General features: G+C 70.5%; 52 protein-coding genes and 3 tRNA genes (1 of these 55 running past the window's edge). 34 read left to right on the top strand and 21 right to left on the bottom strand.

The window, feature by feature from the left end; all coding sequences use genetic code 11:
• Both QZL85_RS04330 and QZL85_RS04325 read left to right on the top strand, forming a co-directional pair.
• Positions 1-776, top strand: partial view of a PKD domain-containing protein gene (locus QZL85_RS04330; RefSeq protein ID WP_295574089.1) — the 3' portion only. Its footprint begins 4063 nt before the window's first position; only the last 776 of its 4839 coding nucleotides appear in the window; its start codon lies beyond the left edge, outside the window; its stop codon occupies positions 774-776.
• Positions 777-819: 43 nt separating this feature from the next.
• Positions 820-1929, top strand: a complete 1110-nt coding sequence (locus tag QZL85_RS04325) for a glycosyltransferase (protein WP_295574087.1) — start codon at positions 820-822, stop codon at positions 1927-1929.
• Here the strand turns inward: QZL85_RS04325 and QZL85_RS04320 are convergent.
• The 5 genes from QZL85_RS04320 to QZL85_RS04300 form a co-directional block, all read right to left on the bottom strand.
• A complete protein-coding gene (locus QZL85_RS04320) occupies positions 1901-2944 on the bottom strand; it encodes an acyltransferase family protein (protein WP_295574084.1) in 1044 nt (347 codons plus the stop codon). The genes QZL85_RS04325 and QZL85_RS04320 overlap by 29 nt on opposite strands.
• Positions 2941-4206 (bottom strand): hypothetical protein, encoded by a 1266-nt coding sequence (locus QZL85_RS04315; RefSeq protein ID WP_295574080.1) that lies wholly within the window; start codon positions 4204-4206, stop codon positions 2941-2943. Before QZL85_RS04315 ends, QZL85_RS04320 begins: the two co-directional genes overlap by 4 nt.
• Positions 4207-4304: 98 nt before the next feature.
• Positions 4305-6728: a right-handed parallel beta-helix repeat-containing protein gene (locus QZL85_RS04310; RefSeq protein ID WP_295574078.1), complete on the bottom strand. Its 2424-nt coding sequence runs from the start codon at positions 6726-6728 to the stop codon at positions 4305-4307.
• 162 nt (positions 6729-6890) lie between these two features.
• Entirely contained in the window at positions 6891-8324 is a 1434-nt protein-coding gene (locus QZL85_RS04305) for a polysaccharide biosynthesis tyrosine autokinase (protein ID WP_295574074.1), read from the bottom strand.
• Positions 8325-8394: 70 nt separating this feature from the next.
• Positions 8395-9567, bottom strand: a complete 1173-nt coding sequence (locus QZL85_RS04300; protein ID WP_295574071.1) for a glycosyltransferase — start codon at positions 9565-9567, stop codon at positions 8395-8397.
• Between the two features lie 110 nt (positions 9568-9677).
• Between QZL85_RS04300 and QZL85_RS04295 the strand changes: the two genes are divergently transcribed.
• The gene (locus QZL85_RS04295) at positions 9678-10343 is read left to right on the top strand and encodes a hypothetical protein (protein WP_295574068.1); all 666 of its coding nucleotides are present in this window, start codon (positions 9678-9680) and stop codon (positions 10341-10343) included.
• Here the strand turns inward: QZL85_RS04295 and QZL85_RS04290 are convergent.
• The 4 genes from QZL85_RS04290 to QZL85_RS04275 form a co-directional block, all read right to left on the bottom strand.
• Complete coding sequence (locus tag QZL85_RS04290; protein ID WP_295574137.1) at positions 10296-11468, bottom strand: glycosyltransferase; 1173 nt, start codon at positions 11466-11468, stop codon at positions 10296-10298. The two genes, QZL85_RS04295 and QZL85_RS04290, sit on opposite strands and share 48 nt — an antisense overlap.
• 65 nt (positions 11469-11533) lie before the next feature.
• Complete coding sequence (locus QZL85_RS04285) at positions 11534-13060, bottom strand: sugar transferase (RefSeq protein ID WP_295574065.1); 1527 nt, start codon at positions 13058-13060, stop codon at positions 11534-11536.
• Between the two features lie 228 nt (positions 13061-13288).
• Positions 13289-14104 (bottom strand): IclR family transcriptional regulator, encoded by an 816-nt coding sequence (locus tag QZL85_RS04280; protein ID WP_295574063.1) that lies wholly within the window; start codon positions 14102-14104, stop codon positions 13289-13291.
• 40 nt (positions 14105-14144) lie between these two features.
• The gene (locus QZL85_RS04275; protein ID WP_295574062.1) at positions 14145-14708 is read right to left on the bottom strand and encodes a carboxymuconolactone decarboxylase family protein; all 564 of its coding nucleotides are present in this window, start codon (positions 14706-14708) and stop codon (positions 14145-14147) included.
• Between the two features lie 110 nt (positions 14709-14818).
• Here QZL85_RS04275 and QZL85_RS04270 point away from each other — a divergent pair, with 110 nt between their 5' ends.
• From QZL85_RS04270 to QZL85_RS04230, 9 genes are all read left to right on the top strand, one after another.
• A complete protein-coding gene (locus tag QZL85_RS04270; protein ID WP_295574059.1) occupies positions 14819-15607 on the top strand; it encodes an SDR family NAD(P)-dependent oxidoreductase in 789 nt (262 codons plus the stop codon).
• A 15-nt stretch (positions 15608-15622) separates the two neighbouring features.
• Positions 15623-16402: an SDR family NAD(P)-dependent oxidoreductase gene (locus QZL85_RS04265; protein WP_295574056.1), complete on the top strand. Its 780-nt coding sequence runs from the start codon at positions 15623-15625 to the stop codon at positions 16400-16402.
• Between the two features lie 50 nt (positions 16403-16452).
• Positions 16453-17328 (top strand): fumarylacetoacetate hydrolase family protein, encoded by an 876-nt coding sequence (locus tag QZL85_RS04260; protein ID WP_295574053.1) that lies wholly within the window; start codon positions 16453-16455, stop codon positions 17326-17328.
• A complete protein-coding gene (locus QZL85_RS04255; protein WP_295574051.1) occupies positions 17325-18167 on the top strand; it encodes a fumarylacetoacetate hydrolase family protein in 843 nt (280 codons plus the stop codon). Before QZL85_RS04260 ends, QZL85_RS04255 begins: the two co-directional genes overlap by 4 nt.
• A gap of 47 nt (positions 18168-18214) precedes the next feature.
• On the top strand, positions 18215-19471 hold the full coding sequence (locus tag QZL85_RS04250) for a glycoside hydrolase family 1 protein (protein ID WP_295574048.1): 1257 nt from the start codon (positions 18215-18217) through the stop codon (positions 19469-19471).
• 188 nt (positions 19472-19659) lie between these two features.
• Positions 19660-21225 carry an ABC transporter substrate-binding protein gene (locus QZL85_RS04245; protein WP_295574046.1) on the top strand — a complete coding sequence of 522 codons (1566 nt, stop codon included), beginning with the start codon at positions 19660-19662 and terminating at the stop codon, positions 21223-21225.
• Positions 21226-21279: 54 nt separating this feature from the next.
• On the top strand, positions 21280-22221 hold the full coding sequence (locus QZL85_RS04240) for an ABC transporter permease (protein ID WP_295574043.1): 942 nt from the start codon (positions 21280-21282) through the stop codon (positions 22219-22221).
• Positions 22218-24173, top strand: coding sequence for a dipeptide/oligopeptide/nickel ABC transporter permease/ATP-binding protein (locus tag QZL85_RS04235; RefSeq protein WP_295574041.1), 1956 nt, complete (start codon positions 22218-22220; stop codon positions 24171-24173). Before QZL85_RS04240 ends, QZL85_RS04235 begins: the two co-directional genes overlap by 4 nt.
• Positions 24170-25033 carry an ATP-binding cassette domain-containing protein gene (locus QZL85_RS04230; protein ID WP_295574038.1) on the top strand — a complete coding sequence of 288 codons (864 nt, stop codon included), beginning with the start codon at positions 24170-24172 and terminating at the stop codon, positions 25031-25033. The genes QZL85_RS04235 and QZL85_RS04230 overlap by 4 nt, the downstream gene beginning before the upstream one ends.
• Positions 25034-25041: 8 nt before the next feature.
• Here QZL85_RS04230 and QZL85_RS04225 read toward each other — a convergent pair whose 3' ends face one another.
• Positions 25042-25953 (bottom strand): LysR family transcriptional regulator, encoded by a 912-nt coding sequence (locus QZL85_RS04225; RefSeq protein ID WP_295574035.1) that lies wholly within the window; start codon positions 25951-25953, stop codon positions 25042-25044.
• A 148-nt stretch (positions 25954-26101) separates the two neighbouring features.
• Between QZL85_RS04225 and QZL85_RS04220 the strand changes: the two genes are divergently transcribed.
• From QZL85_RS04220 to QZL85_RS04200, 5 genes are read left to right on the top strand one after another with little or no spacing between them, the layout of a single operon-like run.
• Positions 26102-26650 carry a quercetin 2,3-dioxygenase gene (locus tag QZL85_RS04220; protein WP_295574032.1) on the top strand — a complete coding sequence of 183 codons (549 nt, stop codon included), beginning with the start codon at positions 26102-26104 and terminating at the stop codon, positions 26648-26650.
• Positions 26651-26658: 8 nt separating this feature from the next.
• Positions 26659-27429, top strand: coding sequence for an alpha/beta hydrolase (locus tag QZL85_RS04215; RefSeq protein WP_295574030.1), 771 nt, complete (start codon positions 26659-26661; stop codon positions 27427-27429).
• A gap of 11 nt (positions 27430-27440) precedes the next feature.
• Positions 27441-28397, top strand: coding sequence for an alpha/beta hydrolase (locus QZL85_RS04210; RefSeq protein WP_295574029.1), 957 nt, complete (start codon positions 27441-27443; stop codon positions 28395-28397).
• Positions 28394-30634: an alpha-L-rhamnosidase gene (locus QZL85_RS04205; protein ID WP_295574027.1), complete on the top strand. Its 2241-nt coding sequence runs from the start codon at positions 28394-28396 to the stop codon at positions 30632-30634. Before QZL85_RS04210 ends, QZL85_RS04205 begins: the two co-directional genes overlap by 4 nt.
• Before the next feature lie 4 nt (positions 30635-30638).
• The gene (locus QZL85_RS04200) at positions 30639-33365 is read left to right on the top strand and encodes an alpha-L-rhamnosidase (protein WP_295574024.1); all 2727 of its coding nucleotides are present in this window, start codon (positions 30639-30641) and stop codon (positions 33363-33365) included.
• Here QZL85_RS04200 and QZL85_RS04195 read toward each other — a convergent pair.
• The 8 genes from QZL85_RS04195 to QZL85_RS04160 all read right to left on the bottom strand — a co-directional run bounded on the left by QZL85_RS04195 (position 33350) and on the right by QZL85_RS04160 (position 38430).
• On the bottom strand, positions 33350-33811 hold the full coding sequence (locus QZL85_RS04195) for a DUF3237 domain-containing protein (protein ID WP_295574021.1): 462 nt from the start codon (positions 33809-33811) through the stop codon (positions 33350-33352). The genes QZL85_RS04200 and QZL85_RS04195 overlap by 16 nt on opposite strands.
• The gene (locus QZL85_RS04190) at positions 33808-35484 is read right to left on the bottom strand and encodes a CocE/NonD family hydrolase (RefSeq protein ID WP_295574019.1); all 1677 of its coding nucleotides are present in this window, start codon (positions 35482-35484) and stop codon (positions 33808-33810) included. Before QZL85_RS04190 ends, QZL85_RS04195 begins: the two co-directional genes overlap by 4 nt.
• On the bottom strand, positions 35481-35978 hold the full coding sequence (locus tag QZL85_RS04185) for a helix-turn-helix domain-containing protein (RefSeq protein WP_295574016.1): 498 nt from the start codon (positions 35976-35978) through the stop codon (positions 35481-35483). The genes QZL85_RS04190 and QZL85_RS04185 overlap by 4 nt, the downstream gene beginning before the upstream one ends.
• A complete protein-coding gene (locus QZL85_RS04180) occupies positions 35975-37219 on the bottom strand; it encodes a flavin-dependent oxidoreductase (protein WP_295574013.1) in 1245 nt (414 codons plus the stop codon). Before QZL85_RS04180 ends, QZL85_RS04185 begins: the two co-directional genes overlap by 4 nt.
• Positions 37220-37337: 118 nt before the next feature.
• The gene (locus QZL85_RS04175; protein WP_295574010.1) at positions 37338-37814 is read right to left on the bottom strand and encodes a MarR family winged helix-turn-helix transcriptional regulator; all 477 of its coding nucleotides are present in this window, start codon (positions 37812-37814) and stop codon (positions 37338-37340) included.
• A 299-nt stretch (positions 37815-38113) separates the two neighbouring features.
• Positions 38114-38186, bottom strand: a tRNA-Phe gene (locus tag QZL85_RS04170).
• Between the two features lie 71 nt (positions 38187-38257).
• Positions 38258-38331, bottom strand: a tRNA-Asp gene (locus QZL85_RS04165).
• A 26-nt stretch (positions 38332-38357) separates the two neighbouring features.
• A tRNA-Glu gene (locus QZL85_RS04160) sits at positions 38358-38430 on the bottom strand.
• Between the two features lie 220 nt (positions 38431-38650).
• Here QZL85_RS04160 and QZL85_RS04155 point away from each other — a divergent pair.
• Entirely contained in the window at positions 38651-40045 is a 1395-nt protein-coding gene (locus tag QZL85_RS04155) for a M23 family metallopeptidase (RefSeq protein ID WP_295574007.1), read from the top strand.
• 72 nt (positions 40046-40117) lie between these two features.
• Here QZL85_RS04155 and QZL85_RS04150 read toward each other — a convergent pair whose 3' ends face one another.
• Positions 40118-40651, bottom strand: coding sequence for an inorganic diphosphatase (locus QZL85_RS04150; RefSeq protein ID WP_295574005.1), 534 nt, complete (start codon positions 40649-40651; stop codon positions 40118-40120).
• A 189-nt stretch (positions 40652-40840) separates the two neighbouring features.
• Between QZL85_RS04150 and tilS the strand changes: the two genes are divergently transcribed.
• Positions 40841-41842, top strand: a complete 1002-nt coding sequence (gene tilS / locus QZL85_RS04145) for a tRNA lysidine(34) synthetase TilS (RefSeq protein WP_295574002.1) — start codon at positions 40841-40843, stop codon at positions 41840-41842.
• Here the strand turns inward: tilS and QZL85_RS04140 are convergent.
• Positions 41839-42375 (bottom strand): DUF937 domain-containing protein, encoded by a 537-nt coding sequence (locus QZL85_RS04140; protein WP_295574000.1) that lies wholly within the window; start codon positions 42373-42375, stop codon positions 41839-41841. The two genes, tilS and QZL85_RS04140, sit on opposite strands and share 4 nt — an antisense overlap.
• Before the next feature lie 103 nt (positions 42376-42478).
• On the opposite strand from QZL85_RS04140, the gene hpt reads away from it, so the two are divergent.
• From hpt to lysS, 11 genes are all read left to right on the top strand, one after another.
• Positions 42479-43030 (top strand): hypoxanthine phosphoribosyltransferase, encoded by a 552-nt coding sequence (hpt, locus tag QZL85_RS04135; protein ID WP_295573998.1) that lies wholly within the window; start codon positions 42479-42481, stop codon positions 43028-43030.
• A gap of 67 nt (positions 43031-43097) precedes the next feature.
• Positions 43098-45107 (top strand): ATP-dependent zinc metalloprotease FtsH, encoded by a 2010-nt coding sequence (gene ftsH, locus QZL85_RS04130; RefSeq protein WP_295573995.1) that lies wholly within the window; start codon positions 43098-43100, stop codon positions 45105-45107.
• 9 nt (positions 45108-45116) lie between these two features.
• Positions 45117-45707 carry a GTP cyclohydrolase I gene (gene folE / locus QZL85_RS04125; protein WP_295573993.1) on the top strand — a complete coding sequence of 197 codons (591 nt, stop codon included), beginning with the start codon at positions 45117-45119 and terminating at the stop codon, positions 45705-45707.
• Positions 45704-46501, top strand: coding sequence for a dihydropteroate synthase (gene folP, locus QZL85_RS04120; RefSeq protein WP_295573991.1), 798 nt, complete (start codon positions 45704-45706; stop codon positions 46499-46501). Before folE ends, folP begins: the two co-directional genes overlap by 4 nt.
• On the top strand, positions 46498-46866 hold the full coding sequence (gene folB, locus QZL85_RS04115; protein ID WP_295573988.1) for a dihydroneopterin aldolase: 369 nt from the start codon (positions 46498-46500) through the stop codon (positions 46864-46866). The genes folP and folB overlap by 4 nt, the downstream gene beginning before the upstream one ends.
• A gap of 8 nt (positions 46867-46874) precedes the next feature.
• Positions 46875-47402, top strand: a complete 528-nt coding sequence (gene folK / locus QZL85_RS04110) for a 2-amino-4-hydroxy-6-hydroxymethyldihydropteridine diphosphokinase (RefSeq protein ID WP_295574135.1) — start codon at positions 46875-46877, stop codon at positions 47400-47402.
• On the top strand, positions 47399-47893 hold the full coding sequence (locus tag QZL85_RS04105; protein WP_295573986.1) for a DUF3180 domain-containing protein: 495 nt from the start codon (positions 47399-47401) through the stop codon (positions 47891-47893). The genes folK and QZL85_RS04105 overlap by 4 nt, the downstream gene beginning before the upstream one ends.
• Positions 47838-48476: a PH domain-containing protein gene (locus tag QZL85_RS04100; RefSeq protein ID WP_295573983.1), complete on the top strand. Its 639-nt coding sequence runs from the start codon at positions 47838-47840 to the stop codon at positions 48474-48476. The genes QZL85_RS04105 and QZL85_RS04100 overlap by 56 nt, the downstream gene beginning before the upstream one ends.
• Positions 48473-50203, top strand: a complete 1731-nt coding sequence (locus QZL85_RS04095) for a PH domain-containing protein (protein WP_366208643.1) — start codon at positions 48473-48475, stop codon at positions 50201-50203. The genes QZL85_RS04100 and QZL85_RS04095 overlap by 4 nt, the downstream gene beginning before the upstream one ends.
• Positions 50200-50907: a DUF2520 domain-containing protein gene (locus QZL85_RS04090; RefSeq protein ID WP_295573982.1), complete on the top strand. Its 708-nt coding sequence runs from the start codon at positions 50200-50202 to the stop codon at positions 50905-50907. Before QZL85_RS04095 ends, QZL85_RS04090 begins: the two co-directional genes overlap by 4 nt.
• 26 nt (positions 50908-50933) lie before the next feature.
• On the top strand, positions 50934-52454 hold the full coding sequence (lysS, locus tag QZL85_RS04085) for a lysine--tRNA ligase (protein WP_295573979.1): 1521 nt from the start codon (positions 50934-50936) through the stop codon (positions 52452-52454).
• Positions 52455-52500: 46 nt separating this feature from the next.
• Here the strand turns inward: lysS and QZL85_RS04080 are convergent, their stop codons facing one another.
• Positions 52501-53631 carry a DUF4192 family protein gene (locus QZL85_RS04080; protein ID WP_295573976.1) on the bottom strand — a complete coding sequence of 377 codons (1131 nt, stop codon included), beginning with the start codon at positions 53629-53631 and terminating at the stop codon, positions 52501-52503.
• Between the two features lie 165 nt (positions 53632-53796).
• Here QZL85_RS04080 and QZL85_RS04075 point away from each other — a divergent pair, with 165 nt between their 5' ends.
• From QZL85_RS04075 to QZL85_RS04060, 4 genes are all read left to right on the top strand, one after another.
• On the top strand, positions 53797-53988 hold the full coding sequence (locus tag QZL85_RS04075) for a hypothetical protein (protein ID WP_295573973.1): 192 nt from the start codon (positions 53797-53799) through the stop codon (positions 53986-53988).
• 48 nt (positions 53989-54036) lie between these two features.
• Entirely contained in the window at positions 54037-55509 is a 1473-nt protein-coding gene (gene cls / locus QZL85_RS04070) for a cardiolipin synthase (protein ID WP_295573971.1), read from the top strand.
• A 73-nt stretch (positions 55510-55582) separates the two neighbouring features.
• Complete coding sequence (locus tag QZL85_RS04065) at positions 55583-56284, top strand: hypothetical protein (protein WP_295573968.1); 702 nt, start codon at positions 55583-55585, stop codon at positions 56282-56284.
• 336 nt (positions 56285-56620) lie between these two features.
• A complete protein-coding gene (locus QZL85_RS04060) occupies positions 56621-57568 on the top strand; it encodes a hypothetical protein (protein WP_295573966.1) in 948 nt (315 codons plus the stop codon).
• Positions 57569-57671: the final 103 nt, after the last annotated feature.

Genomic DNA, 57671 nt, shown 5'->3' with positions numbered 1-57671 from the left:
GAACCTCGGGCAATCAACCATCGGTCACCAAGACTTACGCGACCGGGGGCACCTATACCGTGACGCTGACCGTGACCGACAATGACGGCGCCACAGGCACAGCCACTCGGTCGGTGACGGTGTCGGACCCAGTGGAGCCGGGGGCCGGTGTACTCGCTGAAGATGAGTTCGAGCGCACCGCGTCCAACAGTTGGGGAACCGCGACAGTCGGCGGCGCGTGGACGCTGCGTGGCGGGACCAACCGGTTCAGTGTGAGCGGAGGTGCGGGCAAGATCACACTTCCGGCCGGGCAGGCTGTCACCGCGTACGCGGATCTCAACGAGATCTCATCGACGAGCACACGTGTCGAGGCGGTGTTCAGCCTAGACAGGATCGTCGAGGGACAGTATGTCGGGGTGATCGGCCGCAAGGTCGGTGCCGACTTCTATGCCGCACGGATCAAGGTGGAAGCGGGGGGCGCGGTCCGACTGTTCCTGCTGCAGACCAGCGGAGCGGTCGGCTCGTCGCTCCTGTTGCCGGGCCTCACCCTCACCGCTGGGGACAAGTATGTCCTGTCCGTAGAGGTGACCGGGTCTGGACCGACGAGCGTGAAGGGGAAGATATGGAAGCAGTCGGAGGTCGAGCCCGACTGGCAGCGCTCGGGTACCAACACATTCGCCGGGCTTCAGTCCGCAGGTGCGGCCTCCGTCTTCAGCTTCGGGCCGAACCTCGCGACCGGAGTCGGAGTGGCGTCGTTCGACTCCATCCGCGTGACAGATCCGTCGGTGGCCCCCTGAGTCCGCCGGCAGGTCGCCGAGCCACAGCTCAGACGTTCGAGCGATGACAGCCGAGCCGCTGTTGCGTCACGTCCAGATGTACGACGTCGCGCGGACTGCTCACTTCGAACGCGCCCTTCGCAGCGGCGCGCACACCACGATTCTCTTCGCGTCGCGTCGCTACGATTTCGACGAGGTGCTCGCCAGGGCCGTGGCCGCGCGGCGTGCGGGCGTGTGGGGTGCTTTCTGGTACACCCTCCGGAACGACGTCGATGTTCTGGAGACGGCAGAGCCGCTTGTTGCGCGCGCTGCCCCTCGCACGCTCGCTGCGGTGTTCGGAACTCGACTCAGGCGGCTGATCGGGGGGCCTCGCACGCGAGTCGTGGCCTACGCGATCGAGAACAAGGACCCCTGGCAGGGCCACGAATCCCTCCCGTTGTACGCCCGGCTGAAGTTGCGCGCCCAGCTGGGCCTCCTGCCCCTCGTATGGAGGCAGCTCGACCGTATCGCCTACGGTACCGACCAGTGCGCCATCCTCTACAACAGTCGGTTTCCCGCCGCACGCCGCTCACATAGGCGACCGGAGGAGCGGACGGTCGCGGCGCTCCCGGCCGCAGAGGCCGTCGGTGGCCCGCGCGATGCCGTTGTCACGTTCCTCGGAGATTTCTCCCACCGCAAGGGGTTCGACCACGTGCGTCAGGCGTGGCCATTGGTCGCGGCTGACAGATCTGACGCGAAGCTGGTGCTGATGGGCAAGGGTGGTGGAGTGCGCGAGGCAGAGGGCCTGGCGGAATCCCTGACATCCGTCCGCGCGGTGATCGACCCTGATCGAGACACTCTCTTCGCCGAACTCGCCGGCACCAAGGTCCTCGTGCTGCCGTCGCAGCCGCGTCCGCGCTGGCGGGAGCAGGTCGGGCTTCCGATCGTCGAGGGGCTGGGCCGTGGCTGCATCATCGTGACGACGTCCGAGACAGGGCTTGCGGGGTGGCTGTCGGCGAACGGCCATTACGTGATTTCGCCCCCGGACGATGTCGATGCTCTCGCGGGTGCTCTGCTTCGTGCGCTTGCCGATCCACGCTCGCCTGCGGATGTCGTTGCCGAGCTACCGGCCGTCGACGGTCGCGTGGAAGCTGAGCGGTGGATGCTCAGGGCACCCGAGCCGGCGACCCGCTGAACCACGCGGGTGCAACGTAGAGGTAGCGCAATGCTCCTCGGTCCGCGACGGCGTGGGCGATGGTGAGGGAAGCGGCGATCGCCGTGGCTGCGACCGTCGGGACAAGCAGCCAGCCCCACGAGGATCCCGCGAGCAAGTCGTTCGGGAGAAGTGCGAGCAGCCATCCGATGAGGAGAATGATCGAGGTGTGGGTGACGTAGACGGGGAGCGTTTGCGCTCCGAGGCGACGTAACCCGCGCCAATGCGAAATCACCTTCGCGACACCGAGCCCTGCGATCAAGCCGACCACACTCGTCGCGAAGTAGTAGCCCGGTACCGTTCTACCCCATCCGAATGCAGTGCCGAGCACCGCCATTGCGAGCCAGAGAACGAATCCCGCGGTCAACACCACCGCTGGCAGCCGTTCCGATGCGCGGAGGATCGTGGAGCGCAGATGCAGGCCCACCAGGAAGAAGAAGAAGTATTTCGCCAAACCCGCCCACCCTGTGTTCGCTTCCGGGAACCATTCAGCGGACCACGAGAGGGACACGAAGGACAGCACCGCCGTGCCTGCCAGCTGAACTGACACGGGCAGTGCGAAGAGCAGTCGTGCGATGACGAAGAAGAAGGCGAGCGCCCAGATGAACCACAACTCGAAGCGGGGGGCGAAGGGCAGGAACGGAATCTGAGCGAGCTGTGCTAGGTAGTTGCCTTTCGCGCCCTGGAGGTTCAGTCCCAGCATGAAGGTGAACGTCGCGATGACGCTCCATAGGAGGTAAACCCATGCGAACAGCGAGAGTTTCACGCCCCAGAGGGAGCGCCACGGCGCTGTCATCCACTTCTGAGCGAACAGACCCGCGAGCAGGAAGAAGACGGGTAGCCGAAGGGTCGCGATCGTCTCGTTCACGAGGACCCATCCGGTGACCTCGAGTCCGGCTTCGCGGAGCCACTGCGCGGTGTGAAAGAACACGACGAGTGCAATCGCAAGGCCGCGGCCCGCGTCGACCCAGCCCAATCGGTTGCGTGCCGTCGTCATGCGCGCGGAATTCCGGGAGTGAGGCGGGTCAATGAGGGGAGCATCTCGCGATACCCGTACGTCGCGTGGGCGATTGCCAGCGACAGCGTCAGCATCATGATCGTGAGAGCCGACCCGTAGGGACTGAACACGAGGTCCCACAGCCCCCGCAGCGTCACCCAAGCGAACAGTGCGGTGATCGCCCCGTTCTCGTAGGCCGAGAGAGAGCCCCTCACCATCACGACCAGGAGAATGACTGCCAGCGCCGCGCCGAAGAGGCCGAACCAGATCCACAGGTCGCCCAGCACCGAATGCACCTCGACGGCCGCGCCGAACATGAAGCGCTGGACATAGCCGTTGTCGGGGTTGTAGCCGATGCTCATCATGGCCTGCTTCGCGGCGGCGATGTCGTCGTAGTCGGCCTTGATGCCCGAGCCGAGCCCCAACGGATGCCTCGCGACAAGTGCCGCCGCAGCCGCCGCTTCGGGTCGTGCACCGAGGAGGAGGTTACCGCCCGTGGCTTCGAGCTGAGCCGCGGTCCGGGCCCGTGTCGCCTCGCCGAAGGCGCCTTCGACGATCGCCGACTGCAGCACGAAGAAGGTCGCCATGCCGATGCCGACGACCGCGATGATGAGGCTGGTCCCACGACGATGGCGTCCGGTGCTGCTCACGACCTTCTGCCACAGCAGGATGGTGGCCGCCAGCAGGAGGAAGGACGAATTGGACCGCGAGTCGTTCATGAGCCCGATGCCCGCGAGCGCGACCAGCGCGCCGATCGAAAGCCATACGCGTCGCTGCGACGACACAAGGGCGAGGACGAGGAGTGTCAACGGAATGGAGAATGTGAATCGCCACGTGGTCGGCTCGCCCAGCGACAGCGGGATGCTGAGCACGGCGCCGACGCCGAACGCCACGCAAGTGGCGGCGACACCCACGACTCGGTGGGACCAGAGCAGGAAGCCGATCCCCGCGACAAGGTTCACTAGTAGCGCGGAGCGTTCGAAGGTCGCGGCGCTGATGGTCGTGTGCGTGATGGCATGAATAGCCGTCAGCAGTGCTCCGGAGGCCGCCGCGGCCGCTGCGACGATGGCGACCAGTGCCCAAGTTCGGCTCGCCGCGGCGATCCTGACCCAGACCGGAACCAGGGCAAGGACGACAATTGCTCCCGCGGTGAGCCCGAACGCGAGGTCGTAGTCGAATCCGAGAATAGTCGTCCCGGCGAGGGCCACGACTCCGCTGGCGGTCATCGCCGGTGCAGACCGGGTGCGCACCATCAGGCTCATAGCGCTCCCCTTTCCTGCCGCCGCCGGTCGGGAGAGGCCGTACCCCTCGACACAGGTAGGCGCAGTCTACCAATGAGACTGCGCCCACCTTGCCGGGATCAGTACGAGCTGATCGCTCCCAGTCTCGGGCTTGTTCCCACGCCGATGGCCGCTGCGACGGGAGATAGCAGGGTTCGCGCGACCGTTGTCGTCGACGTCTTGGCCTCCGGCGTCAGAGCGAAGTTGGAGGCGACTATCGAGGTGCCTTGCAGCAGCTTTGAGGCCTTGTCTCCTCCGGTGTGGGCGCGGAAGTCCTCGAGCGTCTTGAAGCTGCGGGTCCCTGCGCTTCCGTTTGCCCAACAAGAGAAGTTTGCGGGTGCGGTTGCGCTCGTGCGCCAGTAAAGGTTGCCGTCCATCCTGATGCCGAACTCGTTGCCGTACTTCTTGAGCGACAGATCCTGCGACAGAATCGGGCAGCTACCTGAGCCATATGCGATCACGTTGTTGCTCACGCTGATGTCGGAGACAACCCACGGGATCTTCGCCGCCAGTGTGGAAACCTCTTGACGACGCTCGTCTTGCATGAACTCGAGCGCTCGGTCGTTCGCGGCGAGCGTGTTGTTCCACACGTCGACGTCGCCGGTGTTGAAGATCGCGATGCCTCGCCCGTTCTTGACGGAGTAGTTGTCAGCGATAATCGCCTTCTGTGAGAGTTCCACGAGCAATCCCGTGCGGGAGTGCCCTTCGAAGGTGTTGCCCGTGATCGTGATGTCGTACATAGAGACATCGAACCAGGCGCCCATCGGGCCGTTGCTCCGGAAGACGTTATCGACGATCTTGACGCCGTCGGAGGCGCTGAACTTGAGACCACCCGAGGACGGCGCCCAGTTGAACTTCTCGGCGTTGTTGCCCGTGATCAGACTGCTGCGTAGCGTGAGGTTGTTCGCCTTGTTAGCGCCCACGCCCATCAGACCGTTCTTGGTCAAAGTGAGGTTCCGGTAAGTGTGACCCTGCGCCCATCCGAAGAGGCCGATGGTGGCGTTCTCAGTGATCACCAGGTTCTCGACTGTGGCTCGATCGACTTCCGTCGAGACGGTGCCCAGTTCCGCAAGCGTGGTGGCATAGCGCTTGACGCCGAAGCCCCGCAGGGTGGTGTCCTTACCGTGGACGCGAATGGCTTTGGCAAGAGTGCTTGCCTCCACCTTCTTACCGGAGGGATCCGTGCCCAGGATCAGACGGTCGCCGGCCTTGTCGACGTAGAACGTGCCAGCCTGGACCTGCGCAGCCGAGGCGACCTGCTTCTGTGCGACGCCGTTGATCCACACGCCGTCGGGGTGCCCGGCCATCGGATAGGAAGGATCGACGAAGCGGCGCGACAGATCCTCGCCCCTCGTGTACGACACGCGGGAGTCGAAATCATAGCTCCAGCCGGTCTTCGACCACGTCGCCCCCGACTTGGTAAAGCCGCTCACGAGGGATGCGCCGTCGAACCACACCGCTTCGTTAGGGTGCGCCTGGATGGTGAGCGCCTTACCGCTGGGGACGTAGACGTACTCGTGGTAGGTGCCGCCGCGAAGAACAATCGTCTTGCCACTCACCGACTTGTCCACTGCGTACTGCACACTGCCGTACGGGTCGGCCTTGGTGCCGGTTCCCGTCTTCGTACCCTTGGCGGCGACGTAGATGGCACCGCTGGGGACGGCATAGGCCGCCTGCCCGACAGGCACCGAACCGACTGACGTTGCGGTGGGGGCGGGGGCCGGGGCGGGGGCCGGGGCCGGGGCGGGAGTGGTGGGGGCCGGCAGGGTGACTGCCACGCCCCCTGTGACGGTGGTGCTCGTGGTTCCCTTGACGACCGCGATGTTATCGGCGCGCACAACTGTGGCCACGCTCGACGCGGAGAGGTAGGTCCCTACCCCGGGCGTGCCGGCCGTCGCGATGCGGTTTGCAGTACCGTCGTTCGCGCTGACCTGCCAAGCGGGCGTCGCAGTCCCGACCAACCATGCGCGAGCCTGTAGCTTCACCGGACTTGTGCCGGAGACAGCGAACTCGACATGGAATGCCTTGCCAGCGGTGATACCCGTCGCGACCGTGCGGGGGTCAGCGATCGTCATCTCTTTCGCTGCCGAGCCGTCCGTCCGGCTGATCCAGAGCGACAGTCTCCCCTGCGTCATGACTCTTGCCCGTGCTTGGTATTGGTAGCCGGGCTTCATGCGCTGGGCAAGGCTGATCGTTGCGCCGTTACCTGAGGTGTAGCTCCGGTCAACGGAGAAAGTCCCGCCGATCGTGCCGTCCAACTGGCTGACCGAGGGGAGCGAGGCGACGGCATTCGCGCCGGGGCTCAGCGTGACGGTGCCCGCGGTGCCGTCCGTGGCGAAACGGCTCGCGCTGGCAAGCGTGTACTTCTGGCCGGTCGGGGCCGCGCCCCAGCCGGAGGCGGTGCGGCTGAAATCATCATGGACGAGCGCGGTTGCCGGCGCGAGCGCGGCGGCTGGGGCGACTGTCCCGACGACGATCATTGCAGCGACAGCTGCGACCCCCATGGTCAGTCTTCGGACTGCGCTGAGCGCGCGGGAAGGGTGCAGCTTAGTGCGTGAGTTCATAGGTGTGTGCCGGCGGGGTCGGGAGCGCTCGGCGATTGCCCTATGTAATCAGACGACTGTCCGTCTCCCGGGGCGATGAGAGCATTCTCACCGCCCCGCACCTCACCGTGTTCCTTGTTCCGCGGTCGCGGAGTGGCCCCGGGCGCGAGATCCATCGGTGGCGGGCGGAACTGGCGACGCCGCGGGTACCTCGCCATAGTGCGCGTCGCCGTAGCGACTTCGCACTCGGCGAGGGAGTCGTGTGAGGACGACTCCCAACACGCTCACCGACGAGGAGTCCAGCGACTCGACCACCTTGCGCAGTGCGCGCGACGACGTGCGCTTGTAGCGCGTCACCAGGAGCGCGCCGTCCGTCATGTTCGCCAGCCACTTCGCGTCCGTCACCGAGAGAAGAGGGGCCGAATCGACGATCACCAGCTCATAGATGTCGCTGGCGTCCGTGATGAAGTTCCGCATCAAGTCGCTGGCGAGCAGTTGGCTCGGGTTCGGAGGAATCGATCCTGCGGTCAAGACGTGCAAATTGTCGAATGCCCAGCGCTGCGCCGCGGTCGGGAGGGGAACGTCGCCCATCAGGACATTTGTGAGGCCGACTGCTGGTTCCAGCTGTGTGAGCCCGCCGAGCGATGGGTGACGCAGGTCCGCGTCGACGAGAAGCACATTCTTTCCGGATTCTGCGAGTATCAGGGCGAGCGCGGAGGCTACAGAGCTCTTCGACTCCTGTGGTGCGGCCGAGGTCACGACGAAGGAGCGAAGGCCACCCCCCATCCCCAGGAAGCTGAGGTTTGCCGCGAAGCTGCGGATGCTCTCCGCCTCGATGCCGAGATGATCGCTGAGTATGGCGCCCGGGAGCGTCTTGTCGCTCCGGGTAGTGACGATCTCACCGACGACAGGCACTGTGGTGATGCGCGCGACGTCCTGCGCGGACCGGATCGTTCGCCAGAGCAGTGTGCGCACAACCGCAAACGCGATGCCGAGGATCAAGCCTGCTGCGAGCCCCATCAGCGTATCCAGGCGGGTGTTCGGGGCTATGGGGAATCTCGGCTCGGTCGCGCCGCGGATGGTGGTGAGGCGAATGGCAGGGGTGCCGTTCTCCGTGGTCGGGGACACTTGGTTCTCGACCACATTCGTGAGGCTACGCATCGTCTCGTCCGCGATCGCGCGCGCCAACGTGCGACTCCTGCTCGTCACACCGATCTCGACGATGAGCGTGTCGAGCGGAGCAGAGGCGGAGATCGTGCCGGCGAGTTGCTCCGGTGTCGTATCGAGCTTCAGTTTCCGGATGACCGGTTCGAGCACGATCTCCGACTTCGCCAGTAGCACGTACGTGCCCACCAGGTTGCCGATGTAGTTACTGCCCTGCACGAGCTCGGACGTCGTGCTGCCACCATCGCTCGTCACGAGCGCGGCGGTTGTGGAACGGAACGTCTCCGGGAGAGACGAGGAGTACACGTAGGCGGCACCGCCGCCGACGGCGGCTAGCAGGAGAACAATCAGCCAGTTCCGCCAGATCGCAGCTAAGTAGTCACCGAGTGACATACGGACCCCCTCCATCGTGCGCAAGCCAGACTTCCGAGCAGGCGGAGATCGGCGGACCTGTGGAGTCATTCTAGGTGTCGCGAGTAGGAGTTTCCGACCTGCGCCCGCTTGGTCTCCCAGCGGCACGGAGGACGTCCGCGATCTGCTCTCGATAGGCGGTAGGGGAGTGCCGCTCGGCCGCGCTTCTCGCGCTGGCGTGGACCTCGTCTCGGACCGTCGACCACTCGTCGATGATTCGCTGGAGCGCGTCCGCGATCGCTCGGGCGCTGTCCGGTTGGGCGAGGAAGGCGGTCGAGTGCCCTCCGGCTGCCTCTCGGAGCCCGCTGGTGTCGCTGGCGATGATCGGCCGTAGTGCCAACACTCCCTCGACAGCAGTGTTCCCGAAAGGCTCGTCCACCCGGCTCGGCACCACGAGCACGTCTGCTGCTTCGAGGAACGGCCAGATGTCGGCATGGAATCCGTGTAGCACGACACGTCCCGTGAATCCCGCAGCCGTGATCCGGTCCGCGAGTTGGTGCTCGTACCACTGATACCCGTCGAATGCGGACCCGACCAGGTCGATTCTGGTATCGATACCGCGCTCGTCGAGGAGCCGTGCAGCTTCGATCAACAGATCTGGGCCTTTGCGGGGTGAGAGGCGACCGACGTAGAGCACCCGCAGGGGGCCGTCGATGGTGGCACGGGGGTTGGTTGGGTGCGGCGGAGAAGCGACGCCGTTATAGACCACCTGAGCACGTGCGCCGAGCCGGGGAAGGCTCCGGGCGACGGTGTTCCGGCTGAAGTCGCTGTTGACGAGGACAGAGGTTGCCCAGGTATGGGGCATGTAGAGACCTGCGTTGACGGCGCGACTGCCAGAGGCTTCGGCCTCGTGCACATGGCTGACCACCGGGATGGACATCATGTTGCCTGCAACGGGCCATTGCGGGATTGTGACCGTGTTGACGTAGATGATGTCGGGGCGCAAGCGACGCAGGAGTCGCCATGCGGCGGCCCATCCGCGCAACGAGAGGCGTGCTAGTTCCGGCCATCCTCGTGGCCGGAGAAGCGCTTTTCTCAACACGAGCATGGGGACGATGACCACTTCGGCGCCGGCGTCCCGCAATTCGGCGATCAGTGGGCCGCCGGACGGCACAGCTACGACCGTCCGATATCCCGATCCCACGGAGGCGATCACGCTTTCGAGGAGCATTCGGTCTGACCCGAAGAGCTCCGTCCCGGGGTGAACGAACAGCACGGTAGGCATGGCCCATCCTCTCGTATGGCGCGGTGGAATGGCGTCCCACGCCTGGGCCGCGCGGTTGCCCCGCGTGGCGCGGCTAGTCTGGTGGCAACGGTGGTTTTGGAGGAGAACACTTGGTCGACTCGATGCTGCTCGTGTGCGCTGCGAACGTCTGCCGCTCCCCATTGATGGAGTATGTGCTCTCGCAGGCGGCGATTCAGGCGGAAGCAGATCCGGCCTGGTCGGTGATCAGTCGCGGGCTGGAGGTGACCCGCGCCGAATCGCTGTGCGCCATCGTCTCCGAGCTCGTGGCGACGACGGAGCGCGGCCGCTCGTTCGCGGCGGAACATAGGCCTGTGTTGCTCGAGGGGGACCTGCTCGATGGGCAGGATCTCATTATCTCCGCCTCTGGACGCGAGCGCTCCGCCATCGCCCGGCTTCGCCCCGACCTGCGGGACAGATCTTTCACGCTCAAAGAGGCGGTGCGCCTGGGGCGGGGACAATTCAATGATGAAGAGATGCTCCGCGCTGCCGAGCGCGCCCCAGGACCAACCGGGCTTGCAACGTACGCCGCAGCCCTCCACGAACGCCGAGGTCGGGTCGATTTCGGCAGGCCGCGACCCACGTTCCGCCGGTCGGTGCCACAGCTGGATCCGATCGATATTCCGGACGTGCATGATCAGAAGCGGCGGGTCCACCTGCGCACGCTGAAGGAGGTCCAGGCCGTTGCAGGAGATTTGGGGCTCCAGCTTTCAGGCTTTCTGGGAGGCTCGGGTATCTCCAGGCGCCGCGGGCACTAGCTGGACTCGACGTGCCACCTTCGCGTGCGAATGTACGGAATCGCAGTTCGCGAGCCGCAGGGCAAGATTCTCGTACTGCGCCGCGACGTTCGCCCAGGTGAACTGAGCGGCGGCCCGCTCCCGCACGCGCGTGCCGATGTCCGTCACGTGCGACGAGTCCCGCTCCAAGGCGGTGAAGTGTCGCTGCACCTCCGCGGCATCCGCGAAGAACCACCCATGCTCGCCCAGCGTCTCGTGGTTGAATCCGACGTCATAAGCGATCACCGCGGTCCCCGCCCCCATCGCGCGCAGCAGCGACGGGTTCGTACCCCCGACGGAGTGGCCGTGCACATAGGTATGCGCGTGAAAGTAGAGAGCGTCTAGCAGGTCCTGGTCGTAGACGCCGCCGAGGAGTCGAATGCGCGCATCACCGGCGGCGGCCTCGTTGATCTTTCGTGTGTATTCGGCGCTGTACGGCGCCGATCCCACGACAACGAGCGGCAGGTCCGCGCCGCTGCCGTGGTAGCCCTCCACGATGTCGAGCACGTGGTTCTCGGGCTCAAATCGCGCAACCACGAGGTGGTATGCGCCTGGCTCCAGCCCGAGTTCGCGGATGCTGTCCTCGGGCGCCCGGTCGAGCAAAGGCGCGCCGTAGCGGATGAGCTCCGTCGGGACGCCGAACTCGCGGTCGTAGTACTCGCGGATGCCGGGGGCGTCGGCGATCAGGGCGTCCGCCCACCGCACGCCGAACCCCTCCGCCCAGCGGTAGTAAGCGCGTCCGCGCGCCCCCCACTTGGAGCGCTTCCACTCGAGGCCGTCCATGTGCAAGGCGACCGGGATGCCGCGGGCCCGAAGAAGCGGCAGGAAAGGCGAGTTCGCGGCATTGAAGACGAACGCAGCGTCAAAGCGTTTCCGCAGCATGGCGGACATTACGGACAGCCCGGTGTGGCTGAGCGTCTCGAGCTGCTTCACCGGTACAGCCGGCAGATGGACGACCTTCATCCCGAGGTATTCGCGATCGCGGGTCTCCGAGCCGCGCGTGTAGACCGTGACTTCGTGGCCCCGATCCACGAGTCGTCGACCGACTTCCTCCACGGCAGTCTCGAACCCGCCGTATGATGCGGGGACTCCGCGCGTACCGATCATCGCGATGGAAAGGCTCCTTTTGGCGGCCGGCGACGCGAGTGTCGCTCCGGACCGGGTCAGCGTGGTCAATACGCTCCTTCAGGCATGATCATGACTTTGGCCGTGCGCCACATCAGCACCAGGTCGTCCAGGACAGACCAGTTCTCCACATAGCGGAGGTCCAGGCGCACGCTCTCGTCCCAGGAGAGGTCGCTGCGCCCGCCCACCTGCCAGGGGCCGGTGATGCCCGGCTTGATGTACAGCCGCCGCGAGACGGTGCCGTCGTACGCCGTGACCTCGCTCGGCAGCGGCGGACGCGGCCCCACGACGCTCATCTCGCCGCGCAGCACGTTCCAGAACTGGGGCACCTCATCGAGGGAGTAGCGGCGCAGGATGCGGCCGACCCGGGTCACCCGGGGGTCGTCCTTCAGCTTGAACAGCGGACCCGCGCCCTCGTTCGCGTCCAGCAGCGCCGCGAGCTCGGACTCCGCGTCCACGCGCATCGAGCGGAACTTCACCATGCGGAAGATGCGGCCGTCCCGCCCCACCCGCGGCTGGGAGAAGAAGAGAGGTCCGCCGTCGTCCATCTTGATCGCGATCGCGATCGCGAGGGCGAACGGAGCGAAGAGCACGAGCGCCAGGGTCGAGGTGACGATGTCGAGCGCGCGCTTGATGATGTGCGCGCCGCCCTCGAAGGTCGGGATCTTCACGTGGATGAGCGGAAGCCCGTCCACCGGGTTCAACGACATCCGGGGGCCCGCGACGTCGGCGATGCGGCTGGAGAGGACGAGCTCGGCGGCCGTGCCCTCGAGCTGCCACGCGAGACGCTTGACGTACGAGGGGTCGCCGGCGGGCTGGCTGGCGACGAGGATCGTGTCGGCCTGCAGCGCCGAGGCGGCGCCGGCGACGGCATCCGTCCCGTGCACGACGGGGTAGGTCACCGTGCCGACGGTCAGCTCGTTCCGGTCGTCGTCGAGCACCGTGGCGCCGACGACGCGGTAGCCGCGGACCCCGTCCGGTCCGAGTGTGCGGATCGCGTACTCCACGTCATCCCGCGCCCCCACGACGACGGTGCGCGAGGCGTAGCGGCCGGCCTCCCGCTGATGCAGCAGCCAGCGCCGGTGCCCCCAGCGCGAGGCGATGAGCGCGAGCGTGCCGAGCGGCAGCGCGAGGAAGAGCTGCGAGCGGATGCCGTCCCACTCGAACAGGACGAACACCATCGCGAGGACGCCGAAGGCCAAGCCGGTCGCGTGCGCGACCCGCGTGTACTCGGCGGCCCCGGCGCCCATGATGGACGCCGCGCGCGTGTTGAACAGACTGAGCGTGCCGGCCCAGAGGAGCGCCGCGCTGAGCGGCACCCGGGCGAGCACCCACGGGTCGGCCAGAAGGATGCCCGGAGAGGACGCCAGCAGTGGCAGCAGCGACGCGAGGATGCACGACAGCAGCACCACGGCGGTGTCGCTGACGCGCAGCCGAGCCCGATAACGGCGCTCCCACTGCTGGCGGCTCACGAGTGCTGCGGACGCGCGTGGCGCGGAGACCTCGCGTCGCGTTGCCGTCAGGCCGAAACTCGGCAGCTGCAGCGCGGGTATGACCTCGTCGATCGCGCTCATCGCGCGTCCCCACAGACAATCGACTGTGTCCGCATTGTGCCCCCCAGCAACAAGCGATCACGGCAGACGACCTGAGTCGTCTACTCCCCCAGAGAACGCATGTGGCCCCCCCGGACCACGCGACGACACCACTCGTTTCGCGCTGCGTTCGGATTCACTGTAGCGCGCACCCCAGGGGTCGCGCGACCACATTCGTTAACTTCGTGTTACATGGGACGGGGATCCGGCTCACCCCGCGCGGAGCCGCAGCGAGATCGATTCCGCGGTCGCGCGGAGGGCGCCCAGGAGGGGCCCCTCGAGTGTCGCGAGGTCGTGGCGGGCCGCGGCGACGGCGATGTTGACGGCCGCGACGGGGGTGTCGCCGGTGGCGAAGACCGGCACCGCGACCGATCGGAGCCCGGCCGCGACCTCTTCGTCCTGCACGGCGTAGCCCTGCGCACGCGTCGCGTGCAGGCGGTCGAGGAGTTCGGCGAGCGACCGGGAGGCGTTGGGGCCTGTCGCCTGGGCGAAGTCGAATCCCTCGAGCACGCGGGCGATCTCCGCATCCGGGAGGTAGGCCAGCAGTGCCTTGCCCATCGAGGTGAGCGGCGCCGGGAGAGTGGACCCGACCTGGATGTTCGCGGTGACGAGGTCGCGGTTGCGGATGCGTGCGAGGTAGAGCACATCGCTGCCGCGCAGCACACCGAGGTTGACGGTCTCCCCGAGCGTCTCGGCGAGTGCGCGCAGCGGCTGTTCGCCGACCTGCACGAGCGTGGATCCGCGCAGCGCCGCCGAGCCGAGGGTGAGCACCGAGAGCCCGGGGCGGAGTCCGCCGTCGGGGAGCCGCTCGAGGAAGCCGCCCTCCTCGAGGGTCGCCACGACGCGGAAGGCCGTGGGGGTGGGGATGCCGGTGCGCTCGCTGATCTCGCGGAGCTTGAGCGTCGTCGTGGACTCGTCGAACAGCCGCAGCACCTCGAGCCCCTTGGCGAGGGCCTCGATGCGGTAGCGGGTGCCTTTCGTCGGCTCCGCTGCGGCGTCCGCGCCGGCGTGTGCGTCTGGGCCCATGGTGCGCAAAGGTATCGCCGAGGACCGTCCGCCGACAAACTCAGACACGGAAGACCCGCAGCTGCAGGGCCAGCGTCGCGTAGTAGCCGACGAGGGCGGTCAGCTCGAAGATCACCGTCTCGCCGAGCGCGGCGACGCCCGATGCCCAGGCCTCGTCGTCAAGATCGCCGTCCAGGAGAGCGAGGACGGTCCGGCCAACCGCGAGCTCGCGGCCCGCGAAAGGGGTGAGATCGGCGGCGCGCAGCGCGCGCATCTCCGTCTCGGTGACCCCGACACCGCGCGCGACGGCTTCGTGGGATTCCCGCTCGAAGGTGCTGTCCCACCGCGCCGCGACGAGCAGGATCGCCATCTCCCGCGACCGGTCGTCCAGATCGGTGCGGTAGCGCAGCGTCGCACCGAGCTCCTGCAGCGCCGCCCCGACCGCGGGTGCGCGCAGGAAGGCGTCGAACGGACCCGTGAGGCTCCCGTCCGCACGCGTGAGCGCGAAGTGCTGCGGCCCCTGCGCGCGCGGGCCGGTGGTGATGGCGTCGTACAGTCGCCGCTGGTCGACGGCGAGCGCAGCCGGGGTCAGCGGCGTCACACGGGGGGGCGCAGAAGCGTCCATGAGGTCGGTTCGTCCTTCCGCCGGTCTTCGGACTTGACCGCTGCGCTGATCACGATTATGTTCAGTCAACGAAACAAGCTTTCGCACAATGAAACCACAAGGAGTTGTCGATGTCGACATCCGTCACCGCCGAGCCGCAGTCCACTGCGTGGCTCGGGCTGGCCGGAGCCCGGGTGCTCGTCGCCGGCGCCGGCGGGATCGGCGGGGCGTGCGCGCTCGCCTACGCCGACGCGGGGGCCGACGTCCTGGTGGTCGACCGCGCCCCGGCGGCCCTGAGTAGCCTGGTCGCCGAGGCGGAGACGCAGGGGAAGCGCGTCGACACCTTCGCCGCCGACCTGACCGAGCGCAACGCCGGCGCACGCGTCGTGGCGGAGGCCGTCTCCCGGCTGGGCGGACTCGACGTGCTGCTGCACGCCGTCGGGATCAACGATCGCCGACCGGTCCTCGACTTCACCGAGGAGGAGTGGGAGCGCGTGATGCACGTCAACCTGTTCAGCCTCTTCGGCCTCGCGCAGGCGGCCGGCCGCCACATGGTGGCGCAGGGGCATGGGCGCATCCTCGGCCTCTCCAGCGTCTCGGGACTCCTCGCGCATCACTCGCACGGCCCCTACGCGGCATCCAAGGGCGGCATCAACCAGCTGCTGCGCGTCATGGCGCGCGAGTGGGCGCCGCACGGCGTGACCGTCAACGCCCTGGCGCCCGGGTACATCGAGACGCCGCTGACGGCCGGACATCTCGCCCATCCCGGGAAGCGCGAAGAGCTCGAGAGCCTCGTGCCCGCCGGCCGCCTGGGGACACCCGCCGAGCTGACCGGCCCCGCGCTGTTCCTCTCGTCCCCACACGCCGCCTTCGTCACCGGTCACGTCATGTACGTCGACGGTGGCCGCACACTCGTCTAGGAAAGGAGATCGACCATGACGGAGATCTACCCCCGGTTCGCCGGAAAGACCGTGCTCGTCACGGGCGCGGGAACGGGCTTCGGCGCCGAGATCGCCGCCCGCGCGGCACAGGAGGGCGCGAAGGTCGCCATCCACTACAACAGCTCCCGCGCAGGAGCCGAGAAGACTCTGGAGCGCGTGCGCGCGGCCGGCAGTGACGGCATCCTCGTGCAGGCCGACATCTCGAAGTGGGACGAGATCAAGCGGATGGCCGACGAGGTCTGGGCGGCGTTCGGCGTGCTGGATGTGCTCGTCAACAACGTCGGCGACGTGTCCAGCGAGCAGATGTCGTGGCGCGAGCTCACGCAGGAATCGCTCGATGCCGTCATCGACGTGGACGTCAAGGGCACGCTGCTCATGACGCACGAGTTCGGCGAGCGGATGCTGGAGCAGGGGCACGGCAGCATCGTCAATGTCGGCTCCACCGTCATCGTCCGCGGCTCGCCCCGCGCGCCGCAGTACGCGGCCGCGAAGTACGGCATCCTCGGCATCACGAAGTCGTACGCGAAGGCGTTCGCCCCCGCGGTCCGCGTGAACACGTTCGCGCCCGGCTTCATGGAGACCGAGCGTCTTCTGCAGCGCGAGGACTGGAGGAACGGCCGCCGCGAGCAGCTCATCTCCCAGACCCCCATGGGCCACATCCCGCCGCCGGAGTTCGTCGCGGGCACGTGCCTCTGGCTCGCGACCGACGAGGCCGCGCACCTGACCGGGGGCTACATGCTCGCCGACGGCGGATTCAACATGGTCGGCGCCTGAGCCCCGGCTCCTGAGCACGACACGACACGACACGACAAGGAAAACGACCAATGAAGCTCATCACCTTCGACGAGGGCCGCGTCGCCCGCCTCGAGCTCGAGGAGGGCGTCGTCATCGAACTCGACGTCCCCTCCACCCGCGAGTACTTCGAACGCGGCGGCGACGTCCGCGAGACGGGGGAGCGGCTCGCCTACGCCGACGTGACGCTGCGCGCGCCGATCCGTCCGAAGAAGTTCTTCCACACGGCCGGCAACTTCGCCGACCACCACAACGAGCTGACGGCGGTGGACTGGTCGCACCCCGTGCACAAGGGCATCGTGTTCTTCCAGAACCTCGACGCGATCATCGGACCCGACGAGGACATCGTCTACCCCGAGGGGCTCACGAAGGAACTCGACTACGAGCTGGAGCTCGCGATCGTCATCGGCAAGAGCGGCAAGTTCTTCTCCCCCGAGGAGGCCGAGGACTACATCGCCGGGTTCACCGTGTTCAACGACATCACGGCGCGCGACATCCAGCGCAAGGAGATGGAGTCGGGCGTCTTCTCGTTCTCGAAGGGCATCGACACGTTCTGCCCCATCGGGCCGTGGATCGTCACGAAGGACGAGGTGCCCGACATGCACAACCTCGCGATGCAGCTGCGCGTCAACGGCGAGGTGCGTCAGCAGGGCAACACCAACCAGACCCGCATCCGCTGGCCGCACCTCGTGGCCTACCACTCGCCGCAGGTCTTCTCCGCGGGCGACCTCATCACGACGGGTACCATCTCCGGCGTCGCCGCCGTGCAGAAGAACCCGTTCGACTTCTACCTGCAGCCCGGCGACGTCGTCGAGGCCGAGATCGAGGGCATCGGCACGCTCCGCAACAAGGTCATCTCCTGGGAGGAGCGGTACGGCCAGCCCGCCCCGCAGCGGGTGGACTGGTGAGGATCGCGAACCTCGCCGGCCGCCTCGTGCTCGTGACGGCGGCCGAGACCGCCGTCGACGTCGAGACCGCCTCCGGCGGGCGCTTCGGCCCCGACCCGATGGCGGCGTTCGCGGACTGGGAGTCGTTCCGCGCGTGGGCGGCGACCGTCGATGTCGCCGGCGCCGCGTTCGACCGCGCCGAGCTCGGACCGCCGGTGCCCCGCCCGCCGCAGATCTTCGCGATCGGCGTCAACTACCGCGAGCACGCCGAGGAGGCCGGCTACCCGCCGGACAGCCTGCCGGTGACGTTCACGAAGTTCGCCTCGAGCCTGACGGGTCCCGAGGCGACGGTCGCCCTTCCCGCAGGCAACGTCGACTGGGAGGTCGAGCTGGTCGTCGCGATCGGCGTCGGCGGCCACGGCATCGACCGGAGCGCCGCCTGGCAGCACGTCGCGGGCCTCACGGTCGGCCAGGACCTGTCCGAGCGTCTCGCGCAGATGGCCGGGCAGCGGCCGCAGTTCAGCCTCGCGAAGTCCCACCCGGGCTTCTCGCCGACGGGGCCCTGGCTCGTCACGCCGGACGAGCTGGACGACCCCGCCGACCTCGCGATCGCGTGCGCCCTCGACGGGGAGACCCTGCAGGAGTCCCGCACGTCGCGCTTGATCTACGACATCCCGGAGCTCGTCGCGCGGCTGTCGGCGGTCGTGACGCTGTGGCCCGGCGACATCATCTTCACCGGCACGCCGTCCGGGGTCGGCAACGCCCGCACTCCCAAGCGCTTCCTCCACGCCGGAGAGGTCCTCACGAGCACCATCGAGGGCATCGGCGAGATCACCACCCGCTTCACCGCCGCCGAGTGAGCGGCAACCGAACAGCCGTCGACGCCGACGGCCACGAAAGGGACACCATGACCGCGTTTCCGACCGGCTTCCTGTGGGGAGTCGCCACGGCAGGGCACCAGAACGAGGGCGACAACGTCACGAGCGACACCTGGTTCCTCGAGAACGTCTCGCCCACCGTGTTCCGTGAGCCCAGCGGCAAGGCGTGCAACGGGTGGGAGCTGTGGGAGGGCGACCTCGATCTCGTCGCCGGCATGGGCCTGAACGCCTACCGGTTCTCCGTCGAGTGGGCGCGCATCGAACCCGTCGAGGGCGAGTTCTCGGAGGAGGCGCTCGCGCACTACGAGGCGATCGTCGACGGATGCCACGCTCGCGGCCTGACGCCGCTCGTGACGCTCAGCCACTTCACGTCCCCGCACTGGTTCGCCGCGCGCAGCGCCTGGCTCGACCCGGAGGCGCCCGCCCTGTTCGCGCGGTTCACCGGCGCCGTCATGGACCGCTTCGGCGACCGCATCGCGTACGTCGTGACCTTCAACGAGCCGGACCTGCCGGAGATGCTCACCTGGGCCGGCCTTCCGCCGTTCGTCGCGGAGCTCGAGAAGCAGACGCTCGCAGCGGCCTCCGTCGCGGCAGGCGTCGAGCGCTACCGGGCGGGCAACGTCATGCTGCGCGAGGACTTCGCCGGCATGCGCGCGGGGATGACCGCCGCGCACCTCGCCGCCAAGGCGGCCGTCAAGGAGCGTCGCCCCGAGCTTCCGGTCGGGCTGTCGCTCGCGATGTGCGACGACGTCGCGGCGCCCGGCGGCGAAGCCGTGCGCAACCGCAAGCGCGCCGAGGTGTACGACTACTGGCTGCGCCTCGCTGCAGCCGACGACTTCGTCGGCGTGCAGAACTACGAGCGACTGGTCTACGGTCCCGACGGACTGCTGCCGCCGCCCGCGGGTGCCGTGCTCAACGGCATGGGCACGCCCGTCGATCCCGCATCGCTGCGCGGGGCGGTCGAGTACGCCCATCAGGTGAGCGGCGTCCCGGTCCTCGTGACCGAGCACGGGGTCTCGACACCGGACGACGCGATCCGCGCCGGGTTCATCGCGCCGTCGCTCGACCTGCTCGCCGACGCGATCGCCGACGGCATCCCGGTCCTCGGCTACTGCCACTGGACGCTCATGGACAACTTCGAGTGGATCTTCGGCTACGGGCCCCGGCTGGGCCTGCACGAGGTGGACTCGGAGACGTTCGCGAGGACGGCCAAGCCGAGCGCGGGGGCCTACGCCGCCTACGTGGCAACCGCCCGCGCGGCGGCCGCCACCGTCCCGCTGCCGTGAGGTCGCGGTTTACACTCCCAGGCCGGAAAACCGTTGTTGAGACGATTCAAACATTAGAGGGAGACTAACGACCAGGACACCAGTTCCACATGGCCTTTCCGGCCACCCTCAGTCACCCTGAATACGGCGGGCACCCGATTGCCCACGACAACGCAGTCACCACAGCACACCGATCATTGGAGATCAGGATGTCTCACAGCACCAGGAACCGCGCACTCGCCGCGGCCGCGGCACTCGCCGCATCCGCGCTCGCCCTGACGGCCTGCACCGGCACCGCCGGAAACGGCCCCACGGGCGACGCACCCGACACCGCCAAGCTCGTCATCGGCCTCGACTCCGACCAGGCGCCGCTCGGCTACGACCCCATCCGCTACTCGGCCGGTCAGCGGATGTTCTTCGAGGGCGTCTACGACTCGCTCTTCGTGCTCGCCCAGGACGGCAGCGTGGTCCCCGACCTCGTGACGGAGTTCACCTACAACGAGGACCAGACCGAGCTGACGCTCGACCTCGACACGAGCGCGACCTTCGCCGACGGCACGACGCTCAGCGCCGACCTCGTCAAGAAGAACCTCGACTTCCGCGGAGACTCCGACCTGTCCGCCTACTCGCAGCTCGCGACCGGCGGCAACAACGAGATCACCGAGGTCACGGTCGTCGACGAGGACACCGTCACCCTCGCCTTCGCCGCGCCCAAGCCCGGCTTCGAGGCGAACCTCGTGCTGCCGGCGGGTGCCATCGTCGGCGCCGACGGCGTCGCCGATCGCGGCAGCCTCGACTCCACGCCCGACGGGTCCGGCCCGCTCGAGGTCGACCTCGACGCCACCGTCAAGGGCAACTCGTACGTCCTCGTCAAGAAGGACGACCACCCCGACGCCGACGACTACCCGTTCGACTCCTACGAGTTCCGGCCCATCCTCGACCCGCAGGCGCGGGTCAGCGCCGCCATCTCCGGCGAGGTCGACGTCGCGTACATCACGGCGGAGACGCAGGCCCAGGCCGAGTCGGCCGGCATCGGTCACGTCGCCAACGGCGGCACGATCCAGAACATCATCGCGTTCGACAAGGCCGGCGCCACGGCGCCCCAGTGGGCGGACCCGCGCGTGTTCAAGGCGCTCTCGCTCGCGATCGACCGCGAAGAATTCGTCAACGCCGTGCATCCCGGCGAGGTTCCGACCGCGAGCGCACTGCCCGCCGACAGCCCCGGCTACATCGCGGAGCTCGAGGACGAGTACGCGTACGACCCGGAGGCCGCGAAGGACCTGCTGGCCGAGGCCGGCTACCCGGACGGCTTCGACCTGACGTTCACGATCAGCCCGACCAGCCAGCGCGACCTCGAGGCCCTGCAGCCGTTCTGGGCGGCCATCGGTGTGAACGTGACGCTGAAGAACGCCGCATCCACCGAGGAGTCGTTCGCCGCCGTCCAGAAGGAGCCGCTCGGCGGTCCCATCGCCCTCACGTGGACGAACCCTCCCGGCAACGTCTTCGGCGTGCTGTTCGGCTTCGCGAACTTCCACGGCGCGGACAACCCGGCGATCAAGGGCGCGGCCGGTGCGTACGGTGCGGCGGGCACGGACGAGGACGCGAAGGCTGCGGCCCTCACCGACCTCAACCGCGCGATCGTCGACGCGGGCTGGCTCATCCCGCTCTACGAGCAGCTCGCTCCGTGGACGTACAACACCGAGAAGGTCGCCGAACCGACCTTCGTCGGCGCCGAGCCCTTCCCGATCCTGGCGACGCTGACGCCCGCATCCTGACCGACGGCCCGGTGCCGGACGCACGTCCGGCACCGGGCCTCCCGGGAGGCCACCATGGTCATCTTCATCCTCAAGCGGCTCGCGTTCGCCGTCCTGACGCTCGTCGTCGCGACAGCCATCGCCTTCGTGCTGGTGCAGCTTTCGGGCTCGACTCCGGGCGGCGTGGCGCTGGGACAGGCGGCGACCCCGGAGCAGGTCCACGCGTACAACGTGGCCCTCGGCTGGTACGACCCCTGGGTCGTGCAGTACGCGAACTGGGTGGGCCAGGTCCTCACCGGCAACCTCGGCGTCTCGCTGATCGACGGCCGTGACATCGCGGCGGACATCGCCAAGCGCCTGCCCGTGACCGCGGCGCTCGCCGTCTTCGGGACGCTCCTCAGCCTCGTCGTGGGTGTCGTGATGGGCATCGTCGCCGCGGTGCGCGGCGGCGCCGTCGACCGCGTGCTCGCCGCGACCTCCGGCATCCTGCTCTCCCTGCCGGCCTTCTGGGTCGGCGTCCTGCTCGTCTTCCTGTTCGCCGTCCAGCTGCGACTGCTGCCGGCGACCGGCTTCGTGCCCCTGCAGACCAACCCGGAGGCATGGGCGCGTTCGCTCGTCCTGCCGGTCCTCACGATCGCCATCACGTCTGCGGCCGGCATCGCCCGGCAGACGCGCGCGTCCATGGGCGAGGTGCTCACGCAGGAGCACATGCGGAGCCTCCGGGCCCTCGGCACCCCCACGACCCGCATCATCTACGTGCACGCGCTGCGCGGCGCGAGCCTGCCGATCCTCGCGAGCATCGCCGTGCAGTTCATCGTCCTCTTCGGCGGCTCGGTCGTCATCGAGGTGCTCTTCGCCCTCCCCGGCATCGGCCAGGCGATGCAGTCCGCCGTCGGCTCTGCGGACCTGCCGTTCGTCCAGGCCCTCGTCCTGGTCGCGACGGTCGTCGTCGTCATCGTCAACCTCGCGCTGGAGCTCATGACCCGCGCCCTCGACCCGAAGCTGCGTGCGTCATGACCGTCTCCACGACCTCGATCGTCCGCGTCCGCCGGGCGGACCGCCACCTCGGCCGCCGACTCCTGCGCTCGCCGTGGGCGGTCGCAGCGGCTGTCTGGCTCGTGGGCCTCGTCCTGGCGTCCCTCACGGCGCCGCTCTGGCTGCCGTATGGCCCGCTCGAGCAGGACCTCACGGCTGTCCTGCAGGGGCCGTCCGCAGCGCATCTGCTCGGGACGGACGAGCTGGGCCGCGACATCTTCTCCCGCCTGCTGACCGCTGCCGCGCCGACCCTCCTGATCGCGCTGCTCACCCCGATCGTCGCCGTCCTCGTGACGGTTCCCGTCACGCTCTGGGCCTCGCGGCGCCCGCGCGTCGAAAGCGTCGCCAACCGGGTCAGCGAGATCGTGCTCTCCTTGCCCGGCACCGTCATCATCCTCGCCGTGATCGCCGCCATCGGCACGAACATGCCGGCCGTGATGATCCTCTTCGGGCTCCTGCTCTTCGGCGCGATGTACCGGATCTTCTTCGGGCAGGCCAAGTCGCTGCACACCCAGCTCTTCGTCGAAGCGGCCGCCGTCGACGGTGTACGGCCGATGATCGCGAGCCTGCGCCACGTGCTCCCGAACATGTCGACGACCGTGATCGTCCAGTTCGTGCTGCTCTTCGGCGCCGCGATCGGCCTGCAGGCGGGACTCGCCTTCATCGGGCTCGGCCCGCAGCCGCCCGAGCCCACCTGGGGCGGCATGATCCAGGCGGCTTCCCGTTTCATCTTCCAGCAGCCGTGGATGATGGTGCCGACGGGCGGCGTGCTGGCCCTGACCATCATCGCGGCGAACACCCTTGCCGACACCCTCGCCGGCGGCGTCTCGACCCCGCCTCCGCTCATCACGCTCCGCCGCCGGAAGCGGCCCGAGACCCTCACCACGACCGGTGCCGTCGCCCCCGTGCCCGCCGAGGACCGCGAGCTCGTCGTCGAGGACCTCGTGCTCGGGGTCGACGACGGCCCCGCCCTCGTGACCGGAGTGAACCTGCACGTCAGGCCCGGCACCGTGATGGGGCTCGTCGGTGAATCCGGGTGCGGCAAGAGCGTCACCTCGTACGCGATGCTCGGACTCCTCGCCCCGGGCCTGTCCGTCCGGTCCGGCCGCATCGGCTGGGGCGCCCTCGACCTCGCCCGCGCCGACGAGAAGGCCATGCAGCGCGTGCGCGGCCACGAGATCGCGTTCATCTCGCAGGAACCCACCAGGGCGCTGGACCCGATGTTCACGGTGGGCACCCAGCTCACCGCCGCGATCAAGCGCCTCCGGAAGGTCGGCGGCGCCGAGGCGAAGACCATCGCCGCTCAGCTGCTGAACGATGTCGGCATCCTCGACGTGCCGCGTGTGCTGAAAAGCTACCCGCACCAGATCTCCGGCGGCATGGCCCAGCGCGTCGCCATCTCGCTCGCGCTCGCCGGCCGTCCGAGCCTGCTCATCGCAGACGAGCCGACGACGGCGCTGGACGTCACGGTCCAGGCCGAGATCCTCGCCCTCCTGCGGGGGCTCGTTGCCGAGCGCGGCATGTCGATCATCCTCGTGACCCACGACCTCGGTGTCGTCGCCGACCTCTGCGACGAGGTCGCCGTCATGTACGCGGGGCAGATCGTCGAGACCGGCTCGGTCCGCGACGTGCTGCTGCGACCCGAGCACCCGTACACGATGGCGCTCCTCGCGGCCGACCCGCATGCCGCCGTGAACCTCCCGGGCACGACGCACCTGGCATCCATCCCGGGTCAGGTGCCGGCGCCCGCCCAGTGGCCGAGTGGATGCCGGTTCGCCGAGCGCTGCCGGTTCGCGAAGCCGGAGTGCGCGGCCTCCATCCCGCTCGAGCCGCGCTCGGTCGGCATCGGCGAGGTGCGCTGCATCCGCCACGAGGAGGTCCGCGGGCGTCAGGACGAATGGCGCGTGCCCGTCCCGATCGGAGGTGCGCTGTGAACGAGGTCCCGAACGAATCGCCCACCGACGAGCGCGGGTCGCTCCTCGAGGTCCGCAACCTCGTCGTGCGCTACGGCAAGAACAGCACTCCCGCCGTCGACGACGTGTCCTTCACGATCGGGCACGGCGAGACCCTCGGGCTCATCGGGGAGTCCGGGTCGGGCAAGACGACGATCGGCCGCGCGATCCTCGGCCTCGTCCCCGTCACGAGCGGCCAGATCCTGTTCCGGGGACGCGACATCACCCGGGCCAGCGCGGCCCAGCGCCGCGAACTGCGCGGCGACCTGCGCGCCGTCTTCCAGGACCCGTTCTCCTCCCTGAACCCGCGCCGGCCGATCGGCGACGCCATCGCGGAGCCGCTCCGCGTCGCCGGCGTCTCGAAGCTCGAGCGGGCGGCCCGCACGGCCGCCGTGCTCCAGTCCGTGGGTCTTCCGGGCGGCTCCGCCGACCGCTACCCGCGGCAGTTCTCCGGCGGACAGCGCCAGCGCATCGCGATCGCGCGCGCCCTCGTCACCGACCCGCGCCTCGTCGTGTGCGACGAAGCCGTCAGCGCCCTCGATCTCTCCACGCAGGCGCAGGTGCTGAACCTCCTCGCCGACCTCCGCCGCGGATCCGACCTCGGGTACCTGTTCATCGCGCACGACATGGCCGTCGTCGAGTTCCTCGCACAGCGTGTCGTCGTGCTCTACCGCGGCCGTGTGATGGAGGAAGGGATCACCGACGAGGTGATCCGCGATCCGCAGAACCCGTACACGCGCGTGCTCATGGCTGCCTCGCCCGTCCCCGATCCGGACGAGCAGGCGCGGCGCCGCGAGCTGTGGCAGGTGCTGCGCGCCGAATCCAAGGCGGCGGCGAGCTGAGCGACCGGTTAGACAGGCGACGCGTTGTGCAGCGGCGACAGCGTCTGCGCCGTCTCGCGGAACGTCGTGACCATCGGATTGCGGGCATCCATGCGGGTGCACAGGACGATGGTCGCCGGCTCGATGTCGTCGATCCGGACGTACGCCAGGTCGTCGCGGCGGTAGTGCCGCGACGCCGACTCGCCCGCGATGTTGACGCCCGCCCCGGCGGCCACGAGTTCCAGCAGCCCCTCGACACTGTCGGCTGTCGGACCGCGGCGCGGCCTGGACCCGTCCGGGCGCGGATCGACGACCCACCAGTCCACGACCTCGGGCACGCCCCCGCCCGCGGCGACGAACACCTCGTCGGCCGTCTCGGCGATCGTGATCGCCTCGCGGCCCGCGAACCGGTGATCCTTCCGCACGACGAGCACCCGCGGCTCGCTCCACAGCGGCTCCACGCGGATCCGCTGCGGCAACTGGAGCGGCCAGGGCGCGAAGACCACATCCGCCCGCCCGCTGTCCAGGTCGTCGACGGTGTCGAAGAAGCCCAACCGGCGCATCTCGATGCGCGCGTTCGGCACCTTCTGCAGCGTGGTCGCGATCGCGCTGGTCGTCAGCGCGCCCGCGCCGGCGGCGACCACCCCCACGCGGAGGCTCGGCGCGTCCACGTCGCGGCGCACCGAGATCGCCCAGTTGAGGACCTGGTCGTGGTCGTCCTGCACGCGGCGCGCGAGCGGGAGCAGCTCCCGTCCGTGCGGGGTCAGCTCGACCTTGCGCGGCGAGCGGTCGAACAGCTTCGCCCCCAGCTGCGACTCCAGTCGCGCGATCTGCTGGCTGAGCGACGGCGGTGTGATGCTCAGCCGTGCGGCCGCGCGGCCGAAGTGCAGCTCCTCGGCGAGCACGCAGAAGTAGCGGATGACGTGAATGGGGACATCCATGACCGTTATCTTAGCCGCAGCCTAACGGCGGGTAGGGATATCGAACTTCATTTCAGGCTCCCCCGACCGAAGAATAGTAGGACCAGTCTTACGACGGTGGCCGATGGCGGCCACCCGGCAGTTGTCTACGAGGAGGTAGCACATGTCCATGGCGATGTCTTTCCCCGCCGATGATCCCGAGAAGGTGCCGTTCGCCGGCATCCTTCCCGCCGCTCCCCAGCCCTATGTGCTGGGCAACGGCGAGGGGGAGCGCTCCCTCGTGTTCGATCAGCTGTTCACGATCCTCGCCTCCGGCGACGAGACCGACGGACAGTACGGCGCCTTCACGATGGCGGGGCGCCGCGGCGACCGCATCCCCGCCCACAGGCATCTGCGGACGCACGAGTTCTTCTACGTCGTCGACGGCGAGATCTCCGTGTGGATGGACGACAGTGCGGACTACCACTCCAAGACCACCCTCGTGACGGGCGACTTCGCCTACGTGCCGGCGGGGATCATCCACGCGTTCCAGATCCACAACTCGACGAAGGTGTTCGGCTGCGGCACCGCCGGCTTCGAGCGGTTCTTCCACGCGATCGGCCAGAAGACCGATGCGACCGAGCCCGAAGGCGTCTACGTGCCGCCGTTCGAGGTCCTGCGTGCGGCGGGCGAGAAGTACGCGACGGTCTTCATGCCCGAGTTCCAGTTCCGCGACTGAGGGCGCCCGTGCGCTCCAGCCTCGACATCGACGTCGCCCAGCCGGAGGGGTTCCGTCCCCTGTCCCTGGACCTCCGGGTCCCGGACGCGGACGGCGCCCCGCTCGTCGTGTTCCTGCACGGCGGCGGCTTCGCGCGCGGAAGCCGGAAGGTGTTCACCCCCGGCATCGGTGTCGAGCGCTCGTTCGACCGGATCGTCGCGGCGGGCCTCGCAGTCGCGTCGTGCGAGTACCGGCTGAGCGGGGAGGCCCGTTTCCCCGCCCAGCTCGACGACGTGGACGCCGCGATCTCGTGGCTGACGGCGCACGGGGCGGACCACGGCGTGGATGCGTCCCGGCTCGTCCTGTGGGGCGTCTCCGCCGGAGCGACCATCGCCGCCCTCACCGCGCTCCGGCGCACCGACGTGCGCGGAGTCGTGGACTGGTTCGGACCGGCCGACCTCGTCACGATGGCCGCGCACGACACCGGCGAGGCGCCCGCCGACACGCGCGAGGCGCGCTGGATCGGCGGCGCCGCCGCGGATCTCCCCGACCTCGCCCGCGCGGCGAGTCCTGTGCACAACGTGCACGAGGGCGCCCCGCCGTTCCACCTGGCGCACGGCACCGCCGACGTCCACGTGCCGATCGGTCAGAGCGAGCAGCTCGCGGCCGCACTGACCGCGGCCGGCGTCCCCGTCGAGCTCACCCGCGTGCCCGGGGGCGAGCACTTCTGGCGCGGCGTCACCGACACCGACCCCCTGTTCGACGCGGCGATCGACTTCTGCCTGCGCGTCACCCGATGAAGGATGAGACCATGACCGACACCGCCGCCGCCCCGCAGATCGCCGACCACGAGTGGCCGCCGCCGCCGTACATCCGCCCCGTCGGCGGGGAGCGCCCGGTGCGGCCGCGCGGCGCCCGCTCGTTCGAGGGGCTGACCTACTCGATGATCCCCGGGTACCGCCCGCTGCTCCTCGACGTCCACGTGCCCGAGGGCGCCGAGCGCCCTCCGGTCGTGCTCTGGATCCACGGCGGGGCATGGCTCATGGGCGACCGGCGTCTGCCCCCTGTCATGTGGCCGGCCGGCACGCTGTTCCAGAAGATCGTGGATGCCGGCTTCGCCGTCGCGACGCTCGACTACCGGCACTCGAAAGAGGCGCCCTTCCCGGCGCAGCTCCACGACGCCAAGGCGGCGCTGCGCTACCTGCGGCGATTCGCCGTCGATCTCGGGATCGACGCGGATCGCGTCGTGGTCTGGGGCGAGTCGGCCGGAGCCCACCTCGCCGCGCTCGTGGGCCTCACCGGCGGCCAGGCGGAGTGGGACGGCGACGAGGGCGTCCGCACGGGCGACACGCGGGTCACCGCGGTCGTGGACTGGTACGGCGTGCACGACGCCGAGAACCTCGAGCTGCGCTCGCTGCCGGTGGACACGGAGCTCATCCCGCCCTCGCACGCCGAGACCCTCTCGCGGGAGCCCCTCCTCACCCTGACCGAGGGGTCCGCGTACGGCGCGGACGCGCTGCGCCTCTGCTCGCCCATCTCGCATGTGCGCGGCGACGCGCCCCCCTTCCTCCTCATGCACGGGGAGCAGGACGGCCTCGTGCCCATCGTGCAGAGCGAGGTGTTCGCGGAGGCGCTGCAGCGGGCCGGCGGCGACGTCGAGTTCCGCCGGGTGCCCGGTGCCGACCACGTCTTCCTGGGCAGCGACCCACTCCCGCTCATGGACGAGGCCATCGACTGGATCTCCGCGCGCCTGGCGGCGCGCCCGTGACCGCGTTCATCGCGCCGGACCAGGACTTCGCCGGGGCCCCCCTCCTGCGCGGTGAGATCGCCCTCGATCCCGGTCACGGCGAGGTCGTCTCCGCGACCCTCGCGGTGACGGCGCTCGGTGTCTGCGAGGCGTGGGTGAACGGCGCCCCGGCCTCGGACGAGCTGCTCACACCGGGCTGGTCGAGCTACGAGTGGCGGGTGCGGGTGCGGGAATGGGACGTGACGGCGCTCGTCGCCCCGACCACCGTCATCGGCCTCGCCCTCGGCAACGGCTGGTACCGCGGCCGGCTCGGCTGGGACGGCGACCAGGCCGTCTACGGCGACGAGCTCGCCGGCTTCGCCGAGCTGCGGGTCCGCTTCGCCGACGGTCACGAGCAGATCACCGGCACCGATGACACCTGGCGATCCGGCGCCGGCGCCACGACGGCGAACGACCTGTACGACGGGCAGAGCATCGACGCGCGCCTGCGCACCGACGCGTGGCTCGCACCCGGCTTCGCCGGCGAGGGATGGGTCGGCGTGCACACCGTCGACGTCGACCCCGCCCGCCTCGAACCCGCCCTCGCCCCGCCCGTGCGGCGGATCGACGCCCTTCGGCCCCTCGCGGTGTGGACATCGCCGGCCGGACGGACACTCGTCGACTTCGGACAGAACCTCGTCGGATGGGTGCGGGTCGAGGTGACCGGCGAGGAGGGGCACGTCGTGACCCTCCGGCACGCCGAGGTCCTCGACGGGGATGAGCTCGGCATCCGTCCGCTCCGCTCCGCGAAGGCGACCGACACCTACATCCTGAGCGGCGGCGCCGATGTCTTCGAGCCGACCCTGACCTTCCACGGATTCCGCTACGTCGAGGTCGACGGCTGGGCCGGCGACGCCGACAGCCTGAAGACGGCGCTCACCGCCGTCGTCATCAGCTCCGATCTGCGCCGCACCGGGTGGTTCGAGACGTCCGACGAGAACCTCAACCACCTGCACGAGAACGCACGCTGGAGCATGCTGGGCAACTTCGTCGACGTGCCGACGGACTGCCCGCAGCGCGACGAGCGGCTGGGCTGGACCGGCGACCTCTCCGCCTTCGCGCCGACCGCCGCCTTCCTCTACGACGTGCAGGACTTCCTCCGCGACTGGCTGCGCGACCTCGCCGTCGAACAGGAGCACAACGACGGGGTCGTCCCGATCGTCGTCCCCGATGTCGTGAAGTACTTCACGATGCCGGAGGGGATGCCGAAGCCCGGTGCGACCGCCATCTGGGGCGACGCCGCGGTCTGGGTGCCCTGGGCCCTCTGGAGCGCATACGGCGACGCCACGGTGCTCGCCGACCAGTTCGACTCGATGACGGCGCACGCACGCACGATCGCCGGGATGCTGGCGCCCAGTGGCGTCTGGGACAACGGCTTCCAATTCGGCGACTGGCTCGACCCCGAAGCGCCGCCCGAGGAGCCGTTCCGCTCGAAGGCCGACCACCACGTCGTCGCGACCCTCTGCGCCTACCGCACGGCCCGGATTGTCGCCGAGACCGCGACGATCCTCGGCCGCGACGCCGACGAGTTCACCGCGCTCGCCGAGCGCCTGCGCGCCGGCTTCGAAGCGGAGTACCTGAACGAGGGCGTCATCCGGAGCGACTGCACCACGGTGTACGCCCTCGCGATCGTCTTCGGCATCCTCGGCGACGCCGACCGGGAGTTCGCCGGGCGCCGCCTGTCGGAGCTCGTCGCCCGCAGCGGCCATCGCATCAGCACCGGATTCGCCGGTACGCCCTTCATCGCCGACGCCCTCACCCAGACCGGGCACCTCGACGACGCCTACCGCCTGCTGATGCAGACGGAGTGCCCGTCCTGGCTGTACCCCGTCAGCATGGGGGCGACCACGATCTGGGAGCGGTGGGATTCCATGCTCCCCGACGGGTCGATCAACGCCGGCGAGATGACCTCCTTCAACCACTACGCGTTCGGCGCGATCGCCGACTGGATGCACCGCACCGTCGGAGGGCTGAGCGCCCTCGAGCCGGGCTACGCGCGCATCCTCATCGCCCCGCAGCCCGGCGGCGGGCTCACGTGGGCGGATGTCGCGCACGAGACCCCGTTCGGACGGGCGGCCGTGCGGTGGCAGCGGGACGGCGACCGGCTGACGGTGGATGCCACCGTGCCCGAGGGCGTCGCGGCGGTGCTGCGCCGTCCGGGCGCGGCCGACCTCGCGGTCGAGGCCGGCACGCACCGGTGGGACTGGGTGGTGGACTGAGCACGTGGACAGCGTGAGCCCTCCGGCGAGCGGCGCCGGATCGTGCGCCGACCTCCGGGTCGAGTACGCCGTCGCGCCCGACGCCGTCGCGACGGCCGAGCCGCGCTTCTCCTGGATCGCGCCGCACGCGCAGAACGCGTTCGAGATCGAGGTGCGCGACGGCGCCGACCGGCCCGTGTGGCGGAGCGGCGTCGTCGAGGCGACGACCACCCCGTCGGTCGCCTACGCCGGGGAGCCCCTCCGCTCCGACACGGTCTACGCGTGGCGCGTCCGCAGCCGGGGCCCGGCCGGCTGGACCGAGCCCGCCGGCGCGCCGTTCCGGACGGCCCTGCTCGCGCCGGTCGACGACTGGCGGGCGCCGTGGATCGAACCACGGCAGGACGACGCGGGCGTCGAGCGGTGGAGTCTGTTCGACTGGATCCGCGGGCTCGGCCCGCAGACCCCGCCCGCAGAGCGCCTGCGGCCCGCCCGCCTGCTGCGTCAGGCCGTCGACCTCGCCGCCGAGGTCGTCGACGCGCGCCTGTACGCGACCGCGCGCGGCGTCTACACCGCGTGGCTGAACGGCGAGCGGGTCGGCGACGAGGTGCTCGCCCCGGGGTTCGACAGCTACCTGCACCGCACCTCGATCCAGTCCTACGACGTGACCGGCGCGGTGCGCCGTGGGCCGAACGTCCTCGGCATCGCGCTGGCAGACGGCTGGTGGGCCGGATCGAACGGCCTCACCGGATCGACCGCGCAGTTCGGCGCCCGCACCGCCGCGACGTGGCAGCTGCACGTGCGCTACCGCGACGGCCGCACCGACGTGATCGTTCCCGGCGATCGTGTGCGCAGCGCGACCGGTGGCTGGACCTACGCCGACCTGTTCGTCGGCGAGCAGTACGACCGCCGCGCGGAGCCGGCAGGGTGGACGAGCCCCGGATTCGACGACGGCGACTGGGATGCCGTGACCACGGCGCCGGTCGACACCGGGGCACTCGTCTCGTTCGCGGGGGAGCCGATCCGCCGGGTCGCGGAGCTCTCTCCGGCATCCCTCGTCGACAGCGCCGACGGCGTTATCGTCGACTTCGGCCAGGTCATCGCCGGCCGTGTCCGCCTGCGACTGCGGGATGCGGCGCCGGGGCAGCGCGTCGTCATCGAGCACACCGAGGCGCTCGCCCCGGACGGCGCCTGGTTCCAGAACATCGTGGGCATCAACAAGGATCAGACCGATGTCTACATCGCGGCCGGCGGCGACGAGGAGTGGGAGCCCCGGTTCACCTTCCACGGCTTCCGGTACGCGCGGGTGCGCGGCCTGCCGGCGCTCGCCGACGGCGACATCGTCGCCGTCGTCATCGCGAGCGACCTCGAGCAGACCGGCACGTTCGAGAGCTCCGACCCGCGCCTGAACCGCCTCCACGAGAACGTCGTGTGGAGTCAGCGGGCGAACTTCCTCTCCGTGCCGACCGACTGCCCGCAGCGCGAGCGTGCGGGGTGGACCGGCGACGCGCAGGTCTTCGCCGCCGCGGCGACGAACAACGCGCTCGTGGCGCCGTTCCTCGACCGCTGGCTCGACAATCTCCGCGCCGATCAGCTGCCCGACGGCCGCATCCCGATCACCTCGCCCCGGTCGCCGTTCGACGCCGACGCCGCGGACCAGGCGGACGGGATCGGCGGGATCGTGGCCGCCGCGGGGTGGAGCGACGCGATCGCGATCGTCCCGTGGACCCTCTACGAGCGGTACGGCGACGCTCGCGTCCTCGCCGAGAACTACCCCGCCGTCCGGCGCTGGATCGATCACCAGCGCAGGGCGGCGCGTGCCGAGCTGCCGACATCCCTCGACGGGCAGGCGCTGTCCGAGGAGCGCCGCCGCGCGCAGGCGCTGCTCTGGAACACCGGGACGCAGTTCGGCGACTGGCAGACGCCGAGCACGATGGAGGGCCGGCCTCTGCACGAGGCCATCGGCATCGCCCCGCGCCTGACCGGGGAGCTCATCGGCCCCATGTTCCAGGCGCACACGCTCACCCTCGCGGCCCGCATGGCCGAGGTGCTCGGCTTCGCCGCCGACGCGCAGGCGTACGCGGACGAGGCGCGCGCCGTGCGCGCGGCCTTCGCCGCCGAATACGTGGACACCGCCGGGCGACTCCCCGTCGAACTGCAGGGCGTCCACGTGATCGCGCTCGCAATCGACATGATCCCGGAAGACCGCCGAGCCGCATGCGCCGCGCATCTCGCGGCCCTGGTCGCCGCCCGCGGGAACCGGCTCGACACCGGCTTCCTGTCCGTCCCGTACCTGCTGGACGTGCTGTGGGATGCCGGATACCGCGACCTCGCCCGCACCCTGCTGTTCCAGGACCGGTCGCCGTCCTGGCTGTACGCGGTCGACCACGGTGCGACGACGATCTGGGAGTCGTGGGAGGCCGTCGCGCCCGACGGTGCTGTGCGCCCGGTCTCGCTCAACCACTACGCGTTCGGCTGCGTCGACGACTGGCTCTACCGCCGCATCGCGGGCATCCGGCCGTCCGCGCCCGGCTACGCCGCCGCCGTCGTCGAGCCCGACCTCGACTGCGGGCTCGAGTGGGCGCGTGGTGAGGTGCGCACGCCCTTCGGTCCGCTGCGCGTCGGATGGCGGCTGGCCGACGGTGTCGCGACTATCGACACGGACGTGCCGCACGGCATCCGCGCCACCCTCATCGTGGACGGCGTCGCGCACGCGCTGCCGGCGGGTCCCGCGACGCGTCAGGTCACGCGGTAGGCCGTGTACCGCACCGCATCCGCCTCACGGATGCAGGAGGCGACGAACAGGGTCCGCTCCAGCCAGGCCAGCTCCGGCGCGGAGGTCTCGATCGTCACGACCGTGCGGAAGTAGTACTCCGACGGGTCGACCTGCTCGCCGCGGAGAAGCGCCTCGAGCACCTCGGGGGAGCCGCTGCGCACCCCCACGGCGTGCAGCAGCAGATGCGACCCACTCGGCGTCCGCGCCGAGTAGCGGCCGTTGATCTCGATGGACCCGTCGGGACGGACGACCTGCCAGTCCGCGCCGCCCGGGAGGATCTCGGCGGACACGGCGCCGGTGACGGCGCCACCCGTGATCGGGATGACCCGGCGGTGGCCGGCGCGGGTGTCGCCGTGGTCCTCGAGCGGGCCCAGCCGCACGTGGACGTCGAACGCGGGCTCGAGTCCGGGGACCGGCGCCGTCACGGGGTCACCACCGGCAGCTCGATGCGCGACGCAGTCGGCCCGGTGTGCGAGATCTCCTGGTGCGCCACGACCGTCTCCTCCGCCGTGAACGCCGGCTCGCCGGTGCCCGGGTTCCGCGCGTAGCGGGGATGCGCGCCGGAACTCACCTGGATGCCGATGCGATGACCCGCCGCGAACCGGTGATAGGTCGGCCACAGCGTCACGTCCACGACGCGGAACCCGTCGGCATCCGATGCGGGATCGGTGGCAGCCGTCGCAACCGAGCCGATCCGGCGGATGCCGTCGCACACCGTCATCGACCGGCCGTCGGGGCGGACGTCGGTGAGGCGAACGAACACGTCGAACGACGGGGCCGACGAGCGGACGCGGATGCGGGCGACGGGCTCGCCGCCGACGGTCACGGGCTCGGCGAGCACATCGCCGCGGAACACCGCGACATCCGTCCGCCGTTCGTGCGCGGCGTTGTCGACGGGCGCGGTGTGCGGGGTGAGGCTCGGACCGCCGAGCGCGGGCGTGGGTGCCTTGGGGTCGTACGTGTAGCGGGTCAGGTCACCGGCCGGATCGGCGCCGAGTCCGCCGCCCTCGCGGAGGAAGAGGGACTGGGCGACGCTCCCGGGAGGAGGCCACGAGGCGAGGTCGTGCCACTCCTGCGCGCCGGTGAGGTACGCCCGGACGGGTGCGGGCCGTCCGGCATCCCGGCCCGTGAACACCTCGCGCAGGAAGGCGACGCTCTCCGCAAGGGTGGGCCCGCCCATCTCGCGCGACGTATGGCCCCACGGGCCGAGGGTCAGCTGCGGCGGGTTGCCGGCCGCGACCAGCTGCGCGTACGTGCGCAGCTGCCAGGGCAGGAAGATGTCGTACCAGCCGCTCAGCATCATGACCGGCGCTGTGACGTCGGCCACCGTCGCGGTGTGCGACTGTCGGGTCCAGTACTCGTCGGTGAGCTGCTCGTGCCGCACCCAGTCCTGATACCAATCGTTCGGCGCGCCCAGCACGGCGGTGTCACCGGCGCTCAGCGGGAGGGCGTCGAACGCCCTGTCGAGCTTGCGGTCGGGGAGCGCCATCCCGAGGAGCGCCAGCGGTCCGCGTCGCATCCGGTCCATCATGCGCGTCCAGCCGAGGGCGTTGCGCAGGGCGTATGCGCCGTTGTCCCATGTGATGGCGCCGAAGTCGGGCATCGTGATGAGGAGGACGAGCGCCTCCGGCGCCGTTTCCGGCTCCTCCTTCTGCAGCCGCCCGGCGACCGCCCACTGCGTGTAGCCGAGGTAGCTCTGTCCATAGGTGGCGAGCCGTCCGGTGAACCAGGGCTGGCGGCGCACCCAGCGCAGCGTCGCGATCCCGTCGCGCTGCTCGTCGACCTGAGGGTGGAACACGCCCGGCGACCCCCACGTGCCGCGACAGCTCTGCACGAGGACGGTGAAGCCCTCGTAGGCGAGCGCCCGCGCGTCGCCGGCCATCGCCCCGCGCCGCCCGTAGGGACTCCGCAGGACGATCGTCGGCAGCGGCGGATCGACGGGGCCGACCGGGCGGATGAGGTCGGCGAGCAGCTCGATGCCGTCGTCCATCGGCACGCGCAGGTCGCGGTCGATCTCGATGTCGTACGGACCCGTCGGAGCGCCGCCCAGCCCCCGCGCATCGAACCTCTTCGTCAGGCGCTGCTTCACCGTGGTCATGCCGTCTCCTTGCGGATCGTCGTGCCGGGGGTCTTCGCCGCGGCGACAGCGGCCGTGCGCTGGGAGATCAGGAGCTCCCGCAGGTGCTCCAGCGCCGGCACCGCCGCGGCGAGCGCGGCGCGCTCCGCCGGCGAGAGGTCGGTCGCCGCCGCCGAGACGAGATCGGCGGATGCCGCATCGAACCGGTCGAAGAGCGTCAGCGCCTCGGCGGAGGCGACCACCTCGACGTGCCGGCGGTCGTCGTCGCGGGTGCGTCGGGCGACCAAGCCCGCCCGCTCCATCGCGGTGAGCAGGTTGCTGACCGTGGAGCGGTTGAGGCCCAGCAGCGCCGACAGCTCGCCGGGGGAGCGCACCGTGCCGCGCGGCAGAGCGCGGATCACCTCGATGTGGGAGTCGGGGAGGTCGGGCAGCTGCTCGCGGTGACGCGCCGCCGTCAGGAGGGCGCGGCGGAGCGGCGAGATGACCGCCGCGAGCCGCGCGGCGTCCAGGCTCACGACCGCACCGCCGACAGGGAGGGCCGCGCGTTGAGGGCGGCGGGGTCGAACCCGGCCGCGCGCTTGTACGACGCCGCTATCTCGGCGAGCTCGTCGGCGCCGATCACGTCGTGGATGTGCGCGAACCCCTCCGGCGCGCGCTCGCGGGCCAGCAGCATGACGCGCTCCGGGCCGGTCTGCCGCGTGCTCGCCAGCAGTGCCGCGGTCGCGGGTCGCCGGTCGGCGTCGTACGCCGCGAGCGCCGAGGGGACCGTGGGTTCGGTGGCGAGGCGGTAAGCGAGGGTGCGGGCATCGATGATCGCCTGCGACGCCCCGTTCGAGCCGTTCGGGTACATCGCGTGCGCGGCGTCGCCGAGGAGCGTCGTGCGACCGGTGCTCCACTGCGGCAGGGCGTCGCGATCGACCATCGGGTACTCCAGGATCTCGTCCGCCGCCTCGATGAGCGCGGGGACGTCGAGCCAGTCGAAGCGCCACGCGGCGAACAGGGCGGCAATGGGGGCGGCCTCGACGGCGCGGTTCCAGTCGACGGCCGGGGTGCCGGTGCCGCGACGCTCGGCGATGAAGTTGATCCGGGCGGTGCCCGCGGCATCCGGTTCGCTCAGCGGGTACGCGACGAACTTCTGCTCGCCGTCGCCCGCCATGATCATCGTCCGCCCGTCCAGGAAGGCGGGTCCCCGCGCGGTGCCCCGCCAGAGGGTCAGCCCGCTCCACGGCGGCGGCCCCTCCTCGGGGTACCGCTGCGCACGCAGAGCCGAGTGGATGCCGTCGGCTCCGACGACGATATCGGCCTCGATCTCCACCGGCCCGGTGTCGGTCGCGAAGCGCGCGGCGACGGCATCCGGTCCCTCCGTCACCTCGGTGAGCCGGTGCCCCGTGCCGACGACGTCGCCGAGGCGCTCGCGGACGGCCTCCCGCAGGGCCAGCTGCAACTCGCCGCGATGCACCGACAGCTGCGGCCAGCGGTACCCGGCGTCGAGGCCGCGGGGCTCGGTCCAGATCTCCTGGCCGAACCGGTTGTAGTAGGCGAGGCTCCCGGGCGCGACGCCGAGCGCGGCGACGCGGTCGCCCAGCCCCAGCTCGGTCAGCTCCCGGACCGCGTGCGGGAGGAGGTTGATCCCGACGCCGAGACCGCGGATGTCCGCTGCGCGTTCGTACACGCGGATGCCGTCGAATCCCGCGGCGTGCAGGCTCAGCGCCGCGGCGAGGCCGCCGATGCCGGCTCCGATGATGGCGATGCGCATGTCGACTCCCTCGTCACAGCACGTTGTCCACATAGTTTTGCCCGTGAACTACCCCGCTGTCCAGAGGTGGACGGAAGAAGTCGCGCCGCGCGGGTGCCTCGGTGGACGCATCGTGGCGTCAGGCCTGCTGGGGCTCCGCCGGCTCCATCGCGTGCGCGCGCTGCTCGACGAGGAGCTCGAGCAAGTGCTCGAGCGCCGGAAGGGCGGCGCCCAGCGCCTCCCGTTCCCCCGGGGAGAGCTCATCGGCGGCATCCGAGACGATCGCGGTGGACACGGCATCGAACCGGTCGGCGAGGGTGAGCGCCTCGGCGGAAGCCACCACCTCGACGTGCCGCCGGTCGTCTGCCCGGTGCTGCCGCGCCACCAGCCCGCCGATCTCCATCGCTGTGAGCAGGTTGCTGATCGTGGTGCGGTTGAGACCCAGGAGCACCGACAGGTCGCCCGGCGAGCGCACCGTGCCGCGCGGAAGTGCGTGGATGACGTCCACGTGCGAGTCCGGCAGATGCGGCAGCTGGTCGCGCTGTCGCGCCGCCGCCGCCAGCGCGCGGCGGAGCGGTGAGATGACGGACGCGAGACGCGCAGCATCGAAGCTCATGTGGACCCCCCTCGGCACACGATGAGTCATCGTCGCGCACGAGGGTGCTGTTTGTCGAGGGGTGGGGCGCTTCGGGGCGAGAGGTGCGCGGAGTTCATCCGCGCCGAATGGCGGGTGCAGCGTCGCACGACCCGCACTTCGGCGCGGATGAGATCGGGCCTCCGTCCTCACCCGCGGCAGAGTGCGGGTGCGGACCGCGCAGACCCGCAGGATGCCGCTGGCGAAGAGGCGTCCGCGCGGTGAGTCGCATCGGAGACATGAAGAAACCCCCGCGAGTAGAAGCCTCACGAGGGTTTCAGTGGCTCCGACGGGCGTCGATCCCGTGACCTCACGATTTTCAGTCGTGCGCTCTACCAACTGAGCTACAGAGCCGAGCGGCATCCGAAGAATGTCACTCCCGAGACGAAAGGCCCTTCTCAATGAAAAGGGCCCGTCGCTCGAAGCGACCCTGACGGGACTTGAACCCGCGACCTCCGCCGTGACAGGGCGGCACGCTAACCAACTGCGCTACAGGGCCATGCTTATTCAATTGTGTGGAAAGGGTGACCCCAACGGGATTCGAACCCGTGCTACCGCCGTGAAAGGGCGGCGTCCTAGGCCGCTAAACGATGGGGCCGAGCGAACCCGGAGGCTCACGCTTACCGACGCTCAAGCATACGCAATCCCGCGCAGAATCGGAAATCGCGGGCGTGGGTCGAAGGATGCCGGGGGTCCCGGATAAAGATATCCGTGCGCCGAAGCGCCGTCAGAGGGATGATGTGTTCGGGGAAACACTGGGTTCGTGTGACGGCTGTTGCTAATGTGAAAGCTGTTGCCCGATGACGAGAGGTGGTTCCGTGCGGTCTGAAGCCCCGGAATCTGCTGAGGAATGCGGCTGCGCGCCGACGCCGAAGGAGTGGCGCGCGTTCCGCAGCCCTCTGTCGCGCCGTGGCGCCATCGGGCTCGGTGCCGCCGGAGTCGTCGGCGCGGGTCTTCTCCTGGCATCCCCCGCCTGGGCTGCGTCGTACCCGTCATGGGATGACGTGAAGCGTGCGAAGGCGAACGAGGCGAGCAAGTCGGCGCAGGTCACTCGCATCGAGGGTCTGATCTCCCAGCTCGAGCAGGACGTCGCGAACAAACAGGCCATCGCCGAGCAGCTCGGCTACGAGTACGACCTCGCCCAGCAGGCGTTCGAGGAAGCGGCCGACCGCGCGCTGTCCCTGCAGGAGCAGGCCGACGCCGAGGAACGCCGCGCGGCCGAGGCCGCCGGCAAGCTCGGCCGCCTGGCGGCCCAGCAGTATCGGACGGGCGGCGACGACACGTCGCTCGAACTGTTCTTCTCCGACTCCGCCGCGAGCGCCGACGACCTGCTCGCCCGCCTCGGCACGATGGACCAGCTCCTCGCCGCGAACAAGAGCGTCTACGCCGACGCGATGTCGGCGCGCGACAACGCGCAGAGCCTCAGCGACCAGGCCGCCGTCGCCCGCGACGAGCGTGACCGCCTGCAGCAGGAAGCCGAGCAGAAGATGGTCGCCGCGCAGAACGCGGCGACGGCCGCGCAGGCCGCGCTCGACGCACAGGCCCAGCACCTCGACACGCTCCAGGCCCAGCTCGCCGCCCTCAAGGACACGACCGCGAAGACCGTCGCCGACTACCGCGCGGGTGTCGAAGCGGCACGCAAGGCACGGGAGGAGCGCGAGCGGCGTGCCCGCGCGGAAGCCGCGCGCAAGGCCCGCGAAGAGGAAGAGCGCCGTCGGCGCGAAGCCGAGGAAGCCGCCGCGGGCGGCGGCAACGGCAACGGCAACGGCGGAAGCCCCGCCGGCGAGGTCCAGGGCTCCGGGTGGGTGCGCCCCGCGGCCGGCTGGATCAGTTCCTGGTTCGGGTCGCGCGGCACGATCTGCGCGAACGGCCACTGCACGTCCACGGGTCACCGTGGCATCGACTTCGCGGCCGGCTGCTCGGCGCCGATCTACGCCGCCGCCGACGGGCGCGTCGTCTTCGCCGGATACAGCGGCAGCTGGGGCAACTACATCAAGGTCGACCACGGCGGCGGCATCATCACGGGCTACGCGCACATCAAGCCCGGCGGCTACAACGTCGGTTACGGCCAGCGGGTGTCGGCCGGTCAGGTGATCGCCTTCGTCGGCAACACCGGCGCCTCCACCGGATGCCATCTGCACTTCGAGGTCTACAGCGGCGGCCTCCGCATCAACCCGGCCCCGTTCCTCCGCGCCCGCGGCATCTCGGTCTGACTGGCCCAGTCCTCGGCTCGGAACGCAGAAGAGCGGATGCCGTGGCATCCGCTCTTCGTGTGCTGAGAAGTCTCAGAGGGTCTTCGGTGCGTGGCCCTCGCCCTGCGTGGCGGTCTGCGCGTCGTGCTCCTTGAAGCGGTCGAACGCCTCCGACACGAGCCGCTCCGCCTCGGCGGCGTCGCCCCACTGGTCGACCTTGACCCACTTGCCGGGCTCGAGGTCCTTGTAGTGCTCGAAGAAGTGGTTGATCTCGCCCTTGGTCCACTCGTCGAGGTCACCGACATCCTGGATGTGCGCCCAGCGCGGGTCCTTCGCGAGCACCGCGACGACCTTGTCGTCGCCGCCAGCCTCGTCGAGCATCTTCAGGACGCCCACGGGACGGACCTTCGCCATGACGCCCGGGTACAGGTCGCGGTCGAGGAGCAGGAGCACGTCGAGCGGGTCGCCGTCCTCGCCGAGGGTGTCCTCGAAGAAGCCGTAGTTGGCGGGGTAGCCCATGGGCGTGAAGAGCACGCGGTCGAGGAAGACGCGGCCGGTGCCGTGGTCGACCTCGTACTTGACGCGGCTGCCGCGCGGGATCTCGATGACGGCGTCGTAGGCGCCCATGTGGTTCTCCTTCGGAAGTGCGGAATGCCGCGCCCCAGCCTAGTCCGCGGCCGTCCGGGCCGTAACTCCGCCTGAATCGGCGGCGAGCGGCGGCCCGGGCCGCCGCGACGGCTGCGAGGCGGAGTTGCGGCTCGCGCCTCCCTGCACCCGGCCCGCACCCGGGCGGCACCCGGGCGGTACCGTGGCCTCGTGGAGCACCGCCCGAGCCTGGACCCCGCCGTCGCCGAGGTGCGCCGGGCCGTCCGCTCCGCCCTCGCGGGCACCCGCGGGCCCGTCCTGGTCGGGCTCTCCGGAGGCGCGGACTCCCTGGCGCTCGCCGCCGCCGTCGCATTCGAGGCGCCGAAGGCCGGTCTCGCGGCCTCGGCGGTGGTCGTCGACCACGGGCTGCAGGCCGGTTCCGCCGAGATCGCCGCGCGCGCGGCCGCCGCCGCCGAAGAGCTGGGCCTCCCCACCCGGGTCGTGCGCGTCGAGGTCGGGCGCGACGGCGGGCCCGAGGCCGCGGCGCGCGACGCACGCCGCGGGGCGCTCCGCGCCGCGGCCGCCGACGCCGGCGCGGCCGCGATCCTGCTCGGCCACACCCTCGACGACCAGGCCGAGACGGTCCTGCTGGGCCTCTCCCGCGGCTCCGGCGCCGCGAGCCTCGCCGGCATGGCCCCGGCGCGGGACGACGACGGGATCGCGTGGCTCCGGCCCCTGCTGACCGTGCGGCGCGCGACGACGCGTGCCGCGTGCGCGGCGGAAGGCCTCGAGCCGTGGGAGGACCCGCACAACCTCGACCGCCGCTTCCTACGGGTCCGCGTCCGCCACGACGTCCTGCCGCTCCTGGAGAACGAGCTCGGGCCGGGCGTCGCGGAAGCCCTGGCCCGCACGGCCGAGCAGCTGCGCGAGGATGCGGACGCCTTCGCCGAGATGATCGACGAGACCATCGAGGACATCGTGGAACCGGCCGAGGCCGGCATCGCCGTGTCGGTGCCGGCGCTCGCCGCGAACCCGCCGGCGCTGCGGCACCGCATCCTCCGGCACGTCGTGGCGAGCGAGTTCGGCGTGAGCCTGACTCGGACGCAGACCCTGGACGTCGCCCGGCTCGCGACCGACTGGACCGGTCAGGGGCCCATCGACCTGCCCGGATGCCGCGCAACCCGCAGCGGCACGCGCATCGTGTTCACGGCATCCGGAGCCGACCGCGCCTAGCTCTTCCCGCCGAACAGCCCGCCGAGCAGGCCGCCCAGGTCGATCCCGCCGGCCTTCTGCCCGCCGCCGGACGCCCCGCCGCCGAGCAGCCCGCCGATGAGATCGCCGATGCCGCCGGAGGACTCCTGTGAGGTGGAACCGCCGCCCTGCTTCTTCTTCGCGAGCAAGCCGAGCACGATCGGCGCGAGCATCGGCAGCAGCTTGCCGAATTCGATGCCGGCCGTCTGCGGCTCGGAGGTCAGGGTCTGCGCGACCTGGTCCTTCTGGCTGCCGAACACGTGGCCGAGGATCTTCTCGCCGTCCGCCGTATCGACCTGGTCGAGGTCGACGGAGTCGCCGAGGCCGGCGTGCCTGCCGAGCGCCGCCTCGATCGCGGATGCGCCTTCGGGGGTGGCGGCGTTGCGCTGCAACCCGCCGAGGATCGCGCCGCCGCCTTCCTGCACGGCCTGCGTCGCGGTGGCGGGGTCGACCCCGAGCTTCGCGGCGATCTGGTCGATCGGCAGCATGCCGAGGATGTCATCGAGTCCGGCCATGGGGGCTTCCTCCCGTGTCGTGAGCGGGCTCCGTTGCCCGTCGCGGGTCAGCCTATGCCTGACGGCATCCGGAGCGCCCCTGTCGAGTGCCTAGACTCGAACCATGCGCGCGGCCGACATCGCTGACCAGCTCTCCACCGTCCTCGTCACCGAGGAGGAGATCCAGGCGAAGCTCCTCGAGCTCGCCCAGCGCGTGGATGCCGAGTACGAGGGCAAGGATCTGCTCCTGGTCGGCGTGCTGAAGGGTGCCGTCATGGTGATGGCCGACTTCGCCCGTCAGCTCACCCGCGACATCACGATGGACTGGATGGCGGTGTCCTCCTACGGTGCGGGGACGAAGTCCTCCGGCGTCGTCCAGATCCGCAAGGACCTCGACACCGACCTGCACGGCAAGCACGTCCTCATCGTCGAGGACATCATCGACTCGGGCCTGACGCTGAGCTGGCTGCTGGAGAACTTCCAGTCCCGCGGCGCGGAGTCGATCGAGGTGCTCGCACTGCTGCGCAAGCCCGACGCCGCGAAGGTGGAGATCGACTGCCGGTACGTCGGCTTCGACATCCCCAACGAGTTCGTCGTGGGCTACGGCCTGGACTACGCCGAGCGGTACCGGAACCTCCGGGATGTCGCGGTGCTCGCGCCGCACGTCTACAGCTGAGCGCCCGGTACGCCGTGGGCGAATGCACAGTCGACGCATAGTCGCTGCGCGGTAGCCTTTTCGGACCATGGATTTCAAGAAGCTCTCGCGCAACCCGTTCGTCTACGTGTTGCTCATCGGCGTCCTCCTCCTGATCGGCATGACGCTGATCTCGAGCCTCACCGGCGCCAAGCAGGTCACGACGCAGCAGGGACTCGAACTCCTCGAGGGCGGGACGGTCACCGAGGTGACCACCACCGACGGCGACCAGCGCGTGGACATGACCCTGTCCAAGGAGTTCGAGGGCTCCAAGCAGGTGCAGTTCTACTACGTCGAGCCCCGCGCCGACGAGATCGTCGCCGCGATCGACGACGCCGACCCCAAGGAGGGCTTCAACGACGTCGTCCCCCGCGCCACGTGGTTCGACGGCCTCCTCTCCCTCCTCCTCCCGCTGATCCTCCTGGGTCTGCTGTTCTGGTTCCTGCTCTCCTCTGCGCAGGGCGGCGGCAACAAGGTGATGCAGTTCGGCAAGTCCCGCGCGAAGCTCGTCAACAAGGAGACCCCGACGGTCACCTTCGCCGACGTCGCCGGTGCCGACGAGGCCATCGAGGAGATGCAGGAGATCAAGGACTTCCTGAAGGACCCCGCGCGCTTCCAGGCCGTCGGCGCCCGCATCCCCAAGGGCGTGCTGCTGTACGGCCCTCCCGGAACCGGCAAGACCCTCCTCGCCCGCGCCGTGGCCGGCGAGGCCGGTGTCCCCTTCTACTCGATCTCCGGCTCGGACTTCGTCGAGATGTTCGTGGGCGTCGGCGCGAGCCGCGTCCGCGACCTGTTCAACCAGGCCAAGGAGAACTCGCCGGCGATCATCTTCATCGACGAGATCGACGCCGTCGGCCGGCACCGCGGCGCCGGCATGGGCGGCGGACACGACGAGCGCGAGCAGACCCTCAACCAGATGCTCGTCGAGATGGACGGCTTCGACCCGAAGGTCAACGTCATCGTCATCGCGGCGACGAACCGTCCCGACATCCTCGACCCGGCGCTGCTGCGCCCGGGCCGCTTCGACCGGCAGATCGGCGTGGACGCGCCCGACCTGAAGGGTCGCCAGCGCATCCTCGAGGTGCACGGCCGCGGCAAGCCGCTCTCCCCGTCGGTCGACCTGAACGTCATCGCGCGGAAGACCCCGGGCTTCACCGGCGCCGACCTCGCCAACGTCCTCAACGAGGCCGCGCTGCTGACCGCGCGCTCGAACGCGCAGCTCATCGACATGCGCGCCCTCGACGAGGCCATCGACCGCGTCATCGCGGGTCCGCAGCGTCGCACGCGCGTCATGCGTGACAAGGAGAAGCTCATCACGGCCTATCACGAGGGCGGACACGCGCTCGCGGCGGCGGCGATGAATCACACCGACCCCGTCACGAAGGTCACGATCCTCCCGCGCGGCAAGGCCCTCGGCTACACGATGGTGCTCCCGATCGACGACAAGTACTCGATCACCCGCAACGAGCTCCAGGACCAGCTCACCTACGCGATGGGCGGTCGCGTCGCCGAGGAGATCGTCTTCCACGACCCCACGACGGGCGCCTCGAACGACATCGAGAAGGCCACCGGCATCGCCCGCAAGATGGTCACCGAGTACGGGATGACGACCGACGTCGGACCCGTCAAGCTCGGCTCGGCCTCCGGCGAGGTGTTCATGGGCCGCGACATGGGTCACGGCCGCGACTTCAGCGAGCGGATCGCCGAGCAGATCGACGCCCAGGTGCGCGACCTCATCGAGCAGGCGCACAACGAGGCGTACGAGGTCATCAACGCCAACCGCGACATCCTCGACAAGCTCGCCCTCGCCCTGCTGGAGAACGAGACGCTCGACCACCTCGAGCTCGAGACGATGTTCCAGGACGTGAAGAAGCTCCCGCCGCGCCCGCAGTGGCTCTCCAGCCAGGAGCGCCCCGTCTCCACGCTGCCGCCGATCGACGTGCCGCAGCGACAGGACGAGGCCGGCCTCGCGGCGGCGACCGAAGCGGCGGAGCAGACCGCGAAGCAGAAGGCCCCCGCGCTCCGCGCGACGGGACAGGCGCGCCCCGCGACCGCCTAGGCTCGGCACGTGGCCGTCGATCGTGACCGCGTCGCCGCTCTGGTGCGCGAACTGCTCGAGGCGATCGGGGAAGACCCGGATCGCCCCGGGCTGAAGCTCACCCCGCAGCGCGTCGCCGAGGCGTACGCCGAGTTCTTCGCCGGTGTCGGCGAGGATGCCGCGGCCCCGCTCGCGCACACCATCTCGGTGGCGCGCGGCCCGGCGCCCGACACCCTGCCCTCCGGGGCCGTCATGCTCCGCGACGTCCGGTTCCGCTCGGTCTGCGAGCACCATCTGCTCCCCTTCGCGGGCCACGCGCACATCGCCTACCTGCCCGGAGAGCAGGTGGTCGGCCTCGGCGCGCTGCCGCGCGTCGTCGACGTGCTCTCCGCCCGCCCGCAGGTGCAGGAGCGGCTCGGCGAGCAGATCGCCGACGTCATCGCCGCCTCCCTCGACACACGGGGCGTCCTCGTCATCCTGGATGCCGTGCACGAGTGCGTGACGATGCGCGGCGGCCGGCAGCCCGACGCCTCGACGGTCACGATCGCCGCGCGCGGCGAACTGGCGGAGCCGGCCGCCCGCGCCGAGATCATCGCGCTCCTCGCCGGCGGCGCGGCGTGACCCTCGTCATGGGGGTCGTCAACGTGACGCCCGACTCGTTCAGCGACGGCGGGCGCCATCTGCGCGCGGACGATGCCGTCGCGCACGGTGAGGCGCTGCGCGCCGACGGCGCCGACATCCTCGACATCGGCGGCGAGTCCACCCGCCCCGGCGCCGAGCGCGTCGACGCGGTCCTCGAGCAGGAGCGCGTCCTTCCCGTCATCGCCCGGCTCTCCGCCGCCGGCGCGCTCGTCAGCATCGACACGATGAACGCATCGACCGCGCTCGCCGCGGTCGCCGCAGGCGCGCGCATCGTCAACGACGTCTCCGGCGGGCTCGCCGACCCCGACATGCTCGCGGCCGTCGCCGGCACGGACGCCGACGTCATCCTGCAGCACTGGCGCGGCCACTCCGCCGCGATGTACGACCCGGCCGACTATGCCGACATCACGGCGGAGGTCATCGGTGAACTCGAGCAGAGGGTGCAGGCGGCGACGGATGCCGGCATCCCGGCGCAGCGCATCATCCTCGACCCGGGATTCGGCTTCGGCAAGCAGCCCGCCGACAACTGGGTGCTCGCCCGCGGGCTGCCGCGCCTCGTCGGGCTCGGCTTCCGCGTGCTCGTCGGGACGAGCCGCAAGCGCATGCTCGCGGTGGCGATCGGCGACGAGGCGACGGAGCAGCGCAAAGACCTCGCGACGGCCGTCACGAGCGTCCTGGCCGCCCAGGCCGGAGCCTGGGGCGTGCGCGTCCACGACGTGGCGTCCACCCGCATCGCCCTCGCGGTGCGCGACGAATGGGAAGGACGCGGATGACCGACCGCATCACGCTGACCGGGATCCGCGCGACGGGCCACCACGGTGTCTACGACGAGGAGCGCCGCGAGGGGCAGGAGTTCGTCGCGGACGTGGAGCTCGGCCTGTCGCTGCGCGCCGCCGCGGCGAGCGACGACGTCGCCGACACGGTGCACTACGGCGAGTTCGCCGACGAGGTCGCGGCGATCCTCTCCGGCGACCCGGTGAACCTCCTCGAGACGCTCGCCGAACGGATCGCGGAGGCCGCGCTGCGGCATCCGCTCGTCCAGACGGCCGTCGTGACGGTGCACAAGCCGGGCGCGCCCATCACCGTGCCGTTCGGCGACGTCTCCGTGACGATCGAACGCGAACGGGCCGCCTCGTGAGCCGCCGTCTGGCGCAGGGACCTGCCGACGCGCCGCGTCCGGAGGCAGGGACGCCCGTCCGGGCCGTCGTCGCGCTCGGCGCGAACCTCGGCGACCGTGCCGGCACGATCGTCGCGGCGCTCGCGAACCTGGCTCGCCTGCCGCTGACCGAGGTGGCGGCATCCGCGGATCCCATCGAATCGGTCGCGGTCACCCTCGACGGACCGGATGCCGCCGCGCCGGCCTACCTCAACACCGTCGCGCTGCTGAACACGCGGCTCGCGCCGTCGGTGCTGCTGGCGTACCTGCACGCGATCGAGCTGCACCACGGCCGGGAGCGCCGCGAACGGTGGGGCGACCGCACCCTGGATCTCGACCTCATCGCGTACGGCGACGTGCGCAGCGATGCCCCCGACCTGACCGTCCCGCACCCGAGGGCGGCAGAGCGCGACTTCGTCCTGGAGCCCTGGCTGCGGGTCGACCCGGACGCCGTGCTCCCCGGCGTCGGCCGCGTCGCGGACCTCCTGGCCGGCCTGCGGGCGGGGGAGGACGCGTGAAGCGCACCGGCGCGACCCTCCTCCTCACCGCCGCGCTCGTCGGGGCCGTCGTCGGCTTCGTCGCAGACCAGCTGCTGACCGCCGGAGGGCGGCCGACATTCACCCCGTCGCTCATGCTGCCGGTGCTCCTCGTGCTGCTCGGCGCCGTCACGGTGCTGCTCGCGCTGCCGATCCGGCGTGCCATCACCGGGTCCGGCACGGCGCCCGTCGATCCCTTCCGGGCCGTGCGGATCGCCATGCTGGCCAAGGCGTCGAGCATCGTCGGTGCGTTCGTCGCCGGCGTGGCGCTGGGTCTCCTCGCCTTCCTGCTCACCCGACCGGTCACGCCCTCGTTAGGCTCGACGAGTGCGGTGGTGGCCGCCGTCGTCGGCGGCGTCGTCCTCGTGGCGGCCGGCCTCGTCGCCGAACACCTGTGCACCATTCGGAAGGACGACGATGACGAACAGCCCGGACCCGACGAGCCCGGCTTCGGACTCTCCCACCACGACTGAGCAGGTCGCGCAGGCCACGGATGCCGTGGCGCCCGCGCACACCGGCACCGACGAGGTGATGGATGCCGGGACCTTCCAGCGCATCGTCGAACCGCGCAGCGCCAACCGGCTCCCGCTCGGCGAGGGGACCTGGCACCAGGTCTCGCCGAAGTACCTCGTCGTGCAGTTCATCTCCAACGGGGCCGTCCTCGCCATCGTCCTGGCGATCGCGCTCGTGCTGTTCTTCGTGCTCGACCAGGCCTGGGTGTGGATCCCCGCCGGCATCGTGTCCGTCATCATCCTCCTCACCCTCGCCGTCCTCCCGCGCCAGGCGCGGTCCATCGGCTACCAGCTGCGCGCGGACGACCTCATCTTCCGCCGCGGCATCCTGTGGCAGCGGATGGTCGCCGTCCCGTACGGCCGGATGCAGCTGGTCGACATCACCCACGGCCCGCTGGACCGCGGCTTCGGCATCGCCCAGCTCAAGCTCGTGACCGCCGCGGCATCCACCGGGGTGACGATCCCCGGGCTGAGCCAGCCCGCCGCCGAGCGCCTGCGCGACACGCTCATCGACGTCGCCGAGACCCGTCGGACCGGACTGTGACCCTCCCCCTCGATCCGTCGGCGCAGCCCGCGCCGGAAGCCCCCGCTGCGCCTCCGCCGACGCGGGTGCGCTCGCCGCTCAGCGACGGCGAGTGGCACCGGCTGCACCCGCTCACCCCGGTCATGCGGGGCGGGCTGTTCATCCTCGTCCTCACCGGCATCATCGTGACGAATCTCCGCGACCGGCTGATCGGGATCTTCCTGCCAGCGATGGGTCCGGACGGGGAGCGGTTCGACGACTACGAGGGCGATCCCATCGACTTCATCGTCGCCAACAACCTGATCCTCGTCGCGATCCTCGTGGTCCTGGGCGTCCTCCTCGTCCTGCTCGCCCTCTTCTGGCTGTCCTGGCGGTTCCATACCTTCCGGATCACCGGCGACGACGTCGAGGTGCGCAGCGGCGTCCTCTTCCGCACCCACCGGCGCGCACCGCTCGATCGCGTGCAGGGCGTCAACCTCACGCGGCCGATGGTGGCGCGGCTGTTCGGGATGGGCAAGCTCGAGGTCGTCGGAGCGGGGCTCGACTCGAACGTCAAGCTCGAGTACCTGTCCACCGGGAACGCCGAGACGATCCGCGGCGACATCCTCCGCCTCGCGTCAGGCCGGCAGCTCGGCGACGCCGTCGCGGGCGGGACGGCAGGGATGCCGCTCGGCCGCGCCGCCGTCGCGACCGTCGGCGCCGGGATCACGGGCCTCATCGACGGCGCCGAGGAGCCCGTCGCGGAGCCCGCATCCGTCGTCCACATCCCGCCGGGGCGGCTCATCGTCGCGCACCTGCTGTCGGGCTCGACGATCTGGCTGGTCCTGATGGTGATCGCCGCCGTCCTCGGGTCGGTCTTCGGGACGCCGTGGATCCTGTTCTCGCTCGTCCCGACGATCATCGGTTTCGGCGCGTACTGGTTCCGCCAGATCACACGGTCGCTGCGCTACTCCATCGCCCCGACGCCCGCGGGCGTGCGGGTCACGTTCGGCCTCTTCACGACCGTGACCGAGACGCTGCCTCCGGGCCGCATCCACGCCGTCGAGATCCGGCAGCCGATCCTGTGGCGCCGGTTCGGGTGGTGGGCGATCCGGGTGAACCGGCTTTCCGGGCGGGCCGCGACGGACTCGCAGAGCCAGCAGTTCGCCGAGGTGCTCCCGGTCGGCACCCGGGAGGACGTGGAGCGGGTGCTCGGTCTCATGCTGCCGACGCTTGACGCCCGCTGGGACGACGTCGCCGCCCACGGGCTGTGGGGGCCGGCGCCGGAGGACCCGTACACGACGACCCCGCGGCGCGGGCGGTGGCTGCGACCGCTGTCGTGGCGACGCAACGGGTTCCTGCTGACGGCCGGGGCGCTGTTCCTGCGGCGCGGGTTCCTGCAGCGCGCCCTCGTGATCCTGCCGCTCGCGCGGCTTCAGTCCGTGCGCGTCAGCCAGGGCCCGATCGACAGGCGCCTCGCGCTCGCGAACATCACGGGCCACACCGTCGTCGGGCAGGTCAACGGACACCTCGGCATCCTCGACGCAGGCGACGCGCTGGGCATCTGGCAGGCGACCGCGGACGCCACCGTCGCCGCCGCGGCAGGAGACCGCTCGCACCGGTGGGATGCCGAGGCGCCGGTCGCTGCGGTCGCGGGACCCGTGTCGGATGCCGCGGCGCCCGTTGCCGGCCCGGATGCTGCGGCGCCCGTTTCCGGCCCGCAGGCCGCGGCGGCCGTCGCGGGCCCGGACGGTCAGGCCACGCCGTGAACCGCGGTGGACGCCTGGGCGTCGGCGTCATCGGCGCCGGCCGCGTCGGCCCCGTCATCGCGGCGGCGCTCGCGGGCGCGGGTCACGCGCTGACCGGCATCACGGCAGGGTCCGACCCCGAGCGGGTCGAGGCCGTGCTGCCCGGTGTCCCGACGCTCACGGCCGATGACGTCGTCCGGCGCAGTGAGCTCGTCATCCTCGCGGTGCCGCACGACGAACTGGCGGCGCTCGTCGCGGGGCTCGCGGAGCTCGGCGCGTGGCAGGTCGGACAGCTCGTGCTGCACACCGATCCCGCCTACGGCATCGAGGTGCTCGCGCCTGCCGCCGCACGCGGCGCCATCCCGCTCGCCGTGCACCCCGCCGTCGCGTTCACCGGGACGAGCATCGACCTGCGCCAGCTGCACGACGCGTATGCCGCCGTGACTGCCCCGGCCGCCGTGCTGCCCATCGCACAGGCGCTGGCCGTCGAGCTCGGGTGCGAGCCGATCGTCATCTCCGAAGCCGACCGCCCCGCCTACGGGGAGGCCATCGCGACGGCGACGGAGTTCTCGGCGTCGATCGTGCGGCAGTCCGCCGCCCTCCTCGCCCAAGCGGGCGTCGAGGAGCCCGGTCGGTACCTCTCGGCGCTCGTCCACTCGACGATCGACCGTGCGCTCACCGACGCGGGCGGCGGAGGAGTGCCCGAGGTGCCGCCGATAGACTGAGGGGTCGATTCCGAGGAGCCCTGAACATGACCGACGCGTCTGCGCCCGTGACCGCCGAGCCCGAAGAGGACGTCTTCGAGCAGAAGGCCGTGCGCCTCGCCAAGCGCGAGCGACTCCTCGCGGAGCGCGCCGACGCCGCCGGCGGCGCCTACCCGGTCGCCGTGCCGGTCACCGACACGATCCCCGCCCTGCGCGAGCGCTACGCATCGCTCGAGTCGGGCGAGGAAACCGGCGTGACGGCATCCGTGGCCGGCCGCATCGTCTTCAGCCGCAACACGGGCAAGCTCTGCTTCGCGTCCCTGCAGTCGGGCGACGGCAGCCGCATCCAGGCGATGGTGTCCCTCGCCGAGGTCGGCGACGAGTCGCTGCAGGCGTGGAAGGAACTCGTCGACCTCGGCGATCACGTCTCCGTCACGGGTCAGGTCATCTCCAGCCGGCGCGGCGAGTTGTCGATCATGGTCACCGACTGGACGATCGCGGCCAAGGCGCTGCTGCCCCTGCCGAACATGTACTCCGAGCTCAGCGAGGAGAGCCGTGTGCGCTCCCGCTTCCTCGATCTGATCGTCCGCGATGAGGCGCGCGCGACCGTGATCGCCCGCGCCAAGGCGAACGCGAGCCTGCGCACCACGTTCGCGAACCACGACTTCGTCGAGGTCGAGACCCCCATGCTGCAGGTCCAGCACGGCGGGGCCGCCGCACGACCGTTCGTCACGCACGCGAACGCCTTCGACGCCGACCTCTTCCTGCGCATCGCGCCCGAGCTCTTCCTCAAGCGCGCCGTCGTCGGCGGCATCGACCGCGTCTTCGAGATCAACCGCAACTTCCGCAATGAGGGTGCCGACTCGACGCACAGCCCCGAGTTCGCGATGCTCGAGGCCTACCAGGCGTACTCGGACTACAACGGCATCGCCGACCTCACGCAGGAGCTCATCCAGAACGCCGCCGTCGCGGTCGCCGGAACCACCGAGGTGACCTGGGCGGACGGCACCGTCTACGACCTGGGCGGCGAGTGGGACCGCATCTCGATGTACGACTCCCTCTCGGCGGCAGCCGGGCGGGCCATCACGCCGCAGACGACGTTCGACGAGCTGCAGGCGTTCGCCGCCGACGTCGGCGTCGAGGTCCCGGAGAAGATCGCGACGCACGGCAAGCTCGTCGAGGAACTGTGGGAGCACTTCGTGAAGGGCGATCTCGTCCGCCCCACCTTCGTGATGGACTTTCCGCTCGACACGAGCCCGCTCGTCCGCGAGCACCGCACGATCCCGGGGGTCGTGGAGAAGTGGGACCTGTACGTCCGCGGCTTCGAGCTGGCCACCGGGTACTCCGAGCTCGTCGACCCGGTCATCCAGCGTGAGCGGTTCGTCGAGCAGGCGAAGCTCGCCGCCCGCGGCGACGACGAAGCGATGCGCGTGGACGAGGAGTTCCTCCGCGCCCTCGAGCACGGCATGCCGCCCACCGGTGGGATGGGCATGGGCATCGACCGCCTCATGATGGCGATCACGGGTCTCGGCATCCGCGAGACGATCCTCTTCCCGCTGGTCAAGTAGGCCCAGCCGGTCACGCGGGGCCGCGCGGTCGCTGCACGCTGCCCGTTCACACGGCGCCGCCCCCGGGCCGGCGGAATGCCCAGTCCGGCAGGTGACCCGCGAGAACGAACGACCGGACGATGTCGGACAACCCGTGGTCCGCTTCGATCTCCAGGGCCAGCTGCGCGTAGCGGTCGGCGTGCGTCGAGCGTCCGAGCGCCCACGACAGCCAGGCGCAGGTGGCCAGTGCCCCCGGCCGCAGCCGTTTCGGAGCGAGCGCGGCGATGTGACGCGCCAGCTCGGCGGCGGTCTCGAGACGGTCCGGATCCGGCCGGGGGCCCTCGCCCCACATCACCGATGCGAGATCGGACGGGTACTCGGCCCCGTCCTCCCAGCGGCGCTGCGCCTCGAGGGCATCCTCCCCGCCGACCACATCCGTCGCCCACTGCACCAGCGCGACGTCCCGCAGCGCCGGTCGCGCAAGGCACCACGCGAGTAGGGCTGCGCGCATCGGCGGAAGTGCGGCGGCATCCCACCGCAGCGCGCTCTCGAACAGCCGCGGCAGATCATCCAGCTCGCACGCCGCCTCGAGGGCCGCCGGGTCGACGCGCGCGACCCGCGCGGACTCGGAGGGCATGCCACAGAGCACCTCCAGTGCGGTGCGGAGCGACTGCACGGCCGCGCCCACGACGCGGCGCTCGGCGGCACGGTGCGGCGGGAGGGCGGCGCCGGTGGCCTGGTCGCCGACGACGGCGGGCAGGTCGAGGGTCGGCGTGGTCTCCAATTCCGACAGGGGCCGCCCGGCCCCGGGATGGTCGGGGTCGAAGTGCGAGCCCCATCCATCGGCGGCGACGACGAGCGCGTCGACGAACGCCAGTCCGCTCGCCTCCGCGCGTCGCCCCAACGCGTCGACGAGGCGCGCGTGCGGGAGTCCGACCGCCGCGGACTCCTCGCTGTACGCGACGGCGACGAAGGCCTCGGCGCCGCCGATCCGGCACACCATGCCGACGACGCTCGAGGCGAGCCGCTCGACCGTGTCGAGATCGTCGCCGGGCGGCAGATCGACGCGCATCGCGCCGACGCTGCGGTGGCCGGCCATCGGCACGACCACGAGGCTGCGCGCCGGCGTGTAGCCCAGCAGGCGCGGGACGAGGGAGAGGAACTGTGCCGCGTCGGCGGCCTTCACGGTAGTCGGCATGCCCCCGAGGCTGGCCGCCGGTGCGGTCCCGTGGCCGGGCGCACGCCGCATCGGGGAGTACCGCGCCGTGACGTCGGGTTGGGGAGGAGGCGGTGCGCCCAGCCCGGCATCCACCCGGCATCCACCCGGCATCCGCCCGTCGAGACGGCCGCGTACGATGGAGGCATGGATGAGTACTGGGCCGCCGTCGTCTGGTCGCTGCTGCCGACCGTCGTCGTGCTGGGCCTGTTCGTCTTCGTACTCCGCTCGATCCTGCGGATGGACCGCACCGAGCGCCGCGTCTACGGGGAGATCGAAGCCGAGGAGCGCGCGAAGCGAGGCCTCGCGCCCGCCGCCGGTGACGCTGCCGCTCGCTGACCGCCCCACTCGCTACGCTGAGCGCAGGCGAGGAGCGGGGGGACAGGCGTGCTGAGCATCACGGTGGACTGGAACTGGACGTGGTGGGTCTTCATCGTCCTCGCGTTCGACATCACCGTCCGCATCTTCGCGATCATCATCATCCCGCGGAACCGTCGCCCCACGGCGGCGATGGCGTGGCTTCTGGCCATCTTCTTCATCCCGGTCGTCGGCATCCTGCTCTTCCTGCTCATCGGCAACCCGCGCCTGCCGCGCAAGCGCCGCAAGATGCAGCAGCAGATCAACGACTACATCCGCGACACCAGCGGCGGCCTCGACTTCGGCACGCTGCGGCCCAACGCGCCGGAGTGGTTCCGTGCGCTCGTGCGGCTCAACCGCAACCTCGGCGCGCTCCCGCTCGCCGGTGACAACGGCGCCCGGCTCATCTCCGACTACCAGACCAGCCTCGATGAGATGGCCGACGCCATCCGGGAGGCCGAGCATTACGTCCACGTCGAGTTCTACATCCTGCAGGCCGACGCAGCGACCGACAACTTCTTCCGCGCCCTCGAGGAGGTCGCTGCGCGCGGCGTCACCGTCCGGGTGCTGCTCGACCACTGGGCGAACCGCAACAAACCAAAGTACAAGGAGACGCGGCAGCGGCTCGACGCGATGGGGGCCGCATGGCATGTCATGCTCCCCGTGCAGCCGCTGAGGCGCCGGTATCAGCGACCCGATCTGCGCAATCACCGCAAGCTCCTCGTCGTGGACGGGCGCGTCGCCTTCATGGGCTCGCAGAACGTCACCGACTCGACGTACAACCTGCCGAAGAACCTCCGGCGCGGCCTGCACTGGGTCGACATGATGGCGCGACTGGACGGCCCGGTCGTCGCCTCCGTCAACGCCGTGTTCCTCTCCGATTGGTACAGCGAGACGCTCGAGACCCTCACCGACGAGATCGACCTGTTCGCCGTCGAGGCGGGCTCGGGGGAGCTCGACTGCCAGATCATCCCCTCCGGTCCGGGATTCGAGTTCCAGAACAACCTCAAGCTCTTCATGACGCTGCTGTTCGCCGCGCGCGAGAAGATCATCATCGTCAGCCCCTACTTCGTCCCCGACGAGGGTCTGCTGCTGGCCATCCAGACTGCGTGCCAGCGGGGGGTCGACGTCGAGCTGTTCGTCTCGGAGGAGGGCGATCAGGCGATGGTCTACCACGCGCAGCGCAGCTACTACGAGGCGCTGCTGCGGTCGGGTGTGCGCATCTGGATGTACAAGCGGCCGTACATCCTGCACTCGAAGTCGATGTCCATCGACGACGAGGTCGCCGTCATCGGCTCCAGCAACATGGACATGCGCTCGTTCGGTCTGAACCTCGAGGTGACCATGCTCTCGCGCGGTGCGGAGTTCGTCTCGCAGCTGCGCGCGGTGGAGGACCAGTACCGGTCACTCAGCCGCGAGCTGACGCTCGACGAGTGGATGGAGCAGCCCCTGCGCTCGCGGGTGCTGGACAACCTCGCGCGGCTCACGTCCGCCCTGCAGTGAGACGGATGCCGTTCGCCTGACACTGTCGGGGTGGATGCCGCGGCATCCGTCATCGTGCGTGAAGGAGAAGCCCATGTCACTCCGGGTCGGTGCCGTCGTCCTCGGCGGACTGTTGCTGCTGGGACTCGCCGGATGCGCGACGGGCGGATCCGGTCCCGGCGCCGGCGCCTCGCCGAGCGGGGTGCCGGCCGGCGAGATCGAGGTCGACGCGGCCTGGCTCGACGGTGGCCGGATGATCGCCGTCGTGACGCCGGGGTCCTCGACCTGCGCGCCGATCGTGGGAGAGGTCGACGTGGAGAGCGACGGCACGCTCGCTGTGGGGCTCGTGGATGCCGAGGGCGTGGCGTGCACGGCGGACAGCGTGCCGCGCGCTGTCGGCGTGGCACTGCCGGAGGGCGTCGATCACACGCGGGACCTGACGGTGCGCGTGACATACGGCATCGACTCGTGGGGCGAGACCGACCTCGACGGCTTCGGCGGTGCCGCCGTGGAGGAGTACACGCCCTCGGCCGGCTGGGTCGACGACGGGCTCTTCGCGCTCGTGACCTGGGGTTCGTCGGGCTGCGTGCCCGAGGTGGAGTCGGTGAAGGCGGCGGCGGACGCCGTGACGGTGACGTTCGTGACGCCCCCGGCCGATCAGGTGTGCACGATGGACATGGGCCCGCGCATCGCGCTGGTGTCGGTCGACGGAGTGGATGACGACGCCGCCGTGACGCTGACGCTGACCGGAGGGTCGGACTTCGGCGCCCCCGTGACGGTGCCCATCGAGGGGTAGACGACGCGGGTCGAAGCCTCGGCGGGGTGCGGCGGGCCTTCGTGACGGGATGCGGTGCGGTGGAAGCCGTGCGCGGCCTCCTCGGGAGGACCCCGGTGTATCGCTCGCCCGCGGCAAAGTGCGGGTGTGCGCGGCCCTGACCCGCACTTCGGCGCGGCTGAAGATCGAGCCCTGGCTTCGCCCGCGGCAAAGTGCGGGTGTGGGGGCGCCCTACCCGCACTTCGGCGCGGATGAAGTTCGCGCGAGGCCCTCTCCACAGGGGGTCGCTGCAGAGAGTTCCGCATCGAGGGCTGTGGAGACGCGCGGATGCCGGCATCCCGGCGCCACCGTGGAGGGATGCTGCGCAGCCCTCTTCCCCTCGACCTCGGCGATTCGTTCTCCACCGCGGCGGCGCTCGCCGCCGGTGTCAGCAGATCACGGCTGCGCTCGAAGGATCTGCTGCGGCCGTTCCACGGCGTCCGCACGCGCAGCGCGTGCGACGTCGAGCCCGAGCGGTCGGTGGAGCGGGAGCTGCTCGACCGGATGTGCCGGTATGCCCCGCGGATGCCGGCGGGGCAGTTCTTCACGCTCGTCTCCGCCGCCGTCGCGTGGTCGATCCCGCTCCCGCTCAGCCTGGTGATGGGCCGGGCCCTCGACGTCGGGGTGTTCGCCCCGCGCCGGGGCCCCGCAGGGCGCGGTGTGATCGGCCACGCCGTCAAGCCCGAGCTCGCGCACACCGTCATCCATCCCGAACTCGGGCTGCGAGTGACGACACCGGCATCCACATGGGCGATGCTCGGCAGCGTGCTGACGCGACTCGAGGACGTCGTGGCGGCGGCGGATGCGGCGCAGCGGATCCCGATGCATCCGGACGACCCGCCGGCATTGGCCACGAGGCCGCAGCTGGAGGCCGCGCTGACCGCCGGGCGACGTCGCGGCGCTGCGCTCCTGCGGGAGGCGCTGCCGCGGGCGATCACCCGGTCGCGCTCGCGTCCCGAGAGCTGGATGCGCATCGTCCTCGCGGATGCCGGGCTGCCCGAGCCGTTCGCGAACTTCGATGTCTTCGACGCCGGGAGCTGGCTCGCGCAGGTCGACCTCGCCTATCCCGAGCGAAAGGTCGCGATGGAGTACGAGGGCGATCATCACCGGACGGATGCCCGGCAGTGGTCGATCGACATCCAGCGTGTCGATCGGCTGGCCGAGGCCGGGTGGCGCGTCCTCCGCGTGACCCGCCAGGACATCTACGTGCACCCGGCGCAGTTCGCCGTGCGCGTGCGCCGCGCGCTGGAGGGCGCTCGGCGCTGAGCCCTCCCGCCCCGCGCCCCGCCCCCGCGCCGCGCGCCCGCGCCCGTCCCCGCGCCCGTCCCCGCGCGCTCGCGCCTCGTCCCCGCGCGCCCGCGCCCGGTCT

Source organism: uncultured Microbacterium sp., from assembly GCF_900078385.1.
In the GTDB taxonomy this organism is placed as follows: Bacteria; Actinomycetota; Actinomycetes; order Actinomycetales; family Microbacteriaceae; genus Microbacterium.
The sequence above is the reverse complement of the archived record's forward strand: the minus strand, read 5'-3'. Positions and strand labels throughout refer to the sequence as shown.

Bases quoted from the DNA above. Each gene is read 5' to 3' on its own strand.
- QZL85_RS04150 (WP_295574005.1), bottom strand. From the start codon at position 40,651: ATGGGCGCCTACGACGCCGTCATCGAGATCCCGCGCGGCAGCCGCGTC.
- ftsH (WP_295573995.1), top strand. From the start codon at position 43,098: ATGGATTTCAAGAAGCTCTCGCGCAACCCGTTCGTCTACGTGTTGCTC.
- QZL85_RS04235 (WP_295574041.1), top strand. From the start codon at position 22,218: ATGACCGTCTCCACGACCTCGATCGTCCGCGTCCGCCGGGCGGACCGC.
- QZL85_RS04260 (WP_295574053.1), top strand. From the start codon at position 16,453: ATGAAGCTCATCACCTTCGACGAGGGCCGCGTCGCCCGCCTCGAGCTC.
- QZL85_RS04250 (WP_295574048.1), top strand. From the start codon at position 18,215: ATGACCGCGTTTCCGACCGGCTTCCTGTGGGGAGTCGCCACGGCAGGG.
- QZL85_RS04280 (WP_295574063.1), bottom strand. From the start codon at position 14,104: ATGGGCCCAGACGCACACGCCGGCGCGGACGCCGCAGCGGAGCCGACG.
- QZL85_RS04240 (WP_295574043.1), top strand. From the start codon at position 21,280: ATGGTCATCTTCATCCTCAAGCGGCTCGCGTTCGCCGTCCTGACGCTC.
- QZL85_RS04175 (WP_295574010.1), bottom strand. From the start codon at position 37,814: ATGAGCTTCGATGCTGCGCGTCTCGCGTCCGTCATCTCACCGCTCCGC.
- QZL85_RS04270 (WP_295574059.1), top strand. From the start codon at position 14,819: ATGTCGACATCCGTCACCGCCGAGCCGCAGTCCACTGCGTGGCTCGGG.
- QZL85_RS04225 (WP_295574035.1), bottom strand. From the start codon at position 25,953: ATGGATGTCCCCATTCACGTCATCCGCTACTTCTGCGTGCTCGCCGAG.
- QZL85_RS04315 (WP_295574080.1), bottom strand. From the start codon at position 4,206: ATGAGCCTGATGGTGCGCACCCGGTCTGCACCGGCGATGACCGCCAGC.
- QZL85_RS04190 (WP_295574019.1), bottom strand. From the start codon at position 35,484: ATGACCACGGTGAAGCAGCGCCTGACGAAGAGGTTCGATGCGCGGGGG.
- QZL85_RS04275 (WP_295574062.1), bottom strand. From the start codon at position 14,708: ATGGACGCTTCTGCGCCCCCCCGTGTGACGCCGCTGACCCCGGCTGCG.
- QZL85_RS04180 (WP_295574013.1), bottom strand. From the start codon at position 37,219: ATGCGCATCGCCATCATCGGAGCCGGCATCGGCGGCCTCGCCGCGGCG.
- QZL85_RS04065 (WP_295573968.1), top strand. From the start codon at position 55,583: ATGTCACTCCGGGTCGGTGCCGTCGTCCTCGGCGGACTGTTGCTGCTG.
- QZL85_RS04320 (WP_295574084.1), bottom strand. From the start codon at position 2,944: ATGACGACGGCACGCAACCGATTGGGCTGGGTCGACGCGGGCCGCGGC.
- QZL85_RS04220 (WP_295574032.1), top strand. From the start codon at position 26,102: ATGGCGATGTCTTTCCCCGCCGATGATCCCGAGAAGGTGCCGTTCGCC.
- QZL85_RS04310 (WP_295574078.1), bottom strand. From the start codon at position 6,728: ATGGGGGTCGCAGCTGTCGCTGCAATGATCGTCGTCGGGACAGTCGCC.
- QZL85_RS04285 (WP_295574065.1), bottom strand. From the start codon at position 13,060: ATGAGCGCGATCGACGAGGTCATACCCGCGCTGCAGCTGCCGAGTTTC.
- QZL85_RS04265 (WP_295574056.1), top strand. From the start codon at position 15,623: ATGACGGAGATCTACCCCCGGTTCGCCGGAAAGACCGTGCTCGTCACG.
- QZL85_RS04100 (WP_295573983.1), top strand. From the start codon at position 47,838: ATGACGAACAGCCCGGACCCGACGAGCCCGGCTTCGGACTCTCCCACC.
- lysS (WP_295573979.1), top strand. From the start codon at position 50,934: ATGACCGACGCGTCTGCGCCCGTGACCGCCGAGCCCGAAGAGGACGTC.
- QZL85_RS04305 (WP_295574074.1), bottom strand. From the start codon at position 8,324: ATGTCACTCGGTGACTACTTAGCTGCGATCTGGCGGAACTGGCTGATT.
- QZL85_RS04325 (WP_295574087.1), top strand. From the start codon at position 820: ATGACAGCCGAGCCGCTGTTGCGTCACGTCCAGATGTACGACGTCGCG.
- QZL85_RS04210 (WP_295574029.1), top strand. From the start codon at position 27,441: ATGACCGACACCGCCGCCGCCCCGCAGATCGCCGACCACGAGTGGCCG.
- QZL85_RS04300 (WP_295574071.1), bottom strand. From the start codon at position 9,567: ATGCCTACCGTGCTGTTCGTTCACCCCGGGACGGAGCTCTTCGGGTCA.
- QZL85_RS04290 (WP_295574137.1), bottom strand. From the start codon at position 11,468: ATGATCGGTACGCGCGGAGTCCCCGCATCATACGGCGGGTTCGAGACT.
- QZL85_RS04080 (WP_295573976.1), bottom strand. From the start codon at position 53,631: ATGCCGACTACCGTGAAGGCCGCCGACGCGGCACAGTTCCTCTCCCTC.
- QZL85_RS04075 (WP_295573973.1), top strand. From the start codon at position 53,797: ATGGATGAGTACTGGGCCGCCGTCGTCTGGTCGCTGCTGCCGACCGTC.
- QZL85_RS04140 (WP_295574000.1), bottom strand. From the start codon at position 42,375: ATGGCCGGACTCGATGACATCCTCGGCATGCTGCCGATCGACCAGATC.
- hpt (WP_295573998.1), top strand. From the start codon at position 42,479: ATGCGCGCGGCCGACATCGCTGACCAGCTCTCCACCGTCCTCGTCACC.
- folB (WP_295573988.1), top strand. From the start codon at position 46,498: ATGACCGACCGCATCACGCTGACCGGGATCCGCGCGACGGGCCACCAC.
- QZL85_RS04245 (WP_295574046.1), top strand. From the start codon at position 19,660: ATGTCTCACAGCACCAGGAACCGCGCACTCGCCGCGGCCGCGGCACTC.
- QZL85_RS04060 (WP_295573966.1), top strand. From the start codon at position 56,621: ATGCTGCGCAGCCCTCTTCCCCTCGACCTCGGCGATTCGTTCTCCACC.